65 protein-coding genes and 1 riboswitch (2 of these 66 running past the window's edge) are annotated in these 56,926 nt (G+C 44.8%); of the genes, 19 read left to right on the plus strand and 46 right to left on the minus strand.

The window, feature by feature from the left end; all coding sequences use genetic code 11:
• Positions 1-255, minus strand: partial view of an ABC transporter ATP-binding protein gene (locus NST47_RS23855; RefSeq protein WP_341157360.1) — the 5' end (the start) only. 1,476 nt of this gene lie to the left of the window's left edge; the window shows 255 of its 1,731 coding nt (coding positions 1-255); it begins with the start codon at positions 253-255; its stop codon lies beyond the left edge, outside the window.
• A 246-nt stretch (positions 256-501) separates the two neighbouring features.
• Between NST47_RS23855 and NST47_RS23860 the strand changes: the two genes are divergently transcribed.
• Together NST47_RS23860 and NST47_RS23865 are read left to right on the plus strand one after the other, a co-directional pair.
• Entirely contained in the window at positions 502-1,797 is a 1,296-nt protein-coding gene (locus NST47_RS23860) for an LLM class flavin-dependent oxidoreductase (RefSeq protein ID WP_341157361.1), read from the plus strand.
• 2 nt (positions 1,798-1,799) lie between these two features.
• Positions 1,800-2,636 carry a sulfurtransferase gene (locus NST47_RS23865; RefSeq protein WP_341157362.1) on the plus strand — a complete coding sequence of 279 codons (837 nt, stop codon included), beginning with the start codon at positions 1,800-1,802 and terminating at the stop codon, positions 2,634-2,636.
• 33 nt (positions 2,637-2,669) lie between these two features.
• Here NST47_RS23865 and NST47_RS23870 read toward each other — a convergent pair whose 3' ends face one another.
• Entirely contained in the window at positions 2,670-3,167 is a 498-nt protein-coding gene (locus NST47_RS23870) for a MarR family transcriptional regulator (protein WP_341157363.1), read from the minus strand.
• Positions 3,168-3,279: 112 nt separating this feature from the next.
• A complete protein-coding gene (locus NST47_RS23875) occupies positions 3,280-3,840 on the minus strand; it encodes a nitroreductase family protein (protein WP_341157364.1) in 561 nt (186 codons plus the stop codon).
• A gap of 225 nt (positions 3,841-4,065) precedes the next feature.
• Between NST47_RS23875 and NST47_RS23880 the strand changes: the two genes are divergently transcribed.
• From NST47_RS23880 to NST47_RS23910, 7 genes are all read left to right on the plus strand, one after another.
• The gene (locus tag NST47_RS23880; protein ID WP_341157365.1) at positions 4,066-4,830 is read left to right on the plus strand and encodes a DUF3105 domain-containing protein; all 765 of its coding nucleotides are present in this window, start codon (positions 4,066-4,068) and stop codon (positions 4,828-4,830) included.
• A 122-nt stretch (positions 4,831-4,952) separates the two neighbouring features.
• Positions 4,953-5,174, plus strand: coding sequence for a hypothetical protein (locus NST47_RS23885; protein ID WP_341157366.1), 222 nt, complete (start codon positions 4,953-4,955; stop codon positions 5,172-5,174).
• A 214-nt stretch (positions 5,175-5,388) separates the two neighbouring features.
• Positions 5,389-5,631, plus strand: coding sequence for a hypothetical protein (locus NST47_RS23890; protein ID WP_341157367.1), 243 nt, complete (start codon positions 5,389-5,391; stop codon positions 5,629-5,631).
• Positions 5,632-5,648: 17 nt separating this feature from the next.
• Positions 5,649-6,752 (plus strand): GerAB/ArcD/ProY family transporter, encoded by a 1,104-nt coding sequence (locus NST47_RS23895; protein WP_341157368.1) that lies wholly within the window; start codon positions 5,649-5,651, stop codon positions 6,750-6,752.
• A 20-nt stretch (positions 6,753-6,772) separates the two neighbouring features.
• Positions 6,773-8,284 carry a spore germination protein gene (locus tag NST47_RS23900; protein ID WP_341157369.1) on the plus strand — a complete coding sequence of 504 codons (1,512 nt, stop codon included), beginning with the start codon at positions 6,773-6,775 and terminating at the stop codon, positions 8,282-8,284.
• Between the two features lie 29 nt (positions 8,285-8,313).
• Positions 8,314-9,477, plus strand: coding sequence for a Ger(x)C family spore germination protein (locus NST47_RS23905; RefSeq protein WP_341159742.1), 1,164 nt, complete (start codon positions 8,314-8,316; stop codon positions 9,475-9,477).
• Between the two features lie 157 nt (positions 9,478-9,634).
• On the plus strand, positions 9,635-9,883 hold the full coding sequence (locus NST47_RS23910; protein ID WP_076230231.1) for a type B 50S ribosomal protein L31: 249 nt from the start codon (positions 9,635-9,637) through the stop codon (positions 9,881-9,883).
• A gap of 45 nt (positions 9,884-9,928) precedes the next feature.
• Here NST47_RS23910 and NST47_RS23915 read toward each other — a convergent pair whose 3' ends face one another.
• The 8 genes from NST47_RS23915 to NST47_RS23950 form a co-directional block, all read right to left on the minus strand.
• A complete protein-coding gene (locus NST47_RS23915) occupies positions 9,929-10,342 on the minus strand; it encodes a Fur family transcriptional regulator (RefSeq protein ID WP_341159743.1) in 414 nt (137 codons plus the stop codon).
• Positions 10,343-10,506: 164 nt separating this feature from the next.
• Positions 10,507-10,980, minus strand: a complete 474-nt coding sequence (locus NST47_RS23920) for a hypothetical protein (RefSeq protein ID WP_341157370.1) — start codon at positions 10,978-10,980, stop codon at positions 10,507-10,509.
• A 105-nt stretch (positions 10,981-11,085) separates the two neighbouring features.
• A complete protein-coding gene (locus NST47_RS23925; protein ID WP_341157371.1) occupies positions 11,086-11,955 on the minus strand; it encodes a prohibitin family protein in 870 nt (289 codons plus the stop codon).
• A complete protein-coding gene (locus tag NST47_RS23930) occupies positions 11,927-12,097 on the minus strand; it encodes a hypothetical protein (protein ID WP_341157372.1) in 171 nt (56 codons plus the stop codon). Before NST47_RS23930 ends, NST47_RS23925 begins: the two co-directional genes overlap by 29 nt.
• Before the next feature lie 219 nt (positions 12,098-12,316).
• The gene (locus tag NST47_RS23935) at positions 12,317-13,666 is read right to left on the minus strand and encodes a WD40/YVTN/BNR-like repeat-containing protein (RefSeq protein ID WP_341157373.1); all 1,350 of its coding nucleotides are present in this window, start codon (positions 13,664-13,666) and stop codon (positions 12,317-12,319) included.
• A 129-nt stretch (positions 13,667-13,795) separates the two neighbouring features.
• A complete protein-coding gene (locus NST47_RS23940) occupies positions 13,796-14,431 on the minus strand; it encodes a hypothetical protein (RefSeq protein ID WP_341157374.1) in 636 nt (211 codons plus the stop codon).
• A gap of 29 nt (positions 14,432-14,460) precedes the next feature.
• Positions 14,461-14,856 (minus strand): hypothetical protein, encoded by a 396-nt coding sequence (locus NST47_RS23945; protein WP_341157375.1) that lies wholly within the window; start codon positions 14,854-14,856, stop codon positions 14,461-14,463.
• A gap of 127 nt (positions 14,857-14,983) precedes the next feature.
• The gene (locus NST47_RS23950; protein WP_341157376.1) at positions 14,984-15,544 is read right to left on the minus strand and encodes a DUF1697 domain-containing protein; all 561 of its coding nucleotides are present in this window, start codon (positions 15,542-15,544) and stop codon (positions 14,984-14,986) included.
• 116 nt (positions 15,545-15,660) lie between these two features.
• On the opposite strand from NST47_RS23950, the gene NST47_RS23955 reads away from it, so the two are divergent.
• The gene (locus NST47_RS23955; RefSeq protein ID WP_341157377.1) at positions 15,661-16,059 is read left to right on the plus strand and encodes a hypothetical protein; all 399 of its coding nucleotides are present in this window, start codon (positions 15,661-15,663) and stop codon (positions 16,057-16,059) included.
• A 19-nt stretch (positions 16,060-16,078) separates the two neighbouring features.
• On the plus strand, positions 16,079-17,206 hold the full coding sequence (gene msrA, locus NST47_RS23960) for a peptide-methionine (S)-S-oxide reductase MsrA (RefSeq protein ID WP_341157378.1): 1,128 nt from the start codon (positions 16,079-16,081) through the stop codon (positions 17,204-17,206).
• Between the two features lie 16 nt (positions 17,207-17,222).
• On the opposite strand, the gene NST47_RS23965 is transcribed toward msrA, so the two are convergent.
• The gene (locus NST47_RS23965) at positions 17,223-18,074 is read right to left on the minus strand and encodes an AraC family transcriptional regulator (protein WP_341157379.1); all 852 of its coding nucleotides are present in this window, start codon (positions 18,072-18,074) and stop codon (positions 17,223-17,225) included.
• Positions 18,075-18,260: 186 nt separating this feature from the next.
• On the opposite strand from NST47_RS23965, the gene NST47_RS23970 reads away from it, so the two are divergent.
• The gene (locus NST47_RS23970) at positions 18,261-18,587 is read left to right on the plus strand and encodes a hypothetical protein (protein ID WP_341157380.1); all 327 of its coding nucleotides are present in this window, start codon (positions 18,261-18,263) and stop codon (positions 18,585-18,587) included.
• A gap of 21 nt (positions 18,588-18,608) precedes the next feature.
• Here the strand turns inward: NST47_RS23970 and NST47_RS23975 are convergent, their stop codons facing one another.
• The 7 genes from NST47_RS23975 to pyrB all read right to left on the minus strand — a co-directional run bounded on the left by NST47_RS23975 (position 18,609) and on the right by pyrB (position 23,849).
• A complete protein-coding gene (locus NST47_RS23975; RefSeq protein ID WP_341157381.1) occupies positions 18,609-18,971 on the minus strand; it encodes a VOC family protein in 363 nt (120 codons plus the stop codon).
• 71 nt (positions 18,972-19,042) lie between these two features.
• The gene (locus tag NST47_RS23980) at positions 19,043-19,576 is read right to left on the minus strand and encodes a histidine phosphatase family protein (protein WP_341157382.1); all 534 of its coding nucleotides are present in this window, start codon (positions 19,574-19,576) and stop codon (positions 19,043-19,045) included.
• 133 nt (positions 19,577-19,709) lie between these two features.
• Positions 19,710-20,225 (minus strand): NUDIX hydrolase, encoded by a 516-nt coding sequence (locus NST47_RS23985; RefSeq protein WP_341157383.1) that lies wholly within the window; start codon positions 20,223-20,225, stop codon positions 19,710-19,712.
• A gap of 58 nt (positions 20,226-20,283) precedes the next feature.
• A complete protein-coding gene (locus NST47_RS23990) occupies positions 20,284-21,084 on the minus strand; it encodes a VanW family protein (protein ID WP_341157384.1) in 801 nt (266 codons plus the stop codon).
• A 98-nt stretch (positions 21,085-21,182) separates the two neighbouring features.
• Complete coding sequence (locus tag NST47_RS23995) at positions 21,183-22,007, minus strand: aminoglycoside phosphotransferase family protein (protein WP_341157385.1); 825 nt, start codon at positions 22,005-22,007, stop codon at positions 21,183-21,185.
• 115 nt (positions 22,008-22,122) lie between these two features.
• Positions 22,123-22,581: an NUDIX domain-containing protein gene (locus NST47_RS24000; protein ID WP_341157386.1), complete on the minus strand. Its 459-nt coding sequence runs from the start codon at positions 22,579-22,581 to the stop codon at positions 22,123-22,125.
• A gap of 272 nt (positions 22,582-22,853) precedes the next feature.
• Positions 22,854-23,849 carry an aspartate carbamoyltransferase gene (gene pyrB / locus NST47_RS24005; RefSeq protein ID WP_341157387.1) on the minus strand — a complete coding sequence of 332 codons (996 nt, stop codon included), beginning with the start codon at positions 23,847-23,849 and terminating at the stop codon, positions 22,854-22,856.
• 139 nt (positions 23,850-23,988) lie between these two features.
• Here pyrB and NST47_RS24010 point away from each other — a divergent pair, with 139 nt between their 5' ends.
• Positions 23,989-25,260, plus strand: coding sequence for a methyl-accepting chemotaxis protein (locus tag NST47_RS24010; RefSeq protein ID WP_341157388.1), 1,272 nt, complete (start codon positions 23,989-23,991; stop codon positions 25,258-25,260).
• An 11-nt stretch (positions 25,261-25,271) separates the two neighbouring features.
• Here the strand turns inward: NST47_RS24010 and NST47_RS24015 are convergent, their stop codons facing one another.
• Entirely contained in the window at positions 25,272-26,429 is a 1,158-nt protein-coding gene (locus tag NST47_RS24015; protein WP_341157389.1) for an HAD-IA family hydrolase, read from the minus strand.
• Positions 26,430-26,617: 188 nt separating this feature from the next.
• On the opposite strand from NST47_RS24015, the gene NST47_RS24020 reads away from it, so the two are divergent.
• Positions 26,618-28,057 carry a DHA2 family efflux MFS transporter permease subunit gene (locus NST47_RS24020; RefSeq protein ID WP_341157390.1) on the plus strand — a complete coding sequence of 480 codons (1,440 nt, stop codon included), beginning with the start codon at positions 26,618-26,620 and terminating at the stop codon, positions 28,055-28,057.
• Between the two features lie 106 nt (positions 28,058-28,163).
• Here the strand turns inward: NST47_RS24020 and NST47_RS24025 are convergent, their stop codons facing one another.
• From NST47_RS24025 to NST47_RS24065, 9 genes are all read right to left on the minus strand, one after another.
• Positions 28,164-28,364: a copper ion binding protein gene (locus NST47_RS24025; protein ID WP_341157391.1), complete on the minus strand. Its 201-nt coding sequence runs from the start codon at positions 28,362-28,364 to the stop codon at positions 28,164-28,166.
• Between the two features lie 197 nt (positions 28,365-28,561).
• Positions 28,562-28,783, minus strand: coding sequence for a hypothetical protein (locus NST47_RS24030; RefSeq protein ID WP_341157392.1), 222 nt, complete (start codon positions 28,781-28,783; stop codon positions 28,562-28,564).
• Between the two features lie 33 nt (positions 28,784-28,816).
• Entirely contained in the window at positions 28,817-29,179 is a 363-nt protein-coding gene (locus NST47_RS24035; protein ID WP_341157393.1) for a hypothetical protein, read from the minus strand.
• Between the two features lie 113 nt (positions 29,180-29,292).
• A complete protein-coding gene (locus NST47_RS24040; RefSeq protein ID WP_341157394.1) occupies positions 29,293-29,982 on the minus strand; it encodes a response regulator transcription factor in 690 nt (229 codons plus the stop codon).
• Between the two features lie 31 nt (positions 29,983-30,013).
• Complete coding sequence (locus tag NST47_RS24045; RefSeq protein ID WP_341157395.1) at positions 30,014-31,483, minus strand: sensor histidine kinase; 1,470 nt, start codon at positions 31,481-31,483, stop codon at positions 30,014-30,016.
• 37 nt (positions 31,484-31,520) lie between these two features.
• On the minus strand, positions 31,521-32,273 hold the full coding sequence (locus NST47_RS24050) for an ABC transporter permease (RefSeq protein ID WP_341157396.1): 753 nt from the start codon (positions 32,271-32,273) through the stop codon (positions 31,521-31,523).
• Positions 32,266-33,012, minus strand: a complete 747-nt coding sequence (locus NST47_RS24055; protein WP_341157397.1) for an ABC transporter ATP-binding protein — start codon at positions 33,010-33,012, stop codon at positions 32,266-32,268. The genes NST47_RS24050 and NST47_RS24055 overlap by 8 nt, the downstream gene beginning before the upstream one ends.
• 103 nt (positions 33,013-33,115) lie before the next feature.
• Positions 33,116-34,057, minus strand: a complete 942-nt coding sequence (locus NST47_RS24060) for a hypothetical protein (protein WP_341157398.1) — start codon at positions 34,055-34,057, stop codon at positions 33,116-33,118.
• Positions 34,058-34,284: 227 nt separating this feature from the next.
• The gene (locus tag NST47_RS24065; protein WP_341157399.1) at positions 34,285-35,211 is read right to left on the minus strand and encodes an MBL fold metallo-hydrolase; all 927 of its coding nucleotides are present in this window, start codon (positions 35,209-35,211) and stop codon (positions 34,285-34,287) included.
• 253 nt (positions 35,212-35,464) lie between these two features.
• Here NST47_RS24065 and NST47_RS24070 point away from each other — a divergent pair, with 253 nt between their 5' ends.
• Positions 35,465-35,701, plus strand: a complete 237-nt coding sequence (locus tag NST47_RS24070; RefSeq protein ID WP_341157400.1) for a hypothetical protein — start codon at positions 35,465-35,467, stop codon at positions 35,699-35,701.
• A 79-nt stretch (positions 35,702-35,780) separates the two neighbouring features.
• Here NST47_RS24070 and NST47_RS24075 read toward each other — a convergent pair whose 3' ends face one another.
• The 6 genes from NST47_RS24075 to NST47_RS24100 all read right to left on the minus strand — a co-directional run bounded on the left by NST47_RS24075 (position 35,781) and on the right by NST47_RS24100 (position 41,381).
• On the minus strand, positions 35,781-36,977 hold the full coding sequence (locus NST47_RS24075) for an enolase C-terminal domain-like protein (RefSeq protein ID WP_341157401.1): 1,197 nt from the start codon (positions 36,975-36,977) through the stop codon (positions 35,781-35,783).
• A gap of 38 nt (positions 36,978-37,015) precedes the next feature.
• A complete protein-coding gene (locus NST47_RS24080) occupies positions 37,016-37,858 on the minus strand; it encodes a carbohydrate ABC transporter permease (RefSeq protein WP_341157402.1) in 843 nt (280 codons plus the stop codon).
• A complete protein-coding gene (locus NST47_RS24085; protein ID WP_341157403.1) occupies positions 37,845-38,723 on the minus strand; it encodes a carbohydrate ABC transporter permease in 879 nt (292 codons plus the stop codon). Before NST47_RS24085 ends, NST47_RS24080 begins: the two co-directional genes overlap by 14 nt.
• Before the next feature lie 134 nt (positions 38,724-38,857).
• A complete protein-coding gene (locus tag NST47_RS24090) occupies positions 38,858-40,183 on the minus strand; it encodes an ABC transporter substrate-binding protein (protein WP_341157404.1) in 1,326 nt (441 codons plus the stop codon).
• 192 nt (positions 40,184-40,375) lie between these two features.
• Positions 40,376-41,071, minus strand: a complete 696-nt coding sequence (locus NST47_RS24095; protein WP_341157405.1) for a FadR/GntR family transcriptional regulator — start codon at positions 41,069-41,071, stop codon at positions 40,376-40,378.
• Positions 41,072-41,180: 109 nt separating this feature from the next.
• Complete coding sequence (locus NST47_RS24100) at positions 41,181-41,381, minus strand: hypothetical protein (RefSeq protein ID WP_341157406.1); 201 nt, start codon at positions 41,379-41,381, stop codon at positions 41,181-41,183.
• A 182-nt stretch (positions 41,382-41,563) separates the two neighbouring features.
• Here NST47_RS24100 and NST47_RS24105 point away from each other — a divergent pair, with 182 nt between their 5' ends.
• Positions 41,564-41,860, plus strand: a complete 297-nt coding sequence (locus NST47_RS24105; RefSeq protein WP_341157407.1) for a hypothetical protein — start codon at positions 41,564-41,566, stop codon at positions 41,858-41,860.
• Positions 41,861-41,946: 86 nt separating this feature from the next.
• Here the strand turns inward: NST47_RS24105 and NST47_RS24110 are convergent, their stop codons facing one another.
• The 5 genes from NST47_RS24110 to glgB are packed head-to-tail and all read right to left on the minus strand — an operon-like array spanning position 41,947 to position 48,573.
• Positions 41,947-42,816, minus strand: a complete 870-nt coding sequence (locus NST47_RS24110) for an HAD hydrolase family protein (RefSeq protein WP_341157408.1) — start codon at positions 42,814-42,816, stop codon at positions 41,947-41,949.
• Positions 42,817-42,876: 60 nt separating this feature from the next.
• Positions 42,877-44,304 (minus strand): glycogen synthase GlgA, encoded by a 1,428-nt coding sequence (glgA, locus tag NST47_RS24115; protein WP_341157409.1) that lies wholly within the window; start codon positions 44,302-44,304, stop codon positions 42,877-42,879.
• Between the two features lie 56 nt (positions 44,305-44,360).
• Entirely contained in the window at positions 44,361-45,461 is a 1,101-nt protein-coding gene (gene glgD / locus NST47_RS24120; RefSeq protein ID WP_083689247.1) for a glucose-1-phosphate adenylyltransferase subunit GlgD, read from the minus strand.
• A 15-nt stretch (positions 45,462-45,476) separates the two neighbouring features.
• The gene (locus NST47_RS24125) at positions 45,477-46,640 is read right to left on the minus strand and encodes a glucose-1-phosphate adenylyltransferase (protein WP_341157410.1); all 1,164 of its coding nucleotides are present in this window, start codon (positions 46,638-46,640) and stop codon (positions 45,477-45,479) included.
• Complete coding sequence (gene glgB / locus NST47_RS24130) at positions 46,633-48,573, minus strand: 1,4-alpha-glucan branching protein GlgB (RefSeq protein WP_341157411.1); 1,941 nt, start codon at positions 48,571-48,573, stop codon at positions 46,633-46,635. The genes NST47_RS24125 and glgB overlap by 8 nt, the downstream gene beginning before the upstream one ends.
• A 213-nt stretch (positions 48,574-48,786) precedes the next feature.
• Here glgB and NST47_RS24135 point away from each other — a divergent pair, with 213 nt between their 5' ends.
• From NST47_RS24135 to NST47_RS24145, 3 genes are read left to right on the plus strand one after another with little or no spacing between them, the layout of a single operon-like run.
• The gene (locus NST47_RS24135; protein WP_341157412.1) at positions 48,787-49,926 is read left to right on the plus strand and encodes a peptidylprolyl isomerase; all 1,140 of its coding nucleotides are present in this window, start codon (positions 48,787-48,789) and stop codon (positions 49,924-49,926) included.
• A 21-nt stretch (positions 49,927-49,947) separates the two neighbouring features.
• A complete protein-coding gene (locus NST47_RS24140) occupies positions 49,948-50,811 on the plus strand; it encodes a class I SAM-dependent methyltransferase (RefSeq protein ID WP_076230180.1) in 864 nt (287 codons plus the stop codon).
• 3 nt (positions 50,812-50,814) lie between these two features.
• Complete coding sequence (locus NST47_RS24145; RefSeq protein WP_341157413.1) at positions 50,815-51,510, plus strand: RluA family pseudouridine synthase; 696 nt, start codon at positions 50,815-50,817, stop codon at positions 51,508-51,510.
• Positions 51,511-51,639: 129 nt separating this feature from the next.
• Here the strand turns inward: NST47_RS24145 and NST47_RS24150 are convergent, their stop codons facing one another.
• From NST47_RS24150 to NST47_RS24175, 6 genes are all read right to left on the minus strand, one after another.
• Positions 51,640-52,041, minus strand: a complete 402-nt coding sequence (locus tag NST47_RS24150; protein ID WP_341157414.1) for a DUF6438 domain-containing protein — start codon at positions 52,039-52,041, stop codon at positions 51,640-51,642.
• Between the two features lie 66 nt (positions 52,042-52,107).
• On the minus strand, positions 52,108-52,872 hold the full coding sequence (locus NST47_RS24155; RefSeq protein WP_341157415.1) for an ABC transporter permease: 765 nt from the start codon (positions 52,870-52,872) through the stop codon (positions 52,108-52,110).
• A complete protein-coding gene (locus NST47_RS24160; protein WP_341157416.1) occupies positions 52,869-53,621 on the minus strand; it encodes an ABC transporter ATP-binding protein in 753 nt (250 codons plus the stop codon). The genes NST47_RS24155 and NST47_RS24160 overlap by 4 nt, the downstream gene beginning before the upstream one ends.
• 229 nt (positions 53,622-53,850) lie before the next feature.
• A protein-coding gene (locus NST47_RS24165) for an IS3 family transposase (protein ID WP_341157417.1) occupies positions 53,851-54,971 on the minus strand; the annotation gives its coding sequence in 2 pieces (ribosomal slippage) (positions 53,851-54,722 and positions 54,722-54,971; 1,122 coding nt in all).
• Positions 54,972-55,190: 219 nt separating this feature from the next.
• Positions 55,191-56,036, minus strand: a complete 846-nt coding sequence (locus NST47_RS24170; protein ID WP_341157418.1) for a bifunctional 5,10-methylenetetrahydrofolate dehydrogenase/5,10-methenyltetrahydrofolate cyclohydrolase — start codon at positions 56,034-56,036, stop codon at positions 55,191-55,193.
• A gap of 62 nt (positions 56,037-56,098) precedes the next feature.
• A riboswitch (ZMP/ZTP riboswitch) is annotated at positions 56,099-56,180 on the minus strand.
• A 34-nt stretch (positions 56,181-56,214) separates the two neighbouring features.
• Positions 56,215-56,926: the 3' portion of a tetratricopeptide repeat protein gene (locus tag NST47_RS24175; RefSeq protein WP_341157419.1), read on the minus strand. It continues 122 nt past the right edge of the window; 712 of the gene's 834 nt are visible here — the last part of the coding sequence; the start codon falls outside the window, past its right edge; the stop codon is at positions 56,215-56,217.

Below are 56,926 nucleotides of genomic sequence, written 5' to 3' on the forward strand. Positions count from 1 at the left end.
CCCGAAGTTCTGGCTGACATGAGCCGCGAAGAAGGAATTCACAATCCCTCCTACAAAACCAAGCAAGGAAATAACAATCATTACGCCTCCCCAGAACAGCACGACAGAGAGATCCTGATGAACAATTCCGTTATCGATGACTTTGGACATGAGCAGTGGATGAAACAGCTCGACCATTAATTCAACAAGCATCAATAACAAAGCGATGACCATGGCCACCCGGTAAGGCTTCAGAAACGACATGATGATGCGCATAGCTTATCCCCTAACTTTTGTTGGCTATCATATTCATGTACAAAATGGATTATTTAAAATTATACCTCTCAATTACGAAATATCAACAGCTTAAAATAATATCCAACTATTTCAATGTGAATAGTTTACAATATCATTGGAAAATATTACAATAATATAATCCTATATACGACAAGGCTTTGAGAGCTCAAGCTTCAAACAACAACTTAAAAAAGGTGATGAATGATGCGCCCATCCAAACGTAGAATGATCTTAAATCTTTTTTTGAGCAATGCGGGTTCTCATCGAGGAGCCTGGCGCCACTCCAGTACAAAGCTGGAGGAAGTACATGATATTAAACATTTTCAACAGATTGCCATTAAGGCAGAGGCTGCACGAATTGATTCGCTGTTCATCGCAGATGGGCTGTCTATCGAGGCAAAGGCTGTCCAGCATGGTCCCATCCTGGGGTTTGAGCCGTTGACATTGTTATCCTCCATTGCTACAGTAACGGAGAAAATAGGCTTGATTGCCACCGTTTCTACAAGCTTTAACGAGCCTTACAATCTTGCGAGAATATTTGCTTCATTCGATCATATCAGTGGGGGCCGAGCCGGCTGGAATATGGTGACCACAGGCGTGGAGCGCACTGCCTTTAACTTTGGTCTGCAGCAGCTGCCCAGCCATAAAGAACGTTATGAAAGAGCTCATGAATTCGCAGAGGTCGTACTCAAATTGTGGGACAGCTGGGAGGAAGACGCCTTGGTTCAGGATAAAGCCTCGGGGATCTACGCCGATGTCGACAAGGTTCATGATATTCATCATGAAGGGACGTATTTCAAGGTTCGTGGTGTACTGAATATTATGCGCCCTCCACAAGGTAGACCCTTGCTCGTCCAGGCAGGCGCATCAGAAGAAGGCAAACAGTTTGCCGCCCAATATGCCGAGCTTATTTTTACCGTTCAAAATTCATTGGAGGATGCCAAGCTGTTCTATCAGGATATCCGTGCAAGGACAGCGGCGGCGGGTCGTTCTCCGGACAGTATTAAAATATTGCCTGGGGTGCTCGTCATTGTCGGTGCAACAGATGCGGAAGCCCAGGAAAAAGCGAACGAGCTTCAACAAATTGCTCCTATTGAACGAGCAGTGATGTCGATATCGAACTTACTCGGAATCGACTTCTCAGTCTATTCACTTGATGATCCGTTCCCCGAGCTTCCTGAGCCAAGTCAGGTTAATGCGTATCAAACCTTTCACCAGATGGTTAGAAAGATCATCGCCAAAGAAAAGCTGACGATACGTGAACTGCTGAACAAGTATTGGGTAGGTGCCGGTCAGCTCCAGGCTGTCGGTACACCTGAGCATATCGCGGATTTGATGGAGACTTGGTTCGTAGAGGAGGCGGCTGATGGATTCAGTGTTATGCCACAGCTCAGCTTTGGGGGGACGGACGATTTTCTGGAGCTGGTCGTTCCCGAGCTGCAGCGCAGAGGGTTGTTTCCTACAGCTTATGACAAGCAAACCTTGCGGGAAAACCTCGGTCTCGTAAATAAGGAGGATTAATTATGATTGTCCACAACGAATTGGATTATCCGAACGAACACTTGCTTGTAGATGTATCTTGGGTCGAAGCAAATCTTGGCTCCCCAGAGGTCGTACTGCTGGATGCCCGGGCCAAAGGCTATAAAGCTGGACATATCCCCGGCGCGATCCATATTGATGCCAAACTCTTAAAAAACCCGTCTCGGTATACGTTCGCTTCGGAAGCTACAGTCAAAGAGCTGCTGGAGCAATCGGGTATCAGCAATGGAACAACGGTTGTTGTCTATGATGATGGGAGTGGTGTTCTAGCGACACGAGTTTTTTATGTGCTGGAATATTATGGGCTGCAGGATCAGGTTAAAATGCTGAATGGTGGTTATATCGCCTGGACTGCCGCTGGCAAAGAGGTATCGGAGGAGGAGCCACATCTTATATCTCAAGGCTCTCTCACATTAACAGCCGATAATCAACGTATCACTTCACGAAATAATATTCAGAATGGATTGAACAACAGTTTGCTGCTTGATGTTCGATCACGGGAAGAATACACCGGTGCCGATCAACGGTCCAACCTTAAAGGCGGTCACATTCGGGGAGCGATTCATAAGGAATGGAAAGATGCACTCGCTGCGGCAGATGAGCAGGGTGTTGTACGCTTCAAGGATTACAAAACGTTACAGCAGGATTTTGCAGCTGCAGGCCTTAAACCGGAGCTAACAATTGTCCCTTACTGCCAGTCCAATCAGCGAGGCGCACATACGTATTTCGTCTTGCGATTACTTGGTTATTCCGACGTACGCCCCTATGAAGGCTCCTGGGATGAGTGGGGAAACGCAGCGCATACGGAGGTTGTGACCTGATACTGCTCTGCTCACTCATAGCTGAGATTATCTTTATTTCCCGGATGGATTCAGCATCGTTGTAAAATTCAAGACGTCCTGCAGCAATCCTTTAACGAAAAGCAGCTGCTCAGGTGTATAAGCGGATAGAAACCGAACAATCGAAGCTTCAATGTCGTTATGGATTCGCTCATGAAGCTTATGCAGCCTGTGCCCTTCTGCGGTCAGCAGAAAGTAAATCTCCTTTTTATTATCGTTCAGCTGTGTTCGTCGAATCAGCTTCATTTTGTGCAGCTTGACCCCTATCTTCGATATACTGGCTTTGGAAACACCTATTTTTTCGACGATAGAGGTTACATTTATCGGTTCATACGACCCAATACAGGCAATGACGTGGATATCAGTCAGATTGAGATTGTTTACATTCATTTTACTATCTTCAATTTCCAATAATATCTGATCCTTGATCCGGGCCATGCTTTGCTCGTGCTGCGAAAAGACCCTCACGCCCAACTCAAATATCGCATGCTTCGTAGACTCATTCATATCCATGGGTGGTAACGACTCCTTGCATCCAGATCTCATGCTTCATTATAGCTCAGGTTCCGTTGTTGTGAAACCACCCCACGGCAAGGTCACTTTGTTTCAAATGAAACAATTTCAACTACATGATCGTTAATTTCTTATCCGCTGGCGTTCGTGCTCCAGGCTTAGGTACCTTGTCGAAATAGCCCATATGCAAAATACCTACAACTCTTTCTCCGGATTTCACTCCCATACCTTCATAAAAAATGGGCGAATATATAAATTCCATCGATGACCATATCATGCCGAGCCCCTGCTCCCAGCCCAGCAGCTGTATATTTTGCATCAAGCAGCATACCGCAGCAAAATCCTCCTCCTGCTTGTGAGCATTGCTATCCTGCTTCATAACTACGATCAGGTTGGCGGGAATCTGAATGATTTTACGTTTCATCACCTGCTTTAATTTCTCAGGTAAAAGCTTCAATCGCTTCAGATGACTCCCGGCTTCAAACATCAAATCGGCCATTTTTTCTTTGGCTTCCGGCTTCTCAACATAAATAAATCGCCACGGCTCCCGAAGTCCATGATTAGGCGCCCATATTGCATCATTTAAAATTCCCAATATCACATCGCTTGGAACTATGCGGTCATTAAAACGACGAATGCTCCTTCTACCCCGAATTGTTGCCGAAATACTCAATAGGAACTCATTCCTTTCAGTTTTTTTGTTTCATATGAAACAATATAAATATAAACGGGTACATCAAAATCGTCAATAGCAAGTTGTTAATCATAGTCGGGATAAGTGGAATTTGTTGGATTCCAGGTATACTTGAAAATACTCAAGCGATACACTACAATACATAGTGTGAAGTTGGTTCGAGGCATCGAAGGGCAGTAGGAGTATAATTGAGGAGGACTAAGCATGATGAACGCAAGGCTGGAGATGAATATGGATATGCACGCGAATATGCAGCATGGGACTGGTAGTACGAGTACACTGCTTTTGTATATTGGATTGATCGTTTTGGCATTATCCATTATTGGTTATGTGTATGCTTCAAATTTGAAGAAGGAAAATACGAGCGGCTTGAAAAAGGCCGAAAAGGTCGCCTTGAAAAAGAAAAATAAAACTATTCTCGTCATCTCGCATTCTTTGCTTGGTGCCGCTATTGTAGTTGTGGGAATTTATGCGATTCTTAATGCAGCCAGTAAAACGAATATTGAGAATTTGAATTATAACGCTGCGATCCAGGTAACCGACGATAAAGACTATGGAAGAGAACATTCGGAAGCCCCAGTGACCTATGAAATGAAAATACCTACATCAGGTACGCACAGTCCACACGATTTGAAATATGGTTTTTACAAAGAAAAACCAACTAACGAGATGTTGGTCCACAACTTGGAGCATGGCGATATTATTATTTATTACCATAAGGACGCGTCGCCTGAGCTGATCGCCAAAATCACCGCGCTGACACAATATAAAAAAGCAGGCTCCGGCGTTCTTGCCGTACCCTACGGTGACGTACAAACGGACAAGGAAATTGTCGTAACCGCCTGGACCAAAACGATGGAGCTGGCAAGCTTTGATGAAGCCAAGATTGGCACATTTATATACAAATATATCAATAAAGGTCCAGAAGAAATTCCTGTTGAAATTCGCCAAAACGGCGGTACCATGTAAAAGGCCCTCCTGGGGTCTAGGTAAATGAGACGTGCCGTCTGGTTGACGACAATTCCTCATCAAGTTACAATTGTCCCCATAATCATTGAGTGCTTTTTAATATGAAACAAGGTGGTCAGCAAATGGAACACTATGCTACTCTGATTGGCGTCATACTGGAAAAAATGGATCAAACCTACAAGGATCTCAAATTTAATTACAATGGCCTGGAAGGCGTTCTTAAATCACACTCACAGGAAGAAATCACAAACACCCCGGAGCTGATCACAATTACGATGCTAAAGGATATGTATGGAGCGCTTGTTCGGGAAATTGAGACCCAATTGCCCGGGATTAAGGATTGATGAGCCTTCACTCCATATTGTATCTGCATCCATGAATAAGTCCGCAGCTGAATCCCATAGCTGCGGACTTATTTGCGCTGGCAAATAACTCCACGAGCCCTTACCCTGTTATATTTTTCCAACAATTACAACAATTTTATCGTGTAGTATAAGGATTCAACTGACAAGGAATGCTATAGGAGATATTTCCAATCGTGATTGGAGGCGTCCAAACATGCTGGAGAAAATATGCATATCCGTATTGTTGTTTGCCCTACTGGTCCTTGGAGATTGGCATAATTTCAAGCGATTGGACCGCAAATCAACAATTCTTTATGTCTTATGCTTACTTCCTTCCATTTACCTGTCCTTGCTTTTTTCAACATTAGTGTCTGGACCCGGTTTTGAAGATGTTCTGAATACTCTCTATGGGGGACCTGCCAAGAAAATCGTCAACTATCTGGATGTAAGTCGTTAAAAGAAAGGTGATGGTATATGAGAGAGAAGCTGCCCCTATCTTCAATATCACCGACACAGCTTGCAACGCTGTTGTTTGTCGTAACGGTCGGTTCCGCAATCGTTTATATTCCCAATCCGCTCACAGCAGCAGCAGGCAATGATGCTTGGATATCCTTATTGCTTGCTTATGGATTCGGGATTGTTGTTCTAACCTGTGTCCTATACTTATATAACAAGCATGATGGAATCAGTCTCATCGGCTACAGCCGACGATTAATTGGTAATGCAATGACAGTTGTTATTGCGCTTCCACTGATCGGCATGCTGTTCTTTGCTATTGGGGCCATTGATACTGGAATCGGTGATTTTTTGACCACTGTTATGATGGACAAAACTCCGCCTTATGTGTTCAATTCGATCAGTTTGATCATTGCCGCTTTAACAGCACGTGCTGGCATCCAAGTCACTGCGAGGATGTTTGTTCTCTTGGTTGCGCTGCTAGTCATCTTTTCGTTCGCTGTTCTTATCATCGCTATTCCCTTGTATCACCCTGAACGGCTGCTACCTTTATTGGATAATGGGTTTAAACCGGTATTTCATGGTTTTTTCATAGCAGGCGGATTTCCTTTTGGTGAGGTAGCTCTGTTTTCCATGATCCTTCCATTTGTCAATCGCAAGGATGCTCCTGCAGCAATTGCCAAGCTTTACACTGCATTTACTCATACAGCTGTCGTGTTGATCTTGTCTACCTTGTGCACAACGATGGCATTTGGAGCTGCAGCTGCAACTTACAATTACTCCCTGTACCGCCTGGCGAGTGAAATTCAGGTTCCTGAAATTTTTCAGCGTAGTGAAGCAGTGATAGCCATCGCCTTGATTCTGGGCTCTTATATGAAAGCAACCGTACTCCTGATCGTCTTGAATCAAATCATCGTTCAGCTATTTCGTCTGCCGAATGAACAGGCTCTGATCTATCCGATCACTCTGATTTGTATTCTGCTGTCACTTACGTTGTTCAACAATCCAGCAGATTTTGAACAGCAGGTTTATGTGATTTGGCCTTTTACGGTAGTAGCGGTTGGATGCAGTCTCATATTTCTATTTACTTTCATAACCTGGATAAAGAATATGACCAAATAACGAGGATGGGAGTCTTGGATGTGACCATAACAAAACCACCTCTGCAGCAAATCAGTAGCCGATTGGCCGATAATCAAGCACGTATGGAGCACGAGCTATCCAATTGTCAGGACATCCATTTCGAGGCATGGACCTATGGAGCTGATCAGCAGCACGAAGCGCTGACCGTATATTGCAGTTCGCTTGTGAATATGAATAAAAATCATTTTATCATGCACACGCTCCTGGAAATGATCCATCATCAAACCGGGATTTCCGCACCCATTACTCCGAAGCTGATCAGCGATTATTTGGGTAATCACGGCGGCTCTACACAACCGTTCTGTCTAATTACTACCTTGGATGCAGTTTATGATTATATACTGGAAGGATATATAGTTATCTTTTTGGATGAATGGGATCAAGCCATTGGCTGCCCGACAGATGGTCCTCCTACAAGACTGGTAACAGAGCCGGTTAATGAACCTGTCGTCCATGGTCCGCGTGAAGGCACCGTCGAGAATATGGAAACGAATCTGGGGATGCTTCGGCAGCGAATCAAAAATCCTCAGTTTAAAATCGAGTTTTTCACAGCCAGCAGTGAAATGAAAACCAAAATCGCTTTTGGGTATTTGAAGCACGTTGTCAACCCCGAGGTACTGGCAGAATTTCGCAACCGGATTAAAGGAATCGAACAATACGAGGTGCTCGAGACCTCATATATTGAAGATTGGATTGAGGATTCGCACTATTCCCCCTTCCCTCAGGTTCGTTATACGGAAAGGACCGATTCAGCTGCGGCTGCCTTACTGGATGGCAAAATCATCGTGTTGGTTGAGAACTCTCCAATGATCATGATTTGTCCCGCTTTGTTCGTTGAATTTCTCGGAACCGGGGAGGATTACTATGTAAGGACGGTGTTCGCATCCTTTATCCGTTTACTTCGCTTGATCGCGTTTACGGTAGCACTTACCTTGCCCAGCATCTATATTGCTCTGTCTACCTTTCATCCCGAGCTCATTCCCACCGTACTGCTGCTAGCCATCCTGGACACTCGGGAAGGCATACCCTTTGCTGCTTTTGTGGAGGCCTTAATTATGGAGTTCTTGTTCGAGCTGCTTCGTGAAGCTGGAATCCGTCTCCCGCGACCTGTTGGATCGGCAGTCAGTATTGTGGGTGCTCTCGTCATCGGACAAGCTGCGATCATGGCTAAAATTGCTTCACCCATCATGGTTATTGTCGTTGCGCTGACCGGAATTGCGTCCTTTGCAATTCCTCATTACGATATTGCCATTGCCATCCGAGTATTACGTTTCCCATTCATGATCGCTGCTGCCCTTTTGGGAGGCTTTGGCCTTATGGCTATAGCTTTGCTAACCCTTTTGCACTTAACTTGCCTACAAGCCTTGGGTCAGCCCTATCTGTCTTCATTTGCACCGCTTAAAATCCGGGATTTGCGGGATGTGTTCATTCGCGTCCCACTCCAATACTTTTTGCGTTCTCCCCGAAACCGACGAATTCATCGGCGTGGACATCGTGATCGCATTTCCTGAAGGAGAGGGTTCTACTGAGATCGCTTTTCATAGCCCTATGGCTATCCATATGTGCATTCACTTTGTCTGCTTGCTGGAATCAGCTTGAGCTCACCGACTGGGGTTTCGTCCAAGCGGCAGCAATTGATCAAACAGAAGGGGGTCAAATCCGCTTAACTTCGCAAATCTACAAGCCGGGCGGTTCCAGTACTCCAAGTATGGAAACTACTAAAGGAGCAAGTTTTGTCGACATCATCAGTGAAAATCCAACTGTCTTTGGAGCTTCTCGCGATGCAACCAACGATCTGGGAAGAAAGCTGCAATGGAGTCATATGCGGGTACTGCTCATAAGCGAGGAGATCGCTGCACATCGTAATATTGGTGAACTGCTCGACTTCTTCACACGATCCCATGAGCCCCGTGGAACAACGGCTATCATGATTACGCATGGACCCGCAAGCTCTTATTTATCGATAAAGCCATTAATCGAAAGTACCATAGGGCAGCAGCTAAAATCGATAGAACAGCTCGCTCATGATCAATCCGGCAAAACCATGGAGGTGACGCTCACTGACCTCAGCATAGTAGCCCATGGACCTTCCTCAACAACCGTGATTCCCTACGTGAACAAGACTAAAGATACACAGGAAATCGCAACGGTCACAGGTATGGCTATTATTAATTTCCCTAAGGGGACAATGAGCGGCTTCATATCCAGTAATAAAACCCCCTTTTTACTTATGCTGATGAACAAATACAAAGGCGGGTTTCTTAACCTTCCATGTAAAAAGAGCAAGGAAGACGACTTCATAAGCAACGATTCCTTTCAAATCAGCAAGCTGCACACACAGATCAAGCCCAGCGTACGGGGTCAGGAATTATTTCTTAACATCATTCTCGATGTTGAAGGAAACGTGGGTGAGCTCAGCTGCTCTCAAACTCTGACTGAAAAAGATATCAACCGCTTTACGACACGTGTTGAGCAATTGCTTAACAAACAGCTCAGTGACATGATGATCCTTCTGCAGAAAGAGAAAGCCGATATTATCGGTATTGGAAACCTGCTTCATCGCTGGCATCGCGATCTTTGGAAAAAGTGGGAGCCAGACTGGCAGCAGCATTTTGCCGATAGTACGTTTTCCATCGAAACTCATGTACATCTATTGAATTCAGGAGTAAATGCCGGAAAACCCTTCTCAACAAGCCAAAAATAACAATGAAGGTATTGAATTTGCCACGATGCCACAGAACTCTCCTTATTGACTTTACGATTAGCAATCAGGTATAATTATTTTGTAAATGTAATTATTACAAATAAAGCAAGCTGGGTAATCCAGCTGCCTAATAAATGAGAGATAGGATGTTGAACAAATGAGAGAAGGCATACACCCCAAATATCAAGAGGTTATTATTCTTGATGTCAGCAGCGGCTACAAGTTTTTGACAGGCTCAACGAAAAGCTCTAACGAAACCATGGAATGGGAGGATGGCAGCAGCTACCCGGTAATCCGTGTAGAAACAAGCTCCGCTTCTCACCCCTTCTACACGGGCAAGCAGCGTAATGCCGAAATCGGCGGCCGTGTGGACCGCTTCAACCAGAGATACGGCAACAAGAAATAAGCACAGCAAAAAGCCGAGCATATTGCTCGGCTTTTATGTTGGCTTTTATGTTGTAGATGGATTATTTTGGCATTCCTCGCATATTCCATAAACCTCAAACCGATGGTTCAATATTTTATACTTTCCGGGAAGCACCATCTGCTGCTCCATAGGACAATAATCGAAGGTCAAGGTCTTCTCACAGTTCACACAGATTAAATGGTGATGATGATGGGAAAGACAGCTGCCCTTAAATTTCAGACCCCCGTCCATAAAATAAAATTGCTCCAGAACACCCATTTCACTTAACATACGAAGATTACGATAAACGGTATCAAAGCTTACGCTTGGGTATTTAACAGTCATTTGATCATAAACATCTTTTGGAGATAAATATCCATCCTGATTGGCAAAAATCTGCGCCATTGTTCTACGCTGATCTGTAATTCTCCAGCCATTTCTCGACATGACTGCCAGCATATCCTGCACATTATGGCTTTCTGACACTGCTCTTCACAATCCTTTCTGATCTCTGCAAGCTTTGCGAAGTCATTGATGACACATGATCACATGCATATATTATCACTTTATCAAAAAATGACCGAATCGCCAAGTTTTTCAGTGCAAGATCGTAAATTAGCAGGTTAAGGATTGCGTAATAGCCTCTGCGCACAATGCTCCATCAGCAAGCAAAAGGAACGATTGTGACCGATATAAAACGAAGAAAGATCGTAGCGGCAGCGAGCAGGCTCATACGTGACCAGCAGGCGATGCTTCATCCGCTGTACAGCGAGCTGAATAAACCGGTCTGTCTGTTCAGAAGCCAGTAAGGTAATGTAAGCATATAGTGAATGATTTTCCGGGTCATCCAGAATGCTGACTCCTGCACATGAAAATTCCGTCGGTATATGCAGCTGCTTGAGCAGGGTTAATGCGCCATGCAGCTCGGCATCTACGATGATATCCAATTGACCTAGAGGCACGGTTTGCTTAGGTATCCTGACCTGCTTATCACGATCCACCCACGCGCTCAACTCCCGCTCCCTGCGTTTCCATTGCTCGCGTGTTTGCTGGGTGCATACCAGCTCTTCCTGATTGTCCGTATTCACGGTTGTCATCTTATTCTCCCGTCTGCAGTTGGTTTACTAATAAGTGTACAATATTTCAACTGTCGACTTCACCTATTTTCTGCCTGTGGGATAACCTCTTTGGCTTTTCAGATTTTATTGCGTTTGTCCTAGACCTGGCATATTCATTATAACTCCTACCCCATCACCATTTACCGTTGGAACTTTTCCATCCCACTTTTTAATCCACTCATATTCCACCAATTCTTTGGTCATGGATTGACGTAACAGCTCATTGGCTTTTGATACACCTTCTGCTTCAATACGTGCCTTGTCAGCTATACCTTGCGCCTCAATACGTTGTCTGTCCGCGATAACCTTGGATTTCTCAAGCTCCACCTTCTCTTGCTCAAGCTTTTGCTGTGCATCGACTTTGGCCTGGATCGCTTTGGCGGTATTTTCATCAGGGGCAGGGGGCTGGAATGTTACGGACTCAATAATAAACCCGGTATCTTTGACATCGTCAGAAAAGCTCTTTTGAATGGCAAGTGAAATTTCCTGGCTTTTTTCGCCCAGTACTTCAAGCACTGAATATTTGGTAGTTACATTTTTGGCTACTTCAGTTAGTCTTTGGCGAAGGAAGGCTTCTTCAATAACATCTGCCTTCTGACCTCTAAATTTATTGAAAATATTAGGTAAATGCTCTAAATCAATGTGATAATTATATGAGAATGTAGTCACAATCGGTTTGCCGTCACTAGTTCCGACTTTAACTTCCCGGTATTCAACCGTTTCCGTTGCAATCGGGTATTCAGTAATTCGTTTAAATGGTGAGACGACATGCCAGCCTTGCCCTAATGTTTGATCCTCTAATCCACCATTTCGATTATACACAACACCTGCATGGCCTGCCTCTATTGTCGTAATAAATAACGGTGTAATGACTGCACTTAATAAAATGATAGCACCAACAATAATTCCACCTGTTTTAAAATTTTTATTCGTTATCTTTCTCTCCGTCTGCATCTTTTTCGCCCTCCCGGTTTTTGATCTTGGTAAACTTTTCATTCACCTTTTTACCTAAGCTCCCATAGAACGGTGATAAAATAATCCATACGAGGATAACAGCAATCGCCAGAAGAAGGATTCCACCAATAAGTGTCCCCATTATTGCTTTCTCCTTTTCTCTTGAGATAATACGTATTACGTACCTCCAATATTTCAGTTTCATGATTAAACCAAAAATACCATTTTATTACTTTTAATTAGAAATCCATATTTTTTAAGATTTATATCCATGTAAACAGTAATATTTACTATTATATCACATTGGAAGGATTGCATTGAAAAAGAGGCTGACCATCGCTGGTCAACCTCCATGGATATGTCACAGCAGCTGCCATGTGGCGCCGCCGTCTTTCGTTTGCAGTAATCTGGAGCCAGTCGAGGCTTCATTCCTCAGCAGCAGCCAACCGGTCCCACCTTCGGTGAATTCCATTCTAAGTGTATAAGGGAATGCTTTGAACGCTTCTGACAGAACAGGATCAGCAGCAAGCTTTTTCCAGGTAGTGCCTCCGTCCACGGTGTGGCTGAAGCTTCCATCCTTTAAATACCAGCCTTCTTTATCGTTGACAAAGGTAATATCATAGCTCGTGCTCACCAGATCAGCAGGCACTGTATTTAACGCTGTGTATGTCCAGGTCTGTCCGCCATCCGTTGTGAAAAAGCCGTCAAAATATTGAGTATCATTCCCTCTTACGGTTACCGGAAACCAGCCCTTCATCCGATCTGCTCCCCAAAATTGCGGCGCCGCGGCAATCGAATAATAGATTTCATTCGTTGCTGCCGGTATTTGTAATGGGATTGCACTCCATGTATGACCGCCGTCACGCGTACCATACAGCTCCGGCTTGCCGTCTATCGTTTCTAACGGAACAAATCCATTCATGGCGTCCCTGAAGCTCATCCCGCGTGAATGTCCATTTTGCGGAATCGCCTGAGGAGTCGGATTATCTGTTGGCAGGTAGCCGGTGTTCTCCATAATCTGCTTCCAACTCGCACCACCATCCTCGGTCACATACAAAGATTTCTCGGATTTGCCCATGGCCGCATCTGACGAGCTCAGCAGCCAGCCATGACTTTGGTCGATAAAATATAATCCTATCGCTCTTACCATACCGGGCAGCTCTGCCGTTTCCCAGGTCTTACCCGCATCCTTCGTGCGGAGCAGCTGGGACTTGCCTTCATTTTGGCCAGACTGAAACACCCAGAGATGATCGCGATCCAATACAAATACACCTGCATGGTCTTGTGGTGACGCTTGGAAGGAGTGTCCGTCCGGGGTTGGGGAAGCAGCCGTCCATTTCACTCCCCCATCCTCTGTACGGTACAGCCTGAATTCCTTAGCCGTCACTCCCCAAGCATACCCAAGCTTATCCCCGAGCAGATGCATGTCTGTCAGCATTGTTTGAATTTGCTGCTCGGCTGGCTTCACTGCACCTGTTGATGGAGAAGCAGCTCCCGTGCTTGTGCCATCATTGGACGGATTCGATGCTCCAGAGGAGCCTGATTGATTAGCAGAGCCTGTACCGCTTGTCTGCCCCCCGTTCGCCATGGAGGGAGCCACCATCGAAGCACTGCTGCTACTTGAATTCGCATTGGAGCCACAGCCCGTGGCCATCGCCAGGGTCAATAGCATAAGAGATATTGTATATTTGCAGGTTCCTTTTCGTTTCATGCATGTCAGTCCTTTCACATAAAAAAGATAGGTTTCAGAAGCAGTATGTACAGCCTCTTCACCTATCATTACCCTTTTTGAAAGAATTTGATCCTTAATCTGAATTTCTATTCTTGTAATGTCATTTTTTTATGTATCACCTAATGCATTTAACTCCATTAGAGCCTGTTCAACATCCCTATCCGGATAAAGTAATTGGATCATCTCTGCTGTAATTGGAGCACCTGCAAAAATCTGTTTAACCGTCTCCATATCCAACGAAAGATCATAGTAGCCTTCCGCCCATTCAACATAATCCTCAGGTGATTTATTAATCGTCCCCAACAACCAGCGCGAGCCATCATCGGCTCCATGCGGAAGCTCGACCTCTCCCTGCTGCCAATGGCCTTCATTACTTGCTCGCCATATACAGAAGGTGACCACATCATGCTCCAAGGCGGGATCTTGCAGATAAGCCATCAGCGCATCCGGTACTTGATCATATATACCCGGCCAAACCTCATAGACGTCACCAGCGTGGGGACTGAGCGCGGATTCATGATCGAAGCCTTTCAATATAACCCCCTGTGACCCAAATACGACAAACAGATGGTCGCCCGAGCCATTATCTATTTTGGCTAACGAGAGCTCTTGTGTCCAATTTGTATCAAAGCTATGATAACGCAGCCATTCCTCATCACATACAATGATGTCCAGTGCCGCCAAAGCGAGCAGTCTTTTTTTCAAAACAGACGGTTCTCCCAATCCTTCTCGTTGCTCTATCATCCAAGCGATCCTCCTAACCCAACCACTGTTTACAAAAAGCCTTCCTGGCTATCAAACACAGCCACCTCATATTCCGTCTCGACCCATTCCAGAAAAATCATCACATCGTTAAAATAATCCATATCAGGATCAGCATCCCCACTGGTTTCAAGTCTTCTGCTGCATGTGGCAATACGTTCCTTGTCTACATGATCGACTGCATATGCTTGAGCGATCTCTGCTGACTCCTCCACGACGGACGGATCCTGGTTGTAATATATGCGGAAGCTCCAGCTGTCCATTGTCATAATCGTCACTTGATCGGACGCTTCAATCCGTGTGTTAGGGGCGCTAAATTTCAATTTAAGACGCTCCGCGAAGTCGATCATATCCCAGCTAGAGTCAGATAATAAAAAAATCAAATACGAATATGGTTTAAAACCCATCATTTCGCCTCTTTCCATCGTTTTCGTTGACAAGTCCGTTTGTAGATCACCAGTCGATTATCCAGCTAGTTCCATCATCATAATTTATTACCTCTTCCACCTGATCTTTAAACAGCTGCACAGCTTATCAGCTTTCTGTGGACAGCGCTTTTCCCAAAATAGTAAGCTTGCTCATCGTTTGCCAATTACGAGTGGTAGCTGCCACCCCCAGCTTTTTTTCCAAAAAGTTATTCGTAAATACCGATTTTCGAATGCTTTGCCGACATAATATGTATACTTCAAGCTTAGAGCCAGAGAGCTGGAACTCATCGATTTCACTTGTACAGAGCAGCAGCTTGGCTATGTTAACCTCAGATGGCTCCTCTGCGAGTAGTGCAATATAGACCTTCTCTACTGCAGACGTTGGGTCTGCCTCGAATGGACAATGGTTAGTTATGTGCTCCATTTGTTCCACCGTCCTGATCACAACCGTGACGTCAAAACCAAACACCTCCTGAATCCGCTGCTCAATCCTTGTTCTCAATAACGCCTTAGAATCTTCTGATTCGAAGAGGACGTTACCACTTTGAATATAGGTCTGAACCCGATCCAAGCCCATTTGTTCAAACATCTGCTTCAGCTCAACCATTTTGATCAGCTTTTGTCCGCTCACATTGATCCCGCGGAGTAGTGCGATATATGCAGGCATACGCTACACCTCGATTCTTTTTTTCCATTATATCACAAGCCATAAGTCTGTCTCTCCTAGCCTTATTCTGGAGGAAATAGATAATAGACAGCTGAAATGTTAACATTAAAACAGAAATGGACACCCCGGTTGAATCGATCTGGGAGCATATTCGTCAAGTGGAGGACAAGATCATCTATAAGCACCTGCTGCTTGATCTGATCAAAAAGCTTGTAACCGGATACAGGAAAATTGAACCACTGCCCGTGCTGCATATTTTCAAAGAAGAGGACCAGCGGTTCCAAGGCTATCGTGTGCTGCTGAAGCATTATGCGGAGCTGGCTGATGCCGGACATTTCTTTGAAAGTCTGGCTCAATCAGCGCCGGTCAAGGAACGACATGTCATTGACAACTCGATCAAAAAAGAATTGAATTTCTGGAACGAGCATTTGAAAAAAAATCTCAAAAGTAATCCTCCAACGCAGACAATACGTAAGACTATTGTAAGGATTTGGCTTTATAATAGCGGTAGATAGTCCGGAGGTGATCGATACGATGAATATGAAAAAATGGATGCTTGTGGCAACCCCGCTTGTGCTCTTGATCATCACCATATACGCCCCAAGCATCCGATATCATCAGACCGCTGCAAACCCGAACCAAGCGGCTGCAGCCTCTCGTTATTCGAACGTGGTCGGAGACATTGCTCTTTTTGCCGGAGGCTGCTTTTGGAGTATGGAGTCCTCCTTCGAAAAAATTCCCGGAGTTCTGAGCGTTGTATCCGGGTACACAGGCGGGCACCTCGATAATCCTACGTATAATGATGTTATCACCGAAACGACAGGTCATCTGGAATCGGTAGAAATTCGTTATGATCCGAGCATAATCAGCTATGAAGAAATGCTGCAGGTGTACTGGCGGCAGATTGATCCCACAGACTCAGGAGGACAATTCTTTGATCGTGGCGAGTCTTATACAACAGCCATCTTTGCCCGCAATGAGGAGCAGCGGCAGCTAGCTGAAGCCTCCAAGAAAGCGCTCTCCGAATCAGGCAGATTTAACAAGCCGATTGTGACGCAGATCCTGAACGCTTCAACCTTTTATAAAGCCGAGGAGTATCATCAAGACTACTACCTCAAAAATCCCGACCACTACAACGGCTATCGCCAGGCTTCAGGGCGGGATGCGTACTTCAGCAAAATATGGGGAGCTGATCTCAAAGTGAAGCTGACACCAAAGGAAGAGCCCTACAAAAATGTTAACAAGAACGAAAAATTAAAAACATTGACCGCGCTCCAAATTGATGTGACGCAGCATGAAGGAACCGAAAGTCCGTTCCACAACGAATATTGGGATAACAAACAAGATGGCATCTATGTCGATATCGTCTCCGGTGAACCGCTGTTCAGCTCCAAGGATAAGTATGATTCAGGCACCGGTTGGCCGAGCTTTTTCCAGCCGCTGGAACCAGGCAATATTGTGACTAAAGAGGATCGCAGTCTTGGGGACGTTCGTGTAGAGGTTCGCAGCAAATACGCCGATTCCCATCTGGGTCATCTGTTTGAAGACGGGCCCAAGCCTACAGGTCTACGCTACTGCATGAATTCCGCGTCGATGGAATTTATTCAGGCGGCCCAGCTTGAGAAACGCGGCTATGGCAAATATGCCAGACTGTTCAACTAACCGTTCTAGATTTACGTTAAATAAAGCTGTCACGGTACTGCTTGGGAGTAACCCCGATATTTTTCTTAAAAATACGGCAGAAGTACGAGAAATTAGGGATTCCTACCATGGACCCAATCTGCTCGATGGTGAACGATTCGGTTTTTAACAGCCAGCAGGCCTGTCTGATCCTTCTGGCAATGACATAGTCAGTAATGCTGCTTCCCGTTTCGTTACGAAAAAGATGAGAGACATGATATCTGGAAAGATGAAGCTCCTCTGCCAGTTCACTAAGCTCAAAGGGTTCCGTGTAGTGCTCTTCCACCCACTGCATAATTTTTTCCACACTACGTTCGGTACGTGGAACCCCTTGAAGCTGACCATCCTCAAGTAACGATTTCAGGTAATCCAAAATGTGGATGATCAAAATGGAAGCCGCTTCGAGCTGCTCGTTTCCGTGCCGACTTGACATTTTCGTGTTGTATCGTTCAAATATATCCGACATATAAGCGGCTCCGCTATCCATAGGAAATACTTGATTAGAGAGCTCTTCCTTCCAAATATGTTCAAAAAATCGAAGCACGGTAGGAAAGCTTTTGAAATAAGGAGCGAAGGTCGAGGGTTCAAACGTCACCACCGTACGTTCATAAGGATTTTGATCACTTACTTCAAAATTCAGGCGGTGCAGCTGGAACGGTTGAATAAATACGATGCAGTCCGAATTCAAATCATACATCTTGCGGTTCATAATGATGTGTCCCTTACCCTGATGGACGAATAGAATCTCGATGCCTCGATGATAGTGGTAAAAACCCGGATAGTTTGCCACAGAGATATCTCGGTATTTAAACTGGATCTCACTATTTTTCAAAATATCGTCCGATAACATCCATAATCCCTCCCCGGGATAAATTAAGCTGATGTCATTATTATAACATAACAACACCGTGTCATTTTTCAACAACCGACTATAACTTTTTTGCATAAAAGTTTGTTATGATACTCTCATAACCAGATGGTTTGCACCGCGTTGTGGTTCAAAATGATTCCAATCTCGAACCGGGGAGGTAATGTTATGGTCTTATCTGACTTTTTTGAGGATGACGAGGTTCTGAACGGGGTTAAGGATTTATTGAAGGAAACTTACAAAATAACCGATCACGAAGCTGCTTCTATCATTATGAAGAGCCGCGCTACAGCCGACGGGTTTTTAGACGATTATTCCCCTTATGTGAATTACATTAATGATCTTCGGAGCTGTTTGGAAGCAACGCTTGAAGCCCATTTTCAACAAGTCGATCAGGAAAAAGAGCTGCAAGCCAGAATGAAGAACGATGCAGCCGTATGGCTTACCTTCGAATGTATTAGACGCTTTTGCAAAAAATCCTTGTTAACCCTTTGAATCGAGGTCCGATCTTGCGCTTTATAACGGTTGAATACATTCAACTCTGTTGCCAAATGGATCTCTAAACTCGAATCTTTCATAACCTGGAATGGGTACTGATTCTAACAGGCTAATTCCATGATGTTTGAGCACCTCTTCCATTTTCTTAATATCCTCCACTCTATAAGCCAAATGGGCTTTGGTTTTGGATCTATCCACTCCATCCTCGGTACCAATATGCAGCTCTTGATTGCCAACTTGAACCCAGAATCCCCCTCTCCCTATTAACGATTGCGGTTTTTGAATCTCTTTAAATCCAAGGACCTGGCAATAAAAATCTTTTGCCTCGTCCTCTTGCCCTTGCGGAATTGTAATTTGAGCGTGATGGAACCCAATAATCATCTATGATTTCCTCCTTAATTATGACTATACTGCTGTGCAATTTCTTGCGCAAACACTTCTATAGCAATTCTTTAACCAATAGCATACTCATATACTCCACATAGCTGGATATCCTCCGATATTAATTCCATTAAAGTCGCGATCACCATGCCATGACAAACAACCATAACCTTCGAGTGATTTACATATTTCTTTAATACCTGACTTGTTCGATTAAGCAAGCTTTCTCTTGACTCCCACAGCTTAATTTCTCCTGATGGATAGCAGCCACCATGTTCCATGTAGTCTCTCCATAGCTCTTCTATTTCATGGACCGTAGCAGCCTGCCAGTTATCTGGAGTCCACTCATGCAAATCGAACTCTACATGTAACGGTTTTCCTAAGCTTCTATTAATAATAGCCGCAGTTTGCAAGGATCTGGTATATGGTGAGGAAATGATCACTTCACAGTTAACTAAGTACGAGTTGGTATCCATTACTTGTTCAGCTTGAATAACTCCTTGGGCTGTCAAAGGAACATAGTCTCTCATTGCTCCTTTTAAATTCCGCTCTTCCTTTAAGCCCCAATCAGGTTCCCCATGTCTAACTAAGTAAAATATCGTCATTTATTCTCCTCCTATCCAACCACCTATAGGATTCAGTACATGTTCACATAAGGCTTGTAATGATTCCCTCGGCTTCTCCATCTCTACATAATCCTTAATGAACTTAACTGCATACGGATCTCTAATCATTAATTCATGCATTTTCAAGAAGCAGCTTTTTGTTACTACCCTCCACCTGCTTTAAATAATATATGATCCCGGCCCGATCCACATTTGAAAACTGTAGCGGATCATTATGAATTAGATCGGACAACTCTTGAATATTGATCCATCTTATAGCTGTCGTTTCATCACCGCTATTTAATAGCTCCCCTTCCGCTTTACACCTAAAATAATATCCCACTGAATCGATCGGTCCCTTTATTGTTTGGTAGGCTGCGAATGGTTGCATACATTCAACTTCAAATTTCGGATTTAATCCAACTGTATCTATTCTTGTGTCTTCTCCTTCGATTTCTGTTACCTCTAGTCCGGTTTCTTCCTTTACCTCTCTTCTCAGAGCCTGGATCAAGGATTCAAAGGGCTCCACTCTTCCGCCAGGTAATTCAAGCTTGAATGGTTCATTCGGTTTACTTCTGATTTGAATGACAATTTGTCTTTCATTATTATAATCTCTTTCAATTATCGCTCTTGAATTAACAAAAAACATAGGATCAGTCCTATCTGTTAAAATAAAATGCTTTTAAGAATTACCTTATCTCCTTTTTTTAATTGTTTGATTTTGCATATTTGACTTCTGCATTATTTATAATGATCAATTCTTCATTGACTAGTGCTCGATCCTCTTTACTTAATACTAACCGCCATATTTCATTTCCCCTATACCATTTGTTCTCCTTCTGGTAAAATGTATGCTTCCTTTCATCTACCTTGTATAGGTATTTCAATTCCTTATCGCTACTGATCGATCCCTCCAAAAAATCATCAGTTAAAAATAGATTGAATTGAAAAGTGTAATTCGTTGGATTATAAAATTGTAAATCCACATAGTTATAAAAGACGCTCGTACCGACTCCAAATGGTATCATTCTTCGATCATCCGGAAATATATCAAAACTATGATGATGCCTTTCTTTGATCCTGAGCGGTGTATGAAGTGCCAGCCAAAATAACATATTGGCCAATTGACAAAGCCCGCCTCCGACACCAGTGCGTACTTCCCCATTCGATAGCATTAAGCCTTCAATGTATCCTTTATCCTTTGTCGTCTTGCCAATCAATTTCCAAAAAGAAAACGTTTCTCCGGATTGAATAGTAACCCCATTTACACTTAGAAGAGCTATTCGGAGGTTGTTTATCTTATTTTCTTGCAACATAGGATCAGAGTTTCCTAAGACTCTTCTTAAAACCGACTTATGTTTCATACATACAAAGCTTAACTTCTCAGTGCTTATAGCACGCGCGTAATGTATTGAAGGATTCAAATTAAGCATATGCCTCTTCATAATCAGCTGTTGAACTCTCAGCCTGTATAAAAACGGTAAATATCTCAAAATAATTTTCTTCATAAAAATGATTCCCCAAGATCCCTTCCAATCAAATTTGAAGAAACTGCTTGTATGCCCAACTCTTTTGACCAAATCGCTAGCTGTCCAACATGATGAATTTAAAGCAATTTTTCATTCAAATATTTATTTTTTATTAAAATCGTCCTAACCGTAGAAAGTGTGTTATGACGTTTAGGGAGCTTTGCAGTTCTGTTTAGTAGAATCCATCGAAGGCAAGCGATTGCCTCAAAGATTTCTAATTCATCCTCAGAGTAATTGTTTTTTGATACAAATACAGAACGGTAAGTTGAACTATGCCTTTCACTTGCATAAATCCAAATTATGATAATTGACCATGCAATATCGTATCTTGGATCACCACATTGAACGTTGGTCCAATCAATAATTGAATACCTTCCATCTGATTCAAGGATATTCCCTAAATTATAATCACCGTGAATAAGACGATTCTGCTCCATATTCGAGCTTGCAACAAGCTGTATGAGCAGTTGTTCTATATCTTCATGCCCCTCAACTTTAGGAAAGAAATAGTTTATAAAATCATATTTAGGCACTGTTGCATTCTCTAAAACTTGCAAAGACACATCATGTATTTCCGTTAGCATATTTGCAATTTCTGTAAGATTCTTTGCATTCAGTTTACGGATAGGCGTACCATCAAAACTGGTCAATAATACTTGATTATGTTTTTCATCAAATCCCCAGCCAAACGGTTTAGAAACTGCTATTTGCCGATTATATATACCCTCTAACAGCTTATATTGAATTGAAATATCCGGCTTAGAATCTCGATTCCATAATTTTAATACGAACTGAGATTCCGGCGTACTGATCAAAAACACTTCTGCTTCAAGTCCAGAATCTAATGGAGTTATGCTGATGTCTTGTTCTAACCATGCATTCAAATCTCTATTCTTTTCCATCCAGTTAATATTACGGACAAACTCATTCATTATTTTCTCTATCTCCAATTCCAATTACGTTTTCGAGTGATCCTTCTTGTGATCTGGGCGGCTATGATATCACTCACAATATTAATTAGTTTACATCTCCGATATATATACTCGATTCCATTTTGTTCTTCAGGATAGTTCCTAACGTCTTTGGATACAGTCTTATTTCTTCTAATGCTCCAAGGTCTACCCACTCTACGCCTACCTGATAAGAATCCGGATTAATCCCATTGGATATATTCGCATGAGTATCCCTTAGCTGACACGTAAAATAAAACTCCACTTGATGGACATTGGAATCCCAGTCAGCAAACTGATGATTCTTGCCTATGTATTCTCTTACATGTATCAAGTCATGGACTACGATTTCTGCACCTATTTCTTCCATACATTCACGAATTACTGCATGTATTAATTCCTCGCCAAACTCTTGACCGCCACCAGGAAATAAATAAAAGAAGCCTTGTTCATCTTGATTCTTGGTAAGTAGTAGTTTGCCTTCTTGGAGTATGACAGCCTTGGCTGAATTACGAATCGGTTTCATCTTTTTCTCCTTCTTGTTTTAGAGTTCAAGCGCATATGCTATTCTTTCTAATAGGAACTGACAGAAAGCACCACACCTTAGAATTCAATAAAACGAATGACTTTCCTGCATGATACTGCCATTTATCCACACATATTCCATTTTAATCAGATTCTTTTGCTCGGGTGGATACCAAAAAGGACAGCACTCCGATGGAGTAACTGCCCCGATGCTGCTCTGTCATGTGTTATGGCTATCCTCATTTGCAGGATGATAACCGTTTCTCATACTGCTCACTTAGCTCTTAAACATTGCTCAATAATAGCCATCCGCATATACAATCCATTTTGTGCTTGTCGGAAGTAGGCGGCGCGAGGGTCCGTGTCCACATCAGCATGAATCTCGCCTGCCCTGGGCAGTGGATGAAGAATCAGTGCCTCCTCCTTCATATGATCAAGCAGCTGGCGATCAATAATATACTGACCTGACGCTTTATTATATTCTTCCAGAGAGGGGAAGCGCTCCTTCTGGATACGTGTTTGGTAAAAGACATCAACCGTCTCGGCTGCTTTCGTGAGGTCGGAGGTTTCCTCGTAGTTAATTCCTTTTTCATCAAGAAATTGTTTCACGCCTTGAGGGATAACCGCGTTATCCGGAGCAATAAAAGTAATCTTCACATCTTTATAATTGGATAACAAGTAACTTAGCGAGTGAACCGTCCGTCCATAGGTCAAATCGCCAATCATAGCAATATGTATACCATCAATCCGTCCAAGCTCCTTCTGAATAGTGAACAGATCCAATAGCGCCTGTGTCGGGTGCTCCCCTGATCCGTCCCCCGCATTAACAATCGGCACAGTCGATACCGCTGCAGCTCGCTGTGCGGCACCCACCTCCGTATGTCTCATCACTATTAAGTCACAATATCCGCTTACGACACGAATCGTATCTTCCAGCGTTTCGCCTTTGATAGCTGAAGAAAATTGGGCCGCATTTTCCGTGCCAATCACGCTCCCGCCTAGACGGTGCATCGCGGATTCAAAGGAAAAGCGGGTACGCGTACTCGCTTCAAAGAAGAGCGAACACATAATTTTACCGGCAAGAAGATTGGACCCTCCCTGTAAGGTTATGTTCTCCATCTCCTTGGCTGAAGCGAAAAGCTCTCCTAAAGCCGCCTGATCGAATTGCTTGGACCCGATGATATGAGCTACGTTTAAAATTGAAATCAATCCCTTTCCCGAAGAATGAATGCTGCTGCGAATGTAGATAGGGTCACCACGTACCAACATTAGAATTATATCGCAATTTGCGACAAGGTGAAATGGCTTGCTCACTTGCCTGCTGTGAGTTTAATCACAGATCAAATAGGCTCCAAGCGTTACACTACTATAGTGAGAATAACAGCCCTGTGCGAAATGAGGAATCGTAATGAAAATCGGTATTGTCAAAAAAATGGTCATTGGTATTACTGCGGTCTCCATGATGACCTACGGAACAAGCGCTGTGTGCATATTTGTTTTAAAAGCCTGGATAGCCCCGCAAATGGCAGATTGGTTATATATGTCCATTATTATGGCAATGGGCGTTTTCTGGACAGGTTTCCTGGGTTGGTTGGCCGCGCGCTGGCTGGTCAGTCCCCTGCTTCGCCTTACTGCGGCTGTAGATGAAGCGGCGGGCGGCAATCTGACAATGACGATTCCGATCCACCGCGGCAATGATGAGTTAAGCACACTGAGCTTGTCTTTTAATCAAATGATCGAGAACCTGAGACAAATTATTACCGACATCTCCAGTAATGCTTCATTTACGAATCTGAATGCCTCCACACTCAGCAGTGCACTCCAGCAGGCTGCGCTGCAGATCGAAGCAACAGCTATTACCGTTGACAATATTTCCAAAGGAGCCGATCAGCAGGCACTATCTGCCCACAATACCTTTACGTCTGTCGAGACGATCACCCAGGCCGCTGATGATGTGAGCAGCAAGGCCAATGAAGCATTGCAGCTATCGCGCAGCATGGTCAAATCCACACAGGAAAGCAGCCTTGCGATTCATTCGCTTGTTCAGCAATTAATCGAACTGAGTCAGGCCAACGTAGGGACCTTAGAACGTATACATAAGCTTGACGAGCACGCTCAGGAAATAAGTCATATCTCCAAGGTAGTCGGAGAAATTGCAGATCAGACGAATTTACTGGCACTGAATGCCTCCATTGAATCTGCGCATGCAGGTGAGCACGGAGCCGGCTTTGCAGTCGTAGCAGTTGAAATCCGCAAGCTCGCCGAAAAAAGCACTGAAGCGGTCCACAGTATTAACCAACGCATAGAGGAGGTTCAGTCACAGGTCAATGAAGTTGTGTCAGACATCTCCAAGCAGGTTAGCACCGTCGATAAAGAAGCTGCAAAAGGTGAGGCGCTTATAGGTACACTAGCGGAAATGACAGCCGCAACCGAAGTAACTGCAGAGTCCGTTGAGGGGATAACCGGTGTAATCGCTGAACAAATCCGTCAAATTGGACAAACCCTGCACCGCACCCGGGAAATTGACGATATCGCCGGATTGATCTCGCAAGGGGCTAAGCAAGTAGCAGCATCTACACAAGATCAAACCGCCGTTATGCAGGAAATTGCCGCATCCTCCGAGGTGCTAAGAGATCATGCCGATCAACAGAAATTAAAGATCAGTATTTTCCGTATCTAATGCCATATAAACTATATAAAGCGGATTAAATCCGGGATGGTCTCAATTCTGGCCAATGCGGTTACTCCACGTTCATGCATAATCTCCAGATTGGTTTGATAGCAAATAAAGCGGATACCAGCTTCGATCGAAGCTTTACCATCTATCCATGAATCGCCCACAGATAACCATGTGTCAGGGGCTATCTGTGGAAATTGCTTCAGCACATAGTGAAAGCCGGAAGGCGAGGGCTTGAGAGCAGACATCTGCTCTCTGCCCACGATCAGGTCAAAGTACCCGTGAATCCCCGTTTTGTGGAGAGCTTCGTTGGCTGCATCGATAGAATTGTTCGTCACTATGGCCAGCATATATTTCTGATGAAGTCGCATTAACAAAGATTCCACGTCAGGCTCGAGTCCCGCACCCTCCATCCCCAGCAGTTCATGCTTTGCAGCTATTTCCCATACCACCCTTTCCTGCTCCTTGCTTAATCCACTTTGCTTACCATACTCAATCAGCGTAGCGCACGTATGCACAGACAGCGGAAGATCCGCAGGCACAATTCCTGAAGTATGCAAATATCTGAAAATATCTGCTTTCATCGCAGCAAAATCAATTCGCGACTGCAGCAGTGTATTGTCCATATCAAAAATAATACCTTGGATCAGACTCGTTGGTTTTGCTGCTTGCTGAGCTTTTTGAATCACCTGCTGAATATAGGGTGCTTTTGCTTTGGTATAGGAAGCCCGATCCTGCGGGTACTGCTCCTGTAAGCTCCTTTTCAAGTCCCCGTAAGCTGCTGCTTCCTCCGGATGGTCAATCAAATAATCGCGAAATAATAGATTGGAAGTCCATTGCTCGCCTCCATACCGATAGAGATGCAGATGATGAGTGCCAGCACGCCGCTTGCCTTTGCGAAAAAACCTTCTTTCTGGAAACTCCGGATGATCCACGAACTCGTACCCCATTGCAGCCAAACGTTCCTTATGAACCGAAGAAATCAATGATAAGTCCTTTACACCCACCATCATATCAATTAACGGCTTGGCCGCTAATCCGGGCACAGACGTACTTCCGATATGCTCGATCTGGATCGCAATATCTGGTATTGTATTGGAAATTCGCTCTTTTTCACGGATGAACTCGTGGGTCCATTCCGGATTATAATCATTGATTATGACTTGCTCCATGAGAAATCTTCCCTTTCATATCGAAGATGAAATCGTCGAACCAAAAGTCCGCTTCACCAAATCTTTAAAAATAGTTTGATAACTATTTAGTTTGATTACTAGATATTTATGTACTCAAATGTTACAATCTGATCTTAGTACTTTTTTGTTTTATTATAGATAGATAAATCGGATAACGGAGGACCAACATGAACACGGAAAGTATACAGCAAGTCAAGTTTTGGCCTATTATGTTTGCCATTTTCTTTGGATCCTTTATTACGGTTTTGAGCTCAAGCACCGTCACCATAGCCATTCCCAAGCTTGAAGAGCACTTTGCGACCAGCTTGCATCTTGTTCAATGGACGATGACGGGCTTCATGCTGGCCATGGGAACAATCGCTCCAGTAGCCGGATTCCTCGGCGAGAAGTTCAGCTACAAACGGCTTTATGTATTTGCCTTGATTGGATTCACGCTGGCTTCGCTGCTGTGCGCGATGTCCTGGAACATCGAATCTTTAATTGCATTCCGTATTTTGCAGGGCTTGTTCAGCGGACTTATTATGCCGGCGACCATGACTATTATTTATCAAATCATCCCGCGGGAAAAACAAGCGATGGCGATCAGCCTCTGGGGATTATCGGCGATGCTAGCTCCCGCTATCGGACCTACCCTCGCTGGCTTGCTGATGGTTGTCGGCGGCTGGCAGTGGCTGTTCCTGATGAACATTCCGATTGGATTAATTGCTATCGTGATGGTAGTATGGCTGATTCCTTATTATCGTCTGAGTGTTCCCAAAACCTTTGATTTTCCCGGCCTGCTTACCGTTATGATCAGCAGCATCTCGCTGCTCGTTGCATTCAGCCAAAGTGGCGCCTGGGGATGGACGGATTGGAAAACCATGACCCTGTTCATTATAGGTACTATCGTGCTCATTCTGTTCATCTGGAGAGAGCTTACCGTGAAGGAGCCTTTACTGAACATCCGTGTTTTTGCGAATGGCAGATATACGCTCACATTGATCATTTCCAGTATTATTACGATCAGCCTATATTCGGGAACCTTTCTGACCCCGATTTTTCTGCAAAACATTCAGCATGTCACACCGCTTGATACGGGTTTAATCCTGCTTCCCGCTTCGCTTGCTATGGCCTTGGTCATGCCGATCATTGGCAGAGTATACGGGAGCATCGGTCCACGTGCCCTGATGGGCATTGGTATCATATTAATCATTATTGGCACTTACGCTTTAAGCAAGTTGACCATCGACATTCCGTATATGTACATTCTGATTTGGATGATGGTCCGCAATGTAGGAATCGCCCTTGCAGTGATGCCTGCAAGTAATGCCGGTATGGAACAAATTTCGCCTGTGCTTAGTGGACATGCCTCATCTATCAGTAACTGGGTGCGTAATTTGTTCGGATCATTTTCGATCGCCATTTTCACATCCTTACTTGGGACCTTCGGTATTAGCGAGTCGGCAGCCATTATAAAATCCGGCGTTCAGGATGCGGTACAAATTAAGTTGCTTTCCTTCACAGCGAGTGTTAACGATGTATATATCGTCGCTACCTTCATCGCAGTCGCTGCTCTACCGCTCATCATGTTTATTCGTAAGCTGCAGCTGCAATCGCAATCCTCCTAATATTTTCATATTTTAAAAGATAACACAAATAAGTCCCGATGCCACTTTCTGTGGTCATCGGGACTTTCTTAAATAATAATGCTATAAACAATAGCTCCGCATCGAATTACACGACTGTATATCCGGCCTCTTCAATCACTTCTTTAATAGCCGTCACAGAAGTCTTGGCTTCGTCATACTCAACAGCGACGGCTTTGCTATCCAAATTTACTTTGGCTGAAGCTCCAAGTGTCTTGACCGCACCTTCTACCGAGTTGACGCAATGTCCGCAGGACATGCCTTCGACGTTTAAAGTGATATTTTGCATATGATTTCCTCCCAACGAATGTCTTATTATAAAGGTAGTGCTTAATCTAAAAATAACATACCCCTATAGGGTATGTAAAGTTGAGTTGAAATATTCCTTCACACTTATCTGGACATAAATAAGCAAGGGAATTCAAAGTACTGACCCCACTCTCTGGATTCCAGTCTTCTTTCCCCTGCTTCTTCATCCTATTAAATCTAGCCTGGATAACGTTTTTCACTGCTGGACGTATTCTTCGTTGTCTCTTTATTCTTTTCATCCTCATGTTGAATTTTCAATTCTTCAGTCGGAATTGGATCTACGGTCTGCTCACTTTCATAAAGATCCAGCAAGCTTGCTTTTTCAGTTGGAGAGCCTTCCGGGTTATCACGCAGATTTGTCTTCACGATCTCCTGTGATCTTTTTTCTATTTGGGCCATTGTCTCCACCTCCTGTGCAGCTCAAGCGGATGATTAGTCGAGTCTTTCCACATGACCGCGGTTATGACGAATCATATTGCGTATCTCTTCATACTCTTCTTCCAGCACCTTAGCCGACAAAACATAATGCAAATCGCGGTGTCCATCCAGATCAAGGTCATCCTCATCACCCATCACTGCCGCAGGAGCAATTCCTCCGGCTCCTATCACACCTGTTCCATTAGCTTGCGTACCGGCCCCGGTATCTGCGATCGGTATTATAATTCTTCTGTCGCCCGCATAACCATCGTCCAGCTTGCCAACCTCTACTGCCTCCGTATCGTAGGTTTGCAGCAAAGTTCTAACGTGTTCGGCTTCATTTTCTGTTTGAAAATAGGCTTGAATGTGTTTGGACATTGTAATCACTCCTCATATTGGGTATGTATACGTTCACTTCTTAAGTATTGTTTACCCTATATGGCCATGAATTACGCAGATTGTTCAAAAAAAGCTCGTTAGGTGCCCACTTATCACAGCTTAAACCGATAACCGGCTCCCCATACGGTCTCAATATATTGCGGATTGGATGGGTCCAGCTCGACCTTCTCCCTCACCTTGCGGATATGTACAGTGACGGTAGCGATGTCTCCCATGGAATCCATTCCCCACAGCTGCTCGAAGAGCTGATCTTTACTGTATACACGATTCGGATTGGCAGCGAGATAAGTCAACAGATCAAATTCCTTGGTCGTAAACACGACCTCCTGATCGTTCACTGTCACACGGCGTGCAGATTTATCAATAGCCAGCCCGCGAATTCGGATCTCCTGGTTACCTGTTTCCCGACGACCCATCAGCCGCTCATAGCGATTCAAATGCGCCTTTACCCGGGCAACCAGCTCGCTTGGGCTAAACGGCTTGATAATGTAGTCATCAGCACCAAGACCCAAGCCACGGATTTTATCGATATCCTCCTTTTTGGCGGAAACCATCAGAATGGGGGTATCCTGAACACTGCGGATTTTGCGGCAAATTTCAAAGCCGTCAATCTTCGGCAGCATAACATCAAGAATAATGAGATCATAGGTATGCTCAAGGGCCCGCTGCAGACCCGAGTCACCACGGCTTTCCATATCCACCTTGAACCCGTCAATCTCCAGGTAGTCACGCTCCAGCTCGGCAATGCTCAGTTCATCTTCAATAATCAATATCTGTTTCATCTGTTTCCCCCCGTACTTTTGGTAAGGCTGTTCACTGTCTCAGCTTGGGCAATTGTATAATAATTCGTGTGCCCAATCCCTCTTCGCTCTCAGCTGTGATCGTCCCACCGTGCTCCCATATAATTTGTTTGGCGATTGCAAGTCCAAGTCCGCTTCCACCTGCAGCCATACTGCGGGAAGGGTCTTCCCTGTAAAACCGTTCAAAGACAAACGGCAGCGCCTCAGATGAAATGCCTTGTCCATTATCGGCAATTTCCAGAATGACATCCTCCTTTTGCCTGTCCAGGTTAACCTCGATTCGCGTCTGCTCCTTATCGCGATATTTAACCGCGTTATCCCATATATTCGTAAGTACGCGCTTCAGCTTTTCACGATCCGCCTTCACTGTTCCTATTCGATCAGCATGGATCACGTTCAGCGTCAGCGAGACTCCCTTTTTTTCCATGTCAAATTGTGCTTCGCCGATCAGATCCTCCAGATAGGGAACCAGCTCGACCTCTTCAAAATAAAACGGCAGCTTGCCCAAATCAAGCTTGGAAAATAAAAACAGCTCGTCGATCATTCGATCCATATCTACGGTTTTGGTATAAATCGTTTGCAAATACTTTTCAAGCTTATCCGCGCCTGCAACACCATCCAATATTCCCTCTACGTAGCCTTTAATCGAGGTAACAGGTGTTTTCAAGTCATGAGAAATATTCGAAAGCAGCTCCTTTCGGTTATCCTCGTACTGCAGCTGCAGCTCCACTGAATCCTTCAATCTGCGCCTCATCTGCTCAAAGGCAGCACTCAGCTCTCCGATCTCATCACGTGAATGGGAATGAACCACTTCATCAAGATTCCCTTCCCCAATCTGCTCGGCAGCCAGCTTCAAAGACCGAAGCGGACGAATGATGCTGCGGGATACGAAATAGGTCAGAAGGCCGTTCGTCAGAACCAAAATCAAAAACAACGCCAACAGCAGCGCCAAAGCATACCGTATCGCATATTTTTGAAAGAAATTAGTATCCATGATCATAAAAGCACTGCCCTGACTTTGATCAGTAAATGTAAAATCCTGTTGCTTGTAAAAAAACCAATGATCGTGTGTATTCAACATATTGTCGCGATTTTCGCCCAGATCGTGATTTCCGTAAGCTGGTAATATCTGAAGCGCCGGAGAATCAGTCAATCGGGAGGACACTACAGCCAGCTGCTCATCCTTTCGAATCACCAAGCCCATGTTCAACTGCGTCAACTTAGCCTCAAGCTCATCAATCACATGGGGATCCAGCAACGATTCCGGTTTTTGGGAGGAAAGCTGCTGAATATCGCTATAAACTGCAGCCTGCTCCTCCATCACCTGCTTGAATGGATTGTGGTGCTTCATATCAATCTGAAACACCGATTTAAAATCGCCCATAATCATCAAACCGATAATCAATGCAGCAATGGCGAACAGGACCACAGGTACAACCAGCATCGCAATATATGAAAGCAGCAGACGAACCTTGATCGACATTATGCATATCCCCTCATAAGTGTATGTTCAACTACCTCTACAATTGTCTTTTGTCGAACATAGCAAATGCAGCTGTAAAACACAAGATGCAGCAAGCCAATAAATAAGTTGATGCATTAACCAGCTTCCCGATGGAAACTCCACTGTTGAACCACAGCTGGTGCCAATCTGTATAAAATGTCGGTGAGTAGGCAGCAAACTGCGGATAAAAGATGCCCAGACCTTTAAGCGCGGCATACAGCACCACACAAATAGCCAGAGCGCCGCTGGCACTACTGAAAAACTGCGCTAATAACGCGGCCGCTATCGCAAGCGCCGTCATCGGAAACCAAGCAACCACATAGGAAATAACGGCTTGCAGCAGAGCCTCACTTAAACCCGAACGAGCCTGCAGCACAAGACCAGCCAGAAGGGAAACGATCAGAGAGGCTGCCAATATGACCATTGCAAACAGCGCAAGCACGGTAATTTTCGAGGCAAAAACTTGAAAACGCGAAATCGGCCGTGTTAACGTTATTTTGAGCGTACGGTCCTGAAGCTCTCCTGCGAACATATCGGAAGCAGCCATGAATAGCAAGAGCGGTAGAAGAAAATTTGTATATATCCCAAGCATAAGCTGTGGAAAATCTCCTGACGAAATAGCTGCAATACCTATTCCGGTTTGCAGCTGTGATAGCAGAATTCCGGCCGCAATCGGCAGCAGGAGCAGCAACGCCGGAAAGAGCACCAATTTCTTTCTTGCTATCAGCTTGCTGATTTCATTACGTACACCTGCCCAGTAGCTATGCATGTGCCACCTTCCCCCTTTCCTGCCGTACCGATGAAATAAATAACTGCTCAAGTGAAGTGACATGGACACCATCAACCAGTTCGGACAGTGCTCCTTCACAGACGAGCTTGCCTTCGACCAAAATACCAATGCGGCTGCACATCAGCTCCATCTCCTGAATCATGTGACTGGACAGGAAGAAGGTCATCCCCTGCTCACGCGCCAAACTAACCATCAATTCTCGCATCTCAACCATACCCTCGATATCCAGACCGTTAGTCGGCTCATCCAGGATCAGCAGCTCCGGCTTAGACAGCAAGGCAGCCGCCAGGCCAAGCCTCTGCTTCATGCCAAGTGAATAGCCGCTTACTTTCTCACGTTTATATTTCTGCAAGCCTACGAGCTCCAGAACCTCATCAATCCGAGTCTTGCCAAGCTCAGGGTAAAAGCGCGCGGCCAGAACCAGATTCGCGTAGCCCGTCATATACTCAAAAGCTTCCGCGGTCTCAATCAACGCTCCGGTCTTTTGCATCGCTTGTGCAAAATGGGTTGATACGTCATATCCAAACAATCGCGCACTGCCGCGGTCTGCCCGACTCAGGCCAACCAATATTTTCATCACGGTCGTTTTGCCCGCGCCATTGGGTCCAAAAAATCCGTACACATCACCTTTATTAACTTCAAGTGTAATTTGTTCTACCCCCCGTCCGTTCTTAAACGTTTTACTGATTCCATTTAATTGAATAACCGGCTCTGACATCTGGATTTCCCCCTTTCTGAAATCAGGCTGCGAACGCATCTGCACCCGCCCGCAGCCCTTTAAGCTTGACATTATTATTAATGGATTGAGTGATAGAAGCTTCTTACTTGTGCTTCATACCTTCCCATTGCTTCATATCTACGTTTTCCACCTGTTTGCCAGTCAAATCAACTGAATCCGGGGTAGTTGTATTCACGCCGGACAAGCCCAAATCGACACTGACCACGACAACATGTGCAAGACCGCTCGCATCTTTGCCTTCTATCGTCAGAGACGCTTTTTGATTCGTGATATAGCTGTTTCCATCAACAGTCGCCAGCAGATCAACCTTCGTAATCGCAACATCCGAGGACAGTTGAGGCAGTGATTGCTTCAAAGCGCTAAAATCTGTTCCGAAAGGTGTCTTGAAGGCTTTATCATGGGTTCCCTGGACATTATCGTGTGATGCTTTTTTGACCAGAAACGATCCAATAGCATTGACAGCTGTAGGGATCTGATTGCCCGAAAGTGATAAATGAATCTCCTTGGCACCGTTGGCGGCCGGGTTTTCTGTTACATACTGCTGCAGATTACCAACCAGTGCATCAATAAGATTTTCCGCTTCTTTATTGAATCGATCTCCTTGGACCTGATCACTGCGTTCCTTGTCATTTTTTGCTGTCTGGAACTTGTGCTCCATTCCCGCCTTGCCTTCGATTACTTGATAAGTATCGCTATCGCCTGTTTTAAATATAGTTTTCCCATCGGTGTTATATACTTTAAGTGACTGCTCCGTGCCTCCGCCTTTGATCGTTACATCTGCACTGACGGCATGATTGTCGTTGTTCTTTTTAACCGTTCCATTGACGCCAATCAGGCTTTTCCCGTTATCCTGCACCGTAACTGAGACCGCTTGGGTCACACTTTTGGCCGCAACGGTTGTTTTGATCGCCGTCTTATAGGAGTCATACCCCGATGATGCATTCACACCCGCATATGCAGATGTAACTAGTAGAAGGGTTCCAACCGCGACGCCAGTTCCAATTAGTGATAATTTCTTGTTCATGTTTAACTTCCTCTCCAAATGGTTTTAGTATCAATCTCTTATCTTACAATCTCATTGTAGCCCGCGAATCATAACTGCCTCTAAACCACTCCTTAAGCTCAGCTAAAACAATTCTTAAAATTATATAAACTTTACCACTTGGCAAATTGTCCTCTCTGGCAAAAACAAAAACACCCTGATCCTATGACCAAGGTGCTTACGGATAGAGCCTTTTTGTATGATCTTAATTACTTTTTACCCAAATCAAATTCCATCAGGTCTCTTGCCATCGTAATGGGGCCCGAATAAATCTCTCTAACGCCTTTTATATAAGCTTCTTCCGCCTCTTCGGTTTCCATGGGCGCAGGGATATGGTGTGTCAATACGAGATGCTTCACGCCAGCCTTGCGAGCTATCTCCGCTGCTTCCAGTGTCGTGGTGTGGTACTTGGCCGGGTTCGAGAGTCCAACAGCTTGCTCAGGGAATTGGGTAATCAGTGCATCCAGCCATTCCTTGTTATAGGATTCATGGATTAATAAATCGATGCCTTCGCTGTACTTAACCATATTGTCGACGGGAATCGTATCACCGGAAATGACAAGCGATTGTCCGTTATATTCGAATTTGTAAGCAAGCGCCGGATAAACAGGCTTATGATCAACCTCAAAGGCTGTAATCTTGATACCATCGTTGTCATAAACGACGCCTTCATTACTTAGCACGTACTCAATATTCGCACCCACATCTGTGGATTTGTTATAATTCACCCGCAAATTAACATCAAAATCGAACGATTCCCGCATTTTTCCGATAATTTCTTTGGTTGTTGTTGGACCATATACAGTCATAGGCACCTTACGGCCCTCAAATACTTGATCAGGAATAACATGAGTCCTCCAACTGCTAATAAATACATCGAAAAATCCGGAATTGTGATCGCTGTGATGATGCGTAAACAAAACATCCGATATACGCTGTGGCATAATCCCGGCCTTAATCATCTGGTCGACAACGCCGCCTCCACAATCAACCAAAAAGCTTTTGCTGCCCGCAAATACAACAGCTGCCGATTTGGAGCGCCCGTAGAAGCTGCGCGGTGTTCCCGTACCTAACAATATTACCTTCAAATGCTCATGAAAATCTGGAACCAGCTTCCCTTGTGGCTGTATCAACATACCCGAATGCACCCCGATAGTTAGAATTTTAAGTCATTGCCGCTTTCATAGCTGCATACTAATCTTATACTCATTCCAGTGTAAGGAGGAAACGCATCTTTTGTCAAACATAAACCATAGTCCCCATCGGACAACTGCACAATATACAACGAAAATGAACTTTTACATGCCCATGATTCATCATAATTCCCTTTTTGGCGCATATACTTATTTTATGACAGTCAACAGATCAAGCTATAGGTGAAAGGAATGGGTGGTACAAATGTGGGAAAGTGTACTAAAGAAACAGAAATGGGAGCTTCAAGTTAATTCGGAGCGTAAATCGATTGCATTCAATATTTCGGACAACGAAACAAATGGAGATGTTACGGTCCGTTTGGATCAATCCGAGCTTTTTGAACTGATGCACACATTTTTATCCATTAACCGATCCTTTAATAAGGAATCGATGTATTTTGAAGATCAGGATCGTGAACAATCTGTGTCGTAAATTAAACATATACGATCGTACAACGCGAAAAACGACTGCAAGAATCAGTCGTTTTTTTGCGTTTTGGTTCAGTTTAAATTTAAGGGCGGAAAGACGTTCCATCAGGAAGTCTGGCTAATGTCCATGCCGGAAGTACATCGGAGCACGGAAACTTGGCTGCCAGTTTTTCATCAATATCCACACCAAGACCTGGTTTTTCATTCGGATAAACGTAGCCATTGCGAACTTCAGGAATCCCCGAGAACACTTCATGCACCTCGTCCTTGAAGCCGTTCCATTCCTGAATGCCGAAGTTAATGCTGCTAACATCGAGGTGGACATTAGCCGCGTGGCCTACTGGAGACACATCGCCAGGACCGTGCCAAGCTGTGCGCACACCGAACGTTTCAGCCAACGAGATTACTTTCTTGGCCGGCGTAATGCCCCCGATTTGGCTGACGTGAATGCGAATAAAATCAATAAGGCGGTTGGCAATCAAAGGAACCCATTCATTCGGATTGTTAAACAGCTCGCCCATAGCCAACGGAGTTGTGCTGTGCTGGCGAATATTTTTAAACCATTCGATTTGCTCAGGAGGCAGTGCATCCTCCAAATAAAATAATTGGAATTTTTCCAATTGCTTGGCAAAGCCTACTGCATCAATCGGTGTCAACCGCTCATGCACATCGTGAATGAACTCGACTTCCCAACCTAATTGGCTGCGAAGATGTTCAAAAAGACCAACAATGCTTCTCATATAGGCTTTCGGATCATAATAAGCACCATCCAGCGCATTTTCAGGTTTTGTTATAGCGGCACCACGTCCTCCGTATAAGCCCATTTGGCAGCGAATATAACGGTAGCCCTGCTCCATATATGCTTTTGCGTTGGCTTCTACTTCTTCCGGACTGCTGCCATCCGCATGCTTATATACAGCGGCTCCCTCGCGACATTTTCCGCCTAATAGTTGATACACCGGCATCCCAGCCAGCTTCCCTTTAATATCCCACAGGGCCATGTCTACCCCGGACAGCGCATTATTCAATTCAGGTCCATTCCGCCAATAGCCGCTCACCATTGCGGTTTGCCATATATCCTCGATCCGCTGCACGTCTTTTCCTATCAAGAATGGTTTCATGTAATTATCGATTACGGACGCAACCGATAAATATCTTTGAGTAAATGTGGCACATCCGAGACCGAAGAGGCCAGGCTCCGAGGTTTCTATTTTAACTACGACCAGATTGATCCCTTCCGGTGCGGTCATAATGGTTTTGACATCTCTAATTGTAATCATATCGCTCTCTCCCTTGTCTTATCCTGTTTGTATGGTTTCTATTGTTTGACGGCTCCGGCCGTTAAACTGCTAATAAAGTACTTTTGCAAAAATAAGAATAAAATAACAAGCGGCAAGCTGGACACGAAGGATGCTGCCATCATATCGTTCCAAACGATTTTATAAAAGCCGTTTAATTGTCCAATCCCAACAGGCAATGTTTTCATATCCTCCGATGTCGTCAAAATTAATGCAAACATATATTCATTCCAGCCCTGCAAAAAAGAATAGATCGCAGTGGCGGCGATACCAGGCAAAGATAAAGGTAAAATGATTTGTACAAAAGTACGGATTCTGCCGCAGCCATCAATCGTTGCCGCCTCATCCAGCTCCTTCGGAATACCTTGAAAGAAGCCCATCATCATCCAGGTGCAGAAGGGAATCGTGAATGAGATATATACGAGAATAAGACCCAGGTGGGTATCTATTAATCCCAACGTCTTCAACACTTTATAGAACGGAATAAGCAGCATAATTGAAGGGAACATCTGCGTTACCAATAGAAAGGTCAAAAAGGTGCTCTTACCTTTAAAACGAAATCTGGATGCACCATAACCAGCCATTGCGGAAAATACTAAGGAAATTATAGTCGCAGCAAGTACGATATATACACTGTTTGCAAAATAAGTTGCAAATGGGTAGTCCTCCCAAATACGAACGAAGGATTCCAAGGTCGGGGCATCCGGAATCCATTGCGGTGGTGTCACCATAACTTCATCGTTCGGTTTTAGCGCCGTGGAAACCATCCATAAAGTCGGAACCAGCACGATCAGCGAGGCTACGACCATAATCAAATACATAAAGCTATTAAACACTTTGTCTTTCCCTTTAGTCATTGCCATTGTCAAACAGCCTCCTATAAATGAATCCGATCAAGAAGCATACGAAAAATACAACGACAGCCATCGCGGCAGCTTTACCGAAATCAAAGAATTCAAAAGCATTCTTGAAGATATCAATACTGACGACGTTAGTAGCGTCTCCTGGACCACCTTGCGTCAAAATCCAGATCATGGTGAAATGCTTAAACCACCACACCGTATCCAAAATCAAGGTAACGACCAGAACAGGCATCAAGCTGGGTACCGTGACATAACGGAACGATTTGAACCGATTGCATCCATCGATCTTGGCCGCTTCATACATATCCTGCGAAATGGATTGAAGCCCGGCTAACAGCAGCATCATAACCATCGGATAGCCCTTCCATATGCAGACGATGATGATCGCAATGAAGGCATAGGTATTATCGCCAAGCCAGGAAACCGGCTCACTGATTAAATTCATTTTCATCAGAAAATGGTTAAACAGTCCGTACATCGGATTAAACAGCCACTTCCACAAAAGTCCTACGACTACTTCCGGCAGCAGCCAAGGAAGAATGAGAATAGCTCTGAAAAAAGTGCGTCCAACCAAATTCATATTTAGAACGAGGGCAAGTCCCATCCCGAGCACAAAATGACCCGCTACCGTAAAAAATGTGTACTTCAGCGTCAACCAAATACGATTAATAAAATCCCAGTTAGAAAAAATATTCATGTAATGGTCGAGCCCTACAAAATCCCATTTGTTCACCAGATTCGTATTGAAGAAACTGATGTAGGCTCCGTAAACCAGTGGATAGCTTACCAGCAAAATCAAAGTAATCGCTGAGGGCAGAATAAACCAATACCCCGCCCACTCGATTTTGGCTATGGATTGTTTCATATTTCTTCCTCCTGAGAGCTTTTTGCGTCAGCAAAAACTTGCAACGTAGAACCTATGCTTGAATACGACGATTCGTTCATGTTCTCGTGAAAAAGAGGGGGAGGACATCCCCCTCGAATTAGTGCATAAAAAGTTTACTTGCCTTCTTTCTGGATCAATTCGTTAGCGCGACCGACTGCTTTTTTCGTAGCTGCGTCCACATCTCCGCCCTTGGCCAGCAGCATCTGATAAGCTTCAGCTACTATGTCCTGGAATTGCGTATAGGTGGAGAAATTTGGTACGTGGAAGGCATTGGCAATAGATTTGGAAAACCCGACCATTTCTGGTGTATTCAATTGCTGGTTTTCGCCTACATCTACTCTCGTTGGCAAACGTCCGCTTATTGCGTTCCATTTTAACGAGTTTTCTTTATTTACTACGAATTTCAAGTAGTCGACTACAGCTTCCTTGTTTTTGCTTTCTGCAGAGATTGAATATCCAAGCAGCCCGAAGGTGGATACATTCTTTTCCTTCTTAGGAATGGGTGCACTGTAGAGCTTGCCTTTTAAACTCGGGTTTTGGGCCAGGATGGTACCCAAAGCGTTAGGACCGCTGATCAGCATCCCTACCTTACCATTAGCCATCAAAGTGGCTGCTTCCGGAAACCCGGTTTCTGTCACACCAGGAGGTACAACACCATGTTTTGTAAACAAATCGCCATAAAACTGAAAGGCTTCCTTCGCTTTAGGTGAATCCAGATCCGTTACCCATTTACCGCTTGCATCTTGTCTCAATTCATCCGCACCGAATGAACGGAGAACCGGGATAAAGCGTGAACCACCTGAAGAGTTACGCGTACCAACCATCCCGAAGCCCCATTGATCAGGCTTGCCATCCCCATTCGTATCCTTGGTCAGCTTCTTGGCAACGGTTACAAAGTCATCCCATGTTTCTGGCGCCTTCAGCCCTTCAGCCTCGAACCAATCTCCACGATAGATCAATGCTTGCGGTGTAGCATTCCATGGGAAAAATTGGAGTTTGCCGTCAACGCTGGATTCTTCTACAATGTACGGATAAAACTCTTTCAAATATTGATCACCCAATAGCTTGGTTAAATCCGCTGTAATATTCATTCCATAGGCCGTTCTCATGAATTCAGGCGTATTGGTGAAGGCATCGGGCAAATCTCCAGCTGTAGCAAGCGTGGTTAGCTTTTTAAACAAATCGTTCAGTGGCACTCCGATAAATTCAATCTTGATGTTAGGATGAAGCCTCATGTATTCATCAGCTATTTCCTTCTCAGCAGGGCCATCCGGCTTTTCCGTTTGAGATACGGAGATGATTTTGAGAGTAACTGGCTTACCCGCCTGATTATCTGCTGGTTTGCCTGCAGAAGCCTCTTGTTTGGCTCCGCAGCCTGTCAGGCCAACAGTTAGTGCTAGTACAGAAAGCAACCCCATTTGTGCAATCTTTTTGTTCATTCTTTTCCCTCCATTATGTTATAGCTTCCTTCTATATATTGTTAATGCAAGGCTCACCGGATGCCTTATAAGTTGACTGAAATTGAGTTCCAGTATTCTGTGGTGAACCGAGCAATCGCAATCAATGATTGTATTATGTATGATGTCATACAAGTTACTGCGAAAGAAATCTGCATAAGGCATATCTGTTGCTTAATGCTGGTTTCTTTCCCGCAGCTTTTCTATATTGCCATTCATACCTATTTTGATCAATGCTTTAACAGCTTCACTGTCTCTTCTCTTTAAAGCTTCTAATTGTTGGATGTGCCCTTCCACACTTTCTTCACTGACACCAAACACGCGATTCAGCTCCTCCAAAAATTCAGAGTAAGCATGGGTATTTTTCACGACCTGATACAAAATTTCATTTTTGGAAGCTTTGGCTATAGCTACGTGAAACTCAATGTCAGCAGCCGTATATTTTTTGTAATCGCTTTGGCCTGCTACCATTTTTTCAAGAGCCTGCTCAATGCGACGGATATCGTCCTCATCTGCTCTCTGGACAGCCAGATCGATACATTTGAATTCTATCGTTTCACGAAACTCCATCATATCCATGAATTCCCGTTCCGTTATATTCATGATCGGAGTTAAATCATTCAATATCCGATCCTGAATCGATTGCGAAATAAAGGAGCCTTGTCCATGTCTGGTAGTGATGATTCCGATCGCTCTCATTTTCTGAATCGCGCTTCTCACACTGACTCTGCTCACCTTGAACATTTGACACAAATCATGCTCCGAAGGAATCTTATCACCAGGCCTCCAGGTGCCGTTTACGATATTATTTTTAATTTGAGCATACACTTCGTCGACGATATTTTGTTTATCAATGCTTGTTAAACTCATCTCTTTCACCACCTTACTTATAACATGTCCTACAAGTTATCGCCTTGGATAATATTATCAGCATTAATTCAAAAATGCAAGAAAAAAATCTTCTATTCAGTTCACATCGTCAGCCTTTCAACTGGCGTTTCAGGATATACGTATTGTGGTTTTCTTTGACTACCAGCTCCCATCCTTGATCTCCAAGAATATTTAATACTCTGATCAGGGAAATATCATTAAATTTCGGAAGATGAGCCTTCTCATCCATAAAGTAGCTTACACCGTAGGAATCTACCTTTTTATTTAAAATCGTATATTCAAACTTCATGATCAGCAACTCCCTATAGCTTATATCATCCTATAAAATACCCTCTATATGAATTATTATAGCATCGTTCAATTATGAATTTTACTATTTGAAAGAATATTCTGCAAACTCTTGACTACGAACAAATGTTTGGTATAATGGTATTAAGAACATTCGTTCGTAATCCGAAAGGGGTGTCGAATATGCAAGCTACTAACGCCAGATTTATTGAACGTGATTATTACAAACAATTGATAGAAACCAATAGCGAGCTGCTGACAGACATTCAAATTGAAAAGATTCTCCATACTACAGATAGCTATTGGCTGGATCTGACCTTCAAATTTTTTGAAGATGGGTCATTGGTTATTATCGATAATCATACGGAGCAAAACTTTCCGCTTAAAGAACTTAAAGGTGCTGCTTTTGACTTTTACGTCAAGCAACGTATTATGATGATTCGTGCCCATCTGAAGTCCAAAGTTTTACAGACTGCCTGATTGATCTGGATCTGCATACAACAAAGAGTAAGATCCCTAATAGAGATCTCACTCTTTGTTTGTTAAGGTTATGCAGTTCATAACCGTTATTCCACTTGCTCGTATTGCTCTTGAGGCAGCCCGGTCATTTTCACCAGTATATATTTGGCTACCCCATTTTCCGAATTAGCTTCAATAATCTCATCGGCTACCGCTTGCAGCTCCAGCTTGGCATTGCTCACCGCGAGCTTCTTCCCTGCCGCCTCCAGCAGACTAATATCATTCAGATTATCACCAATAGCGATAATATCCTCCGTCTGACATCCGACACTCTTAGCCCACATTCTCAGACCGTTGCCTTTATTCACATCCACATGACTGAATTCCAGAAAATAGTGATCCGTAATGTACGTGTCCGCCATAAAATGAATTTGAATACGTTCGCCATATGCGGCACGCACGGCTTCCATCAATGGCACCATCTCGTCATAATGTCCGATATAGGTGAGCAGCAAGGTTTGTATATCATCCGGACAGCGCAGCTCGGGAATTTCTCTGAATCTTGCATCATCAGGTCTGCTTGAGACAAATTGCTTGTAGCCGACCCCTGCTAATGATTCATGCAGCACACGTTCGGAGCCCTCCTCATCCAATCCGAATAACAAAGGGCATTGTCCATGCAGCTTGCCGAACTGAATCAATTCATTCGTTAATTCCAGATCCATAAAGACGCCATCCAGCACTTTGCCTTCTACAGGATCGTACAATAATGCTCCGTTATATAAGACCATAGGGTATTTCCAGGGAATTTGACCTACAACCGCATGTGAACTTGTATAGCTTCTGGCTGTTGCATAACTGATCACATGTCCTTGCTCCAAGGCCTCCGTTAATACCTCAATGGTATAGGAAGAAAGGGTTGCATCTGGCTGCAGCAGTGTTCCATCCAAATCAGTCAATGCGTATAATGGCTTCATCTCAAGTTCGTTCCCCTTTCGTGTACAAAAACCAACGCTCTGGGCGTTGGTTTTTTATAATTATTTCACTAGTTGGTTATAAAGGGAAGCGTACTGCTGTGCAGATTTGCGCCAGCTGAAATCCTTCTTTTTAATATTAGCCAAAATCTTATTCCAAGCCTGGGAATCGTTGTAAAGCGAAACAGCTCTGTTTACTGTGTACAGCAGATCATGCGCATTGTAATGTGTGAAGCTGAATCCGGTGCCTGCACCTGTTTCCTCTTCATAAGCGATGACGGTATCCTTCAACCCACCTGTTTCACGTACAATGGGAACTGAACGATAACGCATCGCAATCAATTGTCCAATTCCGCACGGTTCAAATTGCGAAGGCATCAGGAACAGATCCGAGCTCGCATATATTTGCCGCGCTGTCGTTTCATTAAACGTAATCAGCGTAGACAGCTTATCGGGATAACGGTCAGCAGCCCAACGGAATAATTGCTCATAGCGGTGCTCGCCTGTACCTAACACAACCCACTGCGCGTTCAGAGCCATCAATTGCTCGATTACATGCTCAACAAGCGATAACCCTTTTTGCTCCACGAGTCGAGTAACGATCCCGATCAGTGGAACATCCTTGTTCACAGGAAGACCGAGCTTTTCTTGCAGCTTCAGCTTATTTTGCTGTTTTTTCACTAAAGAGTCCCGGTAGTTCACTTCCAAATGAGGATCAGTCATAGGATCGAATTCTTCATAATCTATCCCATTGACAATCCCGTACAGTCGATGACTTTGGCTGCGTAAGAGTCCGTCCAGATATTCACCGAAATACGGTGTTTGAATTTCCTCGGCATACGTAGGACTTACCGTCGTAATCATATCCGAGTATAACAAGCCACCCTTCAAGAAGCTGGCTCCTCCATGTAGTTCGAGTGCAAATCCGTCAAAGTGCTCCGGACCCAAGGTAAAGAAATCCATAAATTGTTCCTTACCAAACACCCCTTGATATTTCAGGTTATGCACAGTAAGGATCGTCTTGATATGGGCATAAGCCGGTTGGTAGCTAAAATGGGCGCGATACAAGACCGGAACCATCCCGGTCTGCCAGTCATGACAATGAATGATGTCGGGCATGAAATCAATATGCTGCAGGGAATCCATCACAGCGCGGCAAAAGAAAGCAAACCGCTCTGCATCATCATTATACCCGTAACAACCACTTCTCAAAAAATAATTCTCATGGTCGACAAAATAAAAAGTAATGCCTTCATGCTCAAGCTTCAAAATACCGCAGTAGAGCTCTCTCCAACCCATCCGCAGTGTAAAGGTGGCGACGGTTTCCATTTTTTGCGTAAATTGTGCCGGTATGTCTCCATACTTGGGCAGCATCACTCTGACATCCAGTCCCTGCTTGACCAATTCCTTCGGTAACGATCCGATGACGTCAGCCAAACCACCTGTTTTGGCAAAAGGTACAGCTTCCGATGCGGCAAATAACACTTTCATGGACAAACTACCACTCCTTTATATGTAACCTATCTCTAGTCTCTATATACTTTTCTTTATATAACTTTCGTTTTTGAAGCAATAAATGGCGCTTGCTTATCACCAGTCAGGACACGACCTCGGCTAATAAACACATCCTTGTCCAATATTGCATTTTCAATGATCACATTTTCCTCGATTTCGCAGTTTTGCAGGATGATACTGTTTTTTACATAGGCACCCTTGCGAATCTTGACACCGCGGAACAGGATACTATTTTCCACTTTGCCTTCAATTATGCAGCCATTCGCAATTAAGGCATTGCGAGCCAGGGAATGCTCGGCATACTTGGCTGGTGGCTCATCCTTGACCTTGGTATAAATCAGATTCTTCTGGAAAAACAGCTCGCGCCATACCTTGGGATTCAGCAGCTGCATACTGTGCTTATAGTAGCTTTGGATCGTATTTACGATGCCTGCATGACCTTCATGCAAATAGCCATAAACGCCCAGCTTATCGATGTTTTTCATAATACCGTCCCGCACCAGATGATCATAACCTTGTGCCAGGCACGATTCCACCATATCCAGCAGCAATTCCTTGCTCATGATATAGATTTCCATGGATATGTTATCGGTACGCAAGCGACCGTTCTGATCTTCCATGACCGTGACTTGCCCGTCTTCTTTTACAGCCATGCGCCTGAACTTGGCAAATTCCTCATCATCCGCATGCTTGTATACAACGGTAATGTCAGCATTTTTCTCGAGGTGATAGTCCAGTACTTCATTCAAATCAATATTGCATACGATATGACTGCGGGAAATCACGACATATTCTTCACGTGCCCGATAAAAATAATCGCGGTGGCTATAAAATTGGAATAAATCGCCGCGGGACATGCCTGTTGTTTCCTGCATGATCGCCGGTAAAATGAACAAGCCTCCACGTTTGCGGTCCAGATCCCATTCTTTTCCAGATCCAAGGTGATCCATCAGAGAGCGGTATTTATGCTGGGTAAAAACGGCAACATTTTCCAAACCGGAATTAATCATATTCGATAAAGTAAAATCAATCAGTCGATACCTGGAACCGAACGGTACCGAGGCCACGTTACGAGAGTAGGTAAGTTCTTCCAGACCATCCGGCTCATTAACCAGATTGATGACGCCCATCATTCGCTTCATACAAACTCACCCTTTCACGTTGATCTTGGATGGTAAACTGATTACTTCATTGCCGCCAATCAAAGTAATATCCTGATGATCACCAGGCTCGCCAATGGTGCAGCCATCCTCAACAATAGTGCCATCACCAATGATCGATTTATATATTTTCACATTATTTCCGATACGCACATTCGGCATAATGACAGAGTCTTTAATTAAGCTGTTCTCGCCTACTTCAACACCATAGAATAAGACCGAATGATCGATTTCACCAAATACAGCGCAGCCCTCGTTAACAAGCGAACGGCGAATTTGCGCGGTTGGCGCCAAATATTGACCAGGCTGGCAAGGATTAACGGAATAAATTCGCCATTCTTTATCATTCAAATTAAATTCAGGTTCAGCTTCCAACAAATCCATATTGGCTTCCCACAAGCTATCGATGGTACCGACATCTTTCCAGTAGCCTTCAAAAGGATAAGCCATCAGCTTTTTCTGTTCGTTCAGCATCAACGGAATAATGTCCTTGCCAAAATCCTTGCTGGACTCCGCATTTTCTTCATCCTTATACAAAAATTCCTTCAGCACTTTCCAGTTGAAAATATAAATCCCCATCGAAGCCAGATTACTTTTGGGTTCCTTGGGCTTTTCAGCAAATTCCGTAATCCGGTTCTCATCGTCCGTACTCATAAGACCGAAGCGGCTCGCTTCCTCCCATTTCACTTCAATAACAGCGATGGTAGCATCAGCTTCCGTCTTTTTGTGGAAATCCAGCATGACATCATAGTCCATCTTGTAAATATGATCACCTGAGATCACTAGTACATATTCCGGATCGTATTGATCAATATAGGACACATTGCGGAATATCGCATCGGCTGTTCCCTTGTACCAATCTCCGCCTTTTTGCTCCATAAACGGCTGCAGCACCGTGACACCACCATGCTTGCGATCCAGGTCCCATGGCGTTCCAATCCCGATATACGTATTTAAAACCAAAGGTTGATACTGTGTGAGCACGCCTACCGTATCAATTCCAGAATTGGTGCAGTTACTAAGCGTGAAATCAATAATCCGATACTTCCCGCCAAAATGAACTGCAGGTTTCGCAAGCTTGCTGGTCAGTACACCCAGTCTTTTTCCTTCTCCACCGGCTAGCAGCATGGCCACGCATTCCTTTTTACGCATCGACACTAACCCCTTTCTTTTTTTCGGATATAGCTTTGCGGCGGATCTTGACAGGCTTCAGAATAACGACCGCAAGTGGCGGAATCGTCAGCTGCAGACTGTAGGGTTGGTGATGCCATGAAACGACTTCTGTTTTCAACTTCTTATTCACTTGACCGGAACCGCCATATGCAGGCAGATCGCTGTTAAAAAACTCTATATAATCAGCTAAAAGCGGAACCCCAATACGATATTTTTCATGAACAACAGGAGTGAAATTACAAATGATGATCAAAAAGTTATCCGGGTCGCTTGATTTTCTCATGAAGGTCGTAATGCTTTGCTTGCTATCATGAGGATCAATCCAGGAAAAGCCCTCGGGCTGGTGATCCAATTCCCATAACGATTGTTCCTTAAGGTACAGGTGGTTTAAATCATGTACATAGTGCTTCATGGATCGGTGACTGTCGTAGTCAAGCATCTCCCAATCGAGATCCTCCAGGTCCTTCCATTCATCAAACTGGCCGAACTCACTACCCATAAACAACAGCTTTTTGCCGGGATGCACCATCATATAACCGAGCAGCAGCCGCAGGTTAGCGAACTTTTGCCAGTAATCGCCCGGCATTTTGTTCAGCAGCGATTTCTTGCCGTGAACGACCTCGTCATGTGACAGGGGCAGTACATAATTTTCATTGTAAGTATACATAAAGGAAAAGGTCAGCTGATTGTGGCTGCCGCGGCGGAAATACGGATCGATCTCCATATACTTCAGCATATCATTCATCCAGCCCATATTCCATTTGTAATTGAAGCCCAAGCCTCCATCATGCACGGGCGAAGTCACCTTCGGCCAATTGCTGGAATCCTCCGCCATCATCAGGGAATGCGGGTAATGAGCGAAAATGGTCGTATTCAGCTGCTTCAAAAATTGTACAGCCTCGGGGTTCTCGTCCCCTCCTTGCGCATTCGTAATCCTTTGTTCCGGCGGTCTGCCCAGATTCAAAGACAACAGACTTGCTACCGCATCGACCCGCAAGCCATCGATATGATATTTATCCATCCAGAACAGCGCATTGGAAATCAGAAAGCTGATCACTTCCGGCTTGGTGAAATCAAACATCAGCGTGCCCCACTGCGGCTTTTCAGCTTTCATCGGATCATTGTACTCATAGAGCGGCTCACCATCAAACTGCCTTAGGCCATGCTCATCCTTGACAAAATGCCCCGGGACCCAGTCCATAATGACCCCAATCCCTTTGCTGTGGCAGCAGTCAACAAAATACATGAAATCCTTCGGCGTGCCAAACCGGCTCGTAACGGAATAATAACCTGTTGCCTGATAGCCCCATGAACGATCATAAGGATGCTCCGCAAGCGGTAGTAATTCCAGGTGGGTATAACCCATATCGGCCACATAGTCGACCAATTCATCAGCAAGCTCGCGGTAGGTGTAATATTCACCGCCTGACTTCTTTTTCCAGGTCCCCATATGAACTTCATAAATGTTAATCGGCTGCTTGTAGATGGATTCAGCTTGTTTACGCTTCTGCCAGGCTTCATCGTGCCATTCAAAACCGTCCAGTTCATAGACACGGGAAGCCGTGCCCGGCTTTAATTCGGAATAAAACGCGTATGGATCAGCTTTAAGCAGCGTTACCCCCTGTTCAGTCACAATCTCGTACTTGTAATATTCGCCCTCCTGGACATCAGGAACAAATAAAACCCAAATGCCCCAGGTACTGGCTTTACGCATGTTGTGCTCAGTGCCAATCCAGTTGTTAAAATCTCCAATAACCCTGATTTCCTTAGCATGCGGTGCCCATACGGCAAATCGGACACCGGCGACTCCCTCATTCTCGATAAAGTGTGCTCCCAGCATTCGGTAGCTTTGATACAAGCTGCCTTCATGGAACAAGAATAGGTCGTCAGGACCGGGGATTAAGCTCGTCATTAGTCATCCATCCCCTTATTTTCAAGAATTCCGTCCATATATAGACAAATACTACATCCAAGTCCAAATTCCTCTCTCAACATTCCAAATTCTTAGTAAAATATGAAAATGCCTCATTGCTGAAGTCTTTACTTCCTTTTACCCAAAAAAGCAGGATTTTGACGATTAAAGTGGAATATATTCTAGCTACACTCAGAAAGGTGGAAAATAAGAATGAATGACAAGGTTAAAGGGCTTGTACTTGGTCTGTCGTTAGGCGTTATGCTGACAGGATCGATTGCTTATGCCAGCGGGTCCCAAATAGAAGTATATTTCAAAAACATCAAATATATGTTTGATGGTTATGTAAAAACCCCAACCTCCGAGCAGGGTGAAAGCTTTATCTACAATGGAACCACTTATGTGCCGCTGCGTTTTGTCAGTGAAGCACTCGGTAAAGAAGTTCAATATGACGGAGATACCGACACGATCTGGGTTGGCAAAAAGATCGATATGAACGCTATCGTTGCTACCTATGATGGCGGAGAAGTGAATTTAGGCTCTTTTGAAACTTATTTAAACTTCCAACGGTTACTTGACCCCGATAATGCCAAGTATGATAAAGATGAAGGCTACAAAACCTATATGCTTAAGCAGCTAATCGGTCAACAAATCCTGATGGAGCGCGCGGGAGAAGAATTCCGTAAATCGATCGCTGAGACCGTGGATTCACAGGTGGTGCAGCTGAACCAATATCTAGCTTCTGCGGGTCAAGACCTGAACACGGTTCTAACTGCCAATCAATTAACCCCAAGTCTTGTTCGCAGTTATGTTGAAACTATAATCGGTGCTCAGATGTGGTTGAACGCCCAGGCTACTGATGAAAAAATTAAAGCTTTGTATGATCAGCAGGTCAGCAGCAATAGTGAAAATCTGCTTAAAGCCACAGTACGCCATATTATGATCAGCAGTAATGATGAAAAGGGCAGTCCTCGCACCAAGGAAGTCATCGATCAAAAAGTGAAGGAAATTCAGGATAAGCTTAAAAGCGGTGAAGACTTTGCGACAGTTGCCAAACAATATTCGGAAGATCCCGGATCTAAGGAAAGCGGCGGACTTTATACAGATGCCGAGGTTTCCAAATGGGTAGAAGGCTTCAGGAAAGCGGTTGTTTCCCTGGAAATCAACAAAATCAGCGAACCGGTGGAGACCGAATTCGGTTACCATATTATTCGGGTAGAGTCACGCAGCACCCAATCCTTTGAAGCCATGAAGGATCAATTAAAGCAGCAGCTTCTCTCCGACCTGTCCAAACAGTTTAATGAAAAAGAATTACCCGGCTTGATTAAGTCCATCACGCTGCCTAAACCATAATCACCGAAGGAAGGTACATCTATGTTTGCAACACATGATTGGAAAGACTATGAATTAATCGATACCGGCGACGGCGAAAAGCTTGAACGGTGGGGAAGCATTATTTTACGCCGTCCCGATCCACAAATTATTTGGCCGCTCAGTAAGGAAACAGCACCCTGGAAAGCAGCTGATGCCCATTACCATCGCAGTACAAGCGGTGGCGGCCAATGGGAGCAGCGTACTCAATTACCTGAGCGCTGGACAATCGCCTATGACAAATTGCAGTTTCATATTAAGCCAACGAGCTTCAAGCATACGGGACTATTTCCCGAGCAGGCCGCCAACTGGAAATGGATGATTGACAAAATTCAAGGGGCGGGACGGAAAATCAAGGTATTAAACCTGTTCGCCTACACAGGTGGAGCTTCGGTAGCTTGCGCTTATGCCGGAGCCGAAGTATGCCACGTTGACGCGTCCAAAGGGGTTGTCCAATGGGCCAAGGAAAACGTACAGCTATCCGGACTTGGCGACAGACCCGTACGTTTTATTACCGATGACGTATTTAAATTTGTTCAACGCGAGCAGCGTCGCGGCAGTCAATATGATGCAATCATTATGGACCCTCCTTCCTATGGACGCGGACCGAATGGTGAGACCTGGAAGCTCGAAACGGATCTGTTTCCTTTTGTAGAGTCATGTATGGGCATTATGTCCAATAGACCTCTATTTATGCTGATCAATTCCTATACAACCGGCATTTCCGCTACGGTGCTTAAAAATATTCTCGCTTTGTCCATGGGCAAAGCACACGGTGGTACCATCACATGTGGAGAAATCGGACTTCCGATTACGGCGTCCAAGCTTATGCTGCCATGCGGTATACTGGGACGTTGGGAGGCCTAGTCCTTGTCGAACGAAGCACTCTCATCAATACCCGTTTTGTACGAAGATAATCATGTCATTGTCGTGATCAAGCCTGTAAACGTACCGACTCAAGAGGATGATTCCCACGACCCCGATTTATTGACGCTTATTAAACAGGACTTGAAACATCGTCATCAGAAGCCAGGTAATGTGTACCTTGGCTTGGTGCATCGGTTGGATCGTCCCGTTGGCGGCGTTATGGTATTTGCCAAAACCTCCAAAGCCGCCTCAAGGCTGTCGGATGCCGTAAGGACAAGAAACATCCGTAAACGGTATATAGCGGTTATTCACGGTAGACCCAAGCAGGAGCAGGCAACATTACGCCATCATTTGCTCAAGGATACCAAAACCAATATGGTTTCTGTCGTATCCCCCAATGCTGCGGGAGCAAAAGAAGCGATTCTCGATTATCAGGTGCTCGGACATCGAGAGGGCTGTTCGCTTGTTAGTGTTGAGCTGCACACGGGCAGGCCCCATCAAATTCGTGTCCAATTTGCAGCTATTGGCTGCCCGCTTGTCGGTGATCAGCGCTATGGGGCTCATCTGACAAAACCAGGTCAGCAAATCGCGCTCTGGTCAACGGAGCTTGGCTTTGAGCACCCAACGACCAAAGAAGCCTTAAGCTTTAGCTCAACGCCTCCGCAATCGGCTTATCCATGGTCTTTGTGGGAACTATAGTGTTGATAAATACGTATTGCCGGAAACCCACCAGCCACTCTCTATGAGTGAGACAGGTGGGTTTTTCGGTTTAAGCTCCTGATTATGCATAGCCTTAGTGGTACTGAAATAATAGCTGGAGCCACTTTATTAGGATCTGCGTTTATTTTCACTCCTCACATAGGGAGCAGTTCCAATCAAGTACTCCAATGCTTTTTCAAAAGTTGTGATATGTTTGTCCACTTCGGTGATGCCGTATGGGTGATCAAGAACAATGATTTCATCATCCATGTACTCCACTGTGATCATACATGAAGGAAGATCTTCCATCCAAAGCACCGGCTCGTATGTAAAGGAACGAAAGTCAAATCTGTCGAGAAGCTGTTGGATCGATTCAACGGAATTAGTGGAGATCATCCACTCGTGATTGCCCAAGCAGTGTACGAACGCTTCACCCTCCCAGAAAACCGTTCCGTCTGCAAATAATACAACTTTATAAATTGGACAGCTGCCCAAGCAGACGGTCCTTTCCAGCGAAATACTCTTGAACATGCTTCCTCCTTCAAGCTTAGCAGCGAACCCCTTGATGGAAGTCCACGATCGGATGATGCGCTTGGCTTAATCCTGCTGCTTGGCCATTATATGAAGCTTCTCATCCTCAGTAAACCAGAGCTTATAGCTAAGCAGACCCAGCATCATACTAGATAAAGCGGCAGAGGCTGCCAATATAAACACAATCAGAATCTGATAGCGAACGGCTTCAACCGGATCGGCTCCGGCAACAATCATGCCCGTCATCATACCTGGAAGCTGTACCAGCCCGATCGTCTTCATCCCATCGATTGTCGGTATCATGCTGGATTTGACCGAACGCTTCAGGGATACCTGGATCGCTTGCCTGACGGTTGCTCCCAGCGATAACAGAGCCTCAATCTCGCCTTTGGAAGCTTGCACATTCAAGTGCATCTGATTGAGAAACAATCCGGAGACGACCATCGAACTGCCAATAATCATACCGCTCAGAGGTATGATATATTGTGGAGTCGGCTCGATAATCCGCAGCACCAGCAGCAAGCCCATAGTAACCGCCTCTGTTGCGCCAATTGACATTGCAACGCGCCAGAACACACCTGTGAGGCCTTTTCCCCGCTTGGCTGAATTAGCTGCTGCTACTGCAATCATAATCGCGATAATCAGCACCAGCAGCGCCGGATGATTCGTATTAAATACGAACTGCAGCAAATACCCAACCAGCAGGAGCTGCACGGCAGAGCGAATTGTCCCGATCCAAATTTCCTTTTCCAAACCAAGCTTCTGACGCATGGAAATGAATATCGTAATAAATATGAATGCCAGTGTAAAGCCCAACGCGGTTGTACTCATCGCTGCTCCCCAATTCCCACAGGTTCTTGCGATACTTGCACAAACCTACGTGCGAGATCCGTTTCCGGACGTTCAAAAAAAGCACTTGTCGGGCTATTCTCATACAGCTTGTTCTCAGCCATAAACCATACCTGGCTGCTCGTGTGACGAGCCTGCTCCAGATCATGAGTAACCCATATGAATGTTGTCCCTTCACGACGATGCCAATCCAACAGGAGCTCTTCTACCGCCTGCTTGCTTCTTACATCAAGTGAAGCTGTTATCTCATCTAACAAAAATATTTCCGGACGCAGCAGCATCGAGCGAACTAGAGCCACGCGCTGCTTCTCTCCGCCAGATAAATCCTCTGCACGCTTGCTCCAATCCAAACTTTCCAGCTGAACGGCTTCCAGCAGCTGCATGGTCAATTCACGATCAAAGGGCTGCTTTTGCAGCCTGCTCACCGTTCGTAAATTGTCTTCCACACTTCCTGGCAGCATTACGGCCTGCTGAGCGACATAACTCACCTTGCTGCGCCACATAGGCGGCTGCCATTCATTCGACAGCTTGCCTCGATAAGTAAGAGTGCCTTTATCTGGGGTGTCCAGCATGCCAATGATCCGCAGCAATGTGCTTTTGCCTTGACCGGAAGCTCCCAGCACCGATATGATCGCAGGCTCAATTATCTCGACTGAGAAGTCATCGAATAGGACACGCTGTTCCTTTTGTTGGATCTGTTTTCTTAATTGATGAATTTGGAGGATTGACATTGTGTTCACCTTCCTTATGGGGGAGGACCCTCCCAAACCCTCCCTAATAGGGAGGGCTCCAAAGGGCGCTGCCCTCTGGACTCCCTTGCTGTAGAGTGACTTTGGTGTTCTCGGGGCGCTTATCGTCCCTGCGGGACACGCTTGACTTTGGGTGCTGTATTTTCGTATGCGGACTATGGTGTTCTCGGGCCGCTTTGGCCCCTGCGGGACATGGATTGTCAACAGTAAATCAGACAACTTTTTTAAGGGCTTCTTGTCGATACTGAACAGGCGTCATATAGCCTAAGGTTCCATGGATGCGATGCTTGTTGAACCAGTTGACGTAATCGTATAATTCCAATTCCAGATGGCGAAGGCTCTGGAAGTTCATCTGGTTCACAAACTCTGTTTTCATGATCTTGTAAGTGGCTTCAGCCACAGCGTTGTCGTAAGGACAGCCTTTCATACTTAGCGATCGACCGATTTCAAACGTCTCTAAGAGCTCATCCATCTTTTGATTTTTGAACTCGCTGCCACGGTCGGTATGAAACCATTGAATCTGGCGTAGATCACTCTTAACGGTTGCGAAGGCACGGGTAATCAGGACAGCGTCCTTGTTCGGACCTGCACTATGACCAATAATTTCGCGATTAAACAGATCTACTAGCACACAAATGTAATGCCATCGGTTCTGGACTTTCACATACGTCAAATCACTGACGACAAAGCGTTTAGCTTCCGTTTGCTCAAACTCTCTCTTTAGAACATTGGTCGTTGTCGCTTCGTTACAGGACGATTTATGGGGCTTATATTGTGCCACCGTGTAAGTGGAAACGAGCCCTTGCTCTTTCATGATGCGGCCAATGCGGCGTCTGGAGACGATGAACCCGCGCTCGTAAAGCTTCACTTTGATCTTGCGTGTACCGTAGGCTTTTCGGTTCTTGAGAAAGATATCCACAATAGCTTCGGTGACATCATCTTCAGTGGCTCGTTCTTGGGCGTCATAATAAAATGTACTTCTTGCGATTTGCAGGACGTCGCACAGTGCTGATACCGAGTATTTATCACGGTTGTTCTGGATGATAGCTACTTTCGTCCCATGATCAGCGCGGCTTGCTTTAAAATATCCACCTCCATTTTCAGACGCTGGTTTTCTTTTCGCAAAGCCATCAATTCCTCTTCTTCTGCCGAGCGATTGTCCTTCTCTTTGAAGGAGCCTGTTGTCTGGGATTGGTGGATCCAGCGGTCTAAAGCAGATGCTGTGAGGTCATATTCCTCCACAATCGCTGCTCTGGTTTTTCCATTTTCATAGAGCTGCACCATTTGCTTTTTGAATTCCGTTGTAAACGTGCGTCGTTGTTGTTTAGGCATTGTAGAGATCCGCTCCTTAGTATGATAGGTCTATTCTACAAGCCCTTATTTTTTCTGTCCAGCTTAGTGTAGCCGATCCAACAAGCTTGACTTAGGTGCTGGTGCAGGCTTAAGTGCGGGTGCTGATCGGGTGCACGCTTTACGGTTCTCGGGCCGCTTTGGCCCCTGCGGGACAAGCTTGACTTTGGGTGCAGGTGCAGGCTTAAGTGCGGGTGCTGATTACAGTTGATTGGAATAAAAGGCTGCGTCTACGGTATGCTTAAGCAGCATAGCAATTGTGACAGGACCTACACCAGCAGGAACGGGGGTGATCGCACTGGCCTGCAAGAAGCAGGCGTCATAATCGACATCACCGATATTACCGGGGTTGTAACCGGCATCCATGATGACGGCGCCGGGCTTGATCCAATCACCTTGTACGAATTTCGGTTTGCCGACTGCAGCTACGACGATGTCGGCTAAACGAACGATTTGGGCCAAATCACGCGTTTTGGAATGGCAGATCGTTACTGTTGCATTGCGATTTAACAGCATTTGGGATACGGGCTTGCCTAGAATCGGACTGCGGCCGATAACGACAGCGTGTTTGCCTTCAATGGATAGATCGTATTCATCCAGAATAGCAAGAATTGCAGCAGGTGTGCAAGAAGGAAATCTGCCGTAGTCAAAGGCTGTTTGAGCGAATCCGATAGCAGTCACCCCGTCGACATCCTTATCAATGCTGATCGCTTCGAAGGCTGCCCGTTCATCAATGTGTGAGGGTACGGGGTGCTGCAGTAAAATACCATGTACATCAGGATCGTTGTTTAGTGAGATAATGGTCTCTATCAAGCTTTCCGTTGTTATCGATTCGTCGAGATAAATACGCCGTGAATCCATCCCCAGCCTTTTACACGCATTGCCCTTCATACGTACATAGGTTTCCGAGGCAGGGTCACTGCCCACAAGAATCGTTGCCAGACAAGGTACAATCGACTTCGCAGCCAAATATTCAATTCTCCCCTTGAGCTGCTCCTTGATTGTCCTAGATACCTGATTGCCATCCAAAATAAGCGTCTTATGCATGTTCCTTCATCCTTTCGCTGATCCATCGTATAAACGCAAAAAGGCAAGGAGAATGAACTCCTTACCTTTGCCCAGGCGTACGGCGAAAATGCTTCTATGTGCTCCCCCATGGTTGCCCATGCTCCGCCAGTCACACATAGCTTGGTGAAGACGAATATACCGCTATTGATGAGAAAAATCAACTATTATTTGCATCTGTCTCCAGCGCACGCAGTCGCAATGCATCCTGCTCAATCTGTTCTTTCGTCAGCGGTGTTACGAAGGATAAGGTTTTGGTAGCAGCCAGATTGATTTGCTCAATGGCTTCATCTGTTTTTCCAAGCTGCTTTAAGGTTTGAGCATAGTAGTAATAAGGCTCGGCAAATTTAGGCGACTTCAGCATCAATTTTTGATACGTTTCCTCAGCGAGTGTCCATTGTCCCAATTTATAATAATTCAGGGCAACATTGTCCAGGATCGTAAGGTCGTCCCCATTATAAGCATAAGCTTCAAGATTGAACGTCAAAGCTTCCTCTGGGTCACCATGAAGAATTTTAAAATAACCAAGATTGCCATATACAAGCGTATTCTTGTACTCCTTTAATACATCTGTGAGCAAAGCCACCGCTTCGTCCTGCTTACCCTGAAGCCAATACGCCGTAGCCAGATTGCACTGGGCCTGTACAAGTGTATCCCGGCTCTTGGTAGCTTTCAGAAGAGGACCAAAAACCTGCTCAGCTTGCTTGGCATCCCCCGTGCGCATCAGCAGATACCCATAGCCAATTCGATGCTTATCCGGACACGGCTTACTGTTATAAGCCTTTTTGTACCATTCAAGGGCTTGCGGGGTTTCCCCTTTGGCAAACTCCCTGCTGCCGCGCAGCGCATAAAGACTTGCACGGGATGTATAT

The sequence above is a fragment of the Paenibacillus sp. FSL H8-0034 genome, assembly GCF_038000305.1.
GTDB lineage: Bacteria > Bacillota > Bacilli > Paenibacillales > NBRC-103111 > Paenibacillus_S.

Bases quoted from the DNA above. Each gene is read 5' to 3' on its own strand.
- NST47_RS23860 (WP_341157361.1), top strand. From the start codon at position 502: ATGATCTTAAATCTTTTTTTGAGCAATGCGGGTTCTCATCGAGGAGCC.
- NST47_RS23865 (WP_341157362.1), top strand. From the start codon at position 1,800: ATGATTGTCCACAACGAATTGGATTATCCGAACGAACACTTGCTTGTA.
- NST47_RS23870 (WP_341157363.1), bottom strand. From the start codon at position 3,167: ATGGATATGAATGAGTCTACGAAGCATGCGATATTTGAGTTGGGCGTG.
- NST47_RS23880 (WP_341157365.1), top strand. From the start codon at position 4,066: ATGATGAACGCAAGGCTGGAGATGAATATGGATATGCACGCGAATATG.
- NST47_RS23885 (WP_341157366.1), top strand. From the start codon at position 4,953: ATGGAACACTATGCTACTCTGATTGGCGTCATACTGGAAAAAATGGAT.
- NST47_RS23890 (WP_341157367.1), top strand. From the start codon at position 5,389: ATGCTGGAGAAAATATGCATATCCGTATTGTTGTTTGCCCTACTGGTC.
- NST47_RS23895 (WP_341157368.1), top strand. From the start codon at position 5,649: ATGAGAGAGAAGCTGCCCCTATCTTCAATATCACCGACACAGCTTGCA.
- NST47_RS23910 (WP_076230231.1), top strand. From the start codon at position 9,635: ATGAGAGAAGGCATACACCCCAAATATCAAGAGGTTATTATTCTTGAT.
- NST47_RS23915 (WP_341159743.1), bottom strand. From the start codon at position 10,342: ATGCTGGCAGTCATGTCGAGAAATGGCTGGAGAATTACAGATCAGCGT.
- NST47_RS23920 (WP_341157370.1), bottom strand. From the start codon at position 10,980: ATGACAACCGTGAATACGGACAATCAGGAAGAGCTGGTATGCACCCAG.
- NST47_RS23925 (WP_341157371.1), bottom strand. From the start codon at position 11,955: ATGCAGACGGAGAGAAAGATAACGAATAAAAATTTTAAAACAGGTGGA.
- NST47_RS23930 (WP_341157372.1), bottom strand. From the start codon at position 12,097: ATGGGGACACTTATTGGTGGAATCCTTCTTCTGGCGATTGCTGTTATC.
- NST47_RS23935 (WP_341157373.1), bottom strand. From the start codon at position 13,666: ATGAAACGAAAAGGAACCTGCAAATATACAATATCTCTTATGCTATTG.
- NST47_RS23940 (WP_341157374.1), bottom strand. From the start codon at position 14,431: ATGATAGAGCAACGAGAAGGATTGGGAGAACCGTCTGTTTTGAAAAAA.
- NST47_RS23945 (WP_341157375.1), bottom strand. From the start codon at position 14,856: ATGGGTTTTAAACCATATTCGTATTTGATTTTTTTATTATCTGACTCT.
- NST47_RS23950 (WP_341157376.1), bottom strand. From the start codon at position 15,544: ATGCCTGCATATATCGCACTACTCCGCGGGATCAATGTGAGCGGACAA.
- NST47_RS23955 (WP_341157377.1), top strand. From the start codon at position 15,661: ATGGACACCCCGGTTGAATCGATCTGGGAGCATATTCGTCAAGTGGAG.
- msrA (WP_341157378.1), top strand. From the start codon at position 16,079: ATGAATATGAAAAAATGGATGCTTGTGGCAACCCCGCTTGTGCTCTTG.
- NST47_RS23965 (WP_341157379.1), bottom strand. From the start codon at position 18,074: ATGTTATCGGACGATATTTTGAAAAATAGTGAGATCCAGTTTAAATAC.
- NST47_RS23970 (WP_341157380.1), top strand. From the start codon at position 18,261: ATGGTCTTATCTGACTTTTTTGAGGATGACGAGGTTCTGAACGGGGTT.
- NST47_RS23975 (WP_341157381.1), bottom strand. From the start codon at position 18,971: ATGATTATTGGGTTCCATCACGCTCAAATTACAATTCCGCAAGGGCAA.
- NST47_RS23980 (WP_341157382.1), bottom strand. From the start codon at position 19,576: ATGACGATATTTTACTTAGTTAGACATGGGGAACCTGATTGGGGCTTA.
- NST47_RS23985 (WP_341157383.1), bottom strand. From the start codon at position 20,225: ATGTTTTTTGTTAATTCAAGAGCGATAATTGAAAGAGATTATAATAAT.
- NST47_RS23990 (WP_341157384.1), bottom strand. From the start codon at position 21,084: ATGAAGAAAATTATTTTGAGATATTTACCGTTTTTATACAGGCTGAGA.
- NST47_RS23995 (WP_341157385.1), bottom strand. From the start codon at position 22,007: ATGGAAAAGAATAGAGATTTGAATGCATGGTTAGAACAAGACATCAGC.
- NST47_RS24000 (WP_341157386.1), bottom strand. From the start codon at position 22,581: ATGAAACCGATTCGTAATTCAGCCAAGGCTGTCATACTCCAAGAAGGC.
- pyrB (WP_341157387.1), bottom strand. From the start codon at position 23,849: ATGTTGGTACGTGGTGACCCTATCTACATTCGCAGCAGCATTCATTCT.
- NST47_RS24010 (WP_341157388.1), top strand. From the start codon at position 23,989: ATGAAAATCGGTATTGTCAAAAAAATGGTCATTGGTATTACTGCGGTC.
- NST47_RS24015 (WP_341157389.1), bottom strand. From the start codon at position 26,429: ATGGAGCAAGTCATAATCAATGATTATAATCCGGAATGGACCCACGAG.
- NST47_RS24020 (WP_341157390.1), top strand. From the start codon at position 26,618: ATGAACACGGAAAGTATACAGCAAGTCAAGTTTTGGCCTATTATGTTT.
- NST47_RS24025 (WP_341157391.1), bottom strand. From the start codon at position 28,364: ATGCAAAATATCACTTTAAACGTCGAAGGCATGTCCTGCGGACATTGC.
- NST47_RS24030 (WP_341157392.1), bottom strand. From the start codon at position 28,783: ATGGCCCAAATAGAAAAAAGATCACAGGAGATCGTGAAGACAAATCTG.
- NST47_RS24035 (WP_341157393.1), bottom strand. From the start codon at position 29,179: ATGTCCAAACACATTCAAGCCTATTTTCAAACAGAAAATGAAGCCGAA.
- NST47_RS24040 (WP_341157394.1), bottom strand. From the start codon at position 29,982: ATGAAACAGATATTGATTATTGAAGATGAACTGAGCATTGCCGAGCTG.
- NST47_RS24045 (WP_341157395.1), bottom strand. From the start codon at position 31,483: ATGTCGATCAAGGTTCGTCTGCTGCTTTCATATATTGCGATGCTGGTT.
- NST47_RS24050 (WP_341157396.1), bottom strand. From the start codon at position 32,273: ATGCATAGCTACTGGGCAGGTGTACGTAATGAAATCAGCAAGCTGATA.
- NST47_RS24055 (WP_341157397.1), bottom strand. From the start codon at position 33,012: ATGTCAGAGCCGGTTATTCAATTAAATGGAATCAGTAAAACGTTTAAG.
- NST47_RS24060 (WP_341157398.1), bottom strand. From the start codon at position 34,057: ATGAACAAGAAATTATCACTAATTGGAACTGGCGTCGCGGTTGGAACC.
- NST47_RS24065 (WP_341157399.1), bottom strand. From the start codon at position 35,211: ATGTTGATACAGCCACAAGGGAAGCTGGTTCCAGATTTTCATGAGCAT.
- NST47_RS24075 (WP_341157401.1), bottom strand. From the start codon at position 36,977: ATGATTACAATTAGAGATGTCAAAACCATTATGACCGCACCGGAAGGG.
- NST47_RS24080 (WP_341157402.1), bottom strand. From the start codon at position 37,858: ATGGCAATGACTAAAGGGAAAGACAAAGTGTTTAATAGCTTTATGTAT.
- NST47_RS24085 (WP_341157403.1), bottom strand. From the start codon at position 38,723: ATGAAACAATCCATAGCCAAAATCGAGTGGGCGGGGTATTGGTTTATT.
- NST47_RS24090 (WP_341157404.1), bottom strand. From the start codon at position 40,183: ATGAACAAAAAGATTGCACAAATGGGGTTGCTTTCTGTACTAGCACTA.
- NST47_RS24095 (WP_341157405.1), bottom strand. From the start codon at position 41,071: ATGAGTTTAACAAGCATTGATAAACAAAATATCGTCGACGAAGTGTAT.
- NST47_RS24100 (WP_341157406.1), bottom strand. From the start codon at position 41,381: ATGAAGTTTGAATATACGATTTTAAATAAAAAGGTAGATTCCTACGGT.
- NST47_RS24105 (WP_341157407.1), top strand. From the start codon at position 41,564: ATGCAAGCTACTAACGCCAGATTTATTGAACGTGATTATTACAAACAA.
- NST47_RS24110 (WP_341157408.1), bottom strand. From the start codon at position 42,816: ATGAAGCCATTATACGCATTGACTGATTTGGATGGAACACTGCTGCAG.
- glgA (WP_341157409.1), bottom strand. From the start codon at position 44,304: ATGAAAGTGTTATTTGCCGCATCGGAAGCTGTACCTTTTGCCAAAACA.
- glgD (WP_083689247.1), bottom strand. From the start codon at position 45,461: ATGATGGGCGTCATCAATCTGGTTAATGAGCCGGATGGTCTGGAAGAA.
- NST47_RS24125 (WP_341157410.1), bottom strand. From the start codon at position 46,640: ATGCGTAAAAAGGAATGCGTGGCCATGCTGCTAGCCGGTGGAGAAGGA.
- glgB (WP_341157411.1), bottom strand. From the start codon at position 48,573: ATGACGAGCTTAATCCCCGGTCCTGACGACCTATTCTTGTTCCATGAA.
- NST47_RS24135 (WP_341157412.1), top strand. From the start codon at position 48,787: ATGAATGACAAGGTTAAAGGGCTTGTACTTGGTCTGTCGTTAGGCGTT.
- NST47_RS24140 (WP_076230180.1), top strand. From the start codon at position 49,948: ATGTTTGCAACACATGATTGGAAAGACTATGAATTAATCGATACCGGC.
- NST47_RS24150 (WP_341157414.1), bottom strand. From the start codon at position 52,041: ATGTTCAAGAGTATTTCGCTGGAAAGGACCGTCTGCTTGGGCAGCTGT.
- NST47_RS24155 (WP_341157415.1), bottom strand. From the start codon at position 52,872: ATGAGTACAACCGCGTTGGGCTTTACACTGGCATTCATATTTATTACG.
- NST47_RS24160 (WP_341157416.1), bottom strand. From the start codon at position 53,621: ATGTCAATCCTCCAAATTCATCAATTAAGAAAACAGATCCAACAAAAG.
- NST47_RS24170 (WP_341157418.1), bottom strand. From the start codon at position 56,036: ATGCATAAGACGCTTATTTTGGATGGCAATCAGGTATCTAGGACAATC.